This is a genomic window from Pseudomonas sp. MS646, from assembly GCF_036693845.1.
GTDB classification, from domain to species: Bacteria; Pseudomonadota; Gammaproteobacteria; order Pseudomonadales; family Pseudomonadaceae; genus Aquipseudomonas; species Aquipseudomonas chlororaphis_E.
Genome location: NZ_CP144763.1, coordinates 3,705,336 through 3,762,212 on the forward strand (window position 1 = coordinate 3,705,336; position 56,877 = coordinate 3,762,212).

At 63.0% G+C, this 56,877-nt stretch carries 53 protein-coding genes (2 of these 53 running past the window's edge); 37 read left to right on the forward strand and 16 right to left on the reverse strand.

Annotated elements, in window-relative coordinates; genetic code table 11:
- Window positions 1-257, forward strand: the end of a protein-coding gene (locus V3H56_RS16180; protein WP_047738931.1) for a sugar ABC transporter substrate-binding protein. Its footprint begins 670 nt before the window's first position; only the last 257 of its 927 coding nucleotides appear in the window; the start codon falls outside the window, past its left edge; it ends in the stop codon at window positions 255-257.
- Window positions 258-298: 41 nt separating this feature from the next.
- Here V3H56_RS16180 and V3H56_RS16185 read toward each other — a convergent pair whose 3' ends face one another.
- Window positions 299-1,072, reverse strand: a complete 774-nt coding sequence (locus V3H56_RS16185; RefSeq protein ID WP_047738932.1) for an alpha/beta hydrolase — start codon at window positions 1,070-1,072, stop codon at window positions 299-301.
- A 145-nt stretch (window positions 1,073-1,217) separates the two neighbouring features.
- Between V3H56_RS16185 and V3H56_RS16190 the strand changes: the two genes are divergently transcribed.
- Genes V3H56_RS16190 through V3H56_RS16205 form a run of 4 tightly spaced genes read left to right on the forward strand, consistent with a single transcriptional unit; the run spans window position 1,218 to window position 5,095 of the window.
- Window positions 1,218-2,402, forward strand: coding sequence for an iron-containing alcohol dehydrogenase (locus V3H56_RS16190; RefSeq protein WP_052497378.1), 1,185 nt, complete (start codon window positions 1,218-1,220; stop codon window positions 2,400-2,402).
- A gap of 23 nt (window positions 2,403-2,425) precedes the next feature.
- Window positions 2,426-3,865, forward strand: a complete 1,440-nt coding sequence (locus tag V3H56_RS16195) for an NAD-dependent succinate-semialdehyde dehydrogenase (protein WP_042730348.1) — start codon at window positions 2,426-2,428, stop codon at window positions 3,863-3,865.
- Window positions 3,866-3,890: 25 nt separating this feature from the next.
- A complete protein-coding gene (locus V3H56_RS16200) occupies window positions 3,891-4,412 on the forward strand; it encodes a GNAT family protein (protein ID WP_042730347.1) in 522 nt (173 codons plus the stop codon).
- Window positions 4,409-5,095, forward strand: a complete 687-nt coding sequence (locus tag V3H56_RS16205) for a glutathione S-transferase family protein (RefSeq protein WP_080922084.1) — start codon at window positions 4,409-4,411, stop codon at window positions 5,093-5,095. The genes V3H56_RS16200 and V3H56_RS16205 overlap by 4 nt, the downstream gene beginning before the upstream one ends.
- Before the next feature lie 222 nt (window positions 5,096-5,317).
- Here the strand turns inward: V3H56_RS16205 and cysE are convergent, their stop codons facing one another.
- Both cysE and V3H56_RS16215 read right to left on the reverse strand, forming a co-directional pair.
- On the reverse strand, window positions 5,318-6,145 hold the full coding sequence (gene cysE, locus V3H56_RS16210; RefSeq protein ID WP_042730346.1) for a serine O-acetyltransferase: 828 nt from the start codon (window positions 6,143-6,145) through the stop codon (window positions 5,318-5,320).
- A complete protein-coding gene (locus tag V3H56_RS16215) occupies window positions 6,126-7,346 on the reverse strand; it encodes an amidohydrolase (RefSeq protein ID WP_338473610.1) in 1,221 nt (406 codons plus the stop codon). The genes cysE and V3H56_RS16215 overlap by 20 nt, the downstream gene beginning before the upstream one ends.
- Window positions 7,347-7,518: 172 nt before the next feature.
- Between V3H56_RS16215 and V3H56_RS16220 the strand changes: the two genes are divergently transcribed.
- From V3H56_RS16220 to V3H56_RS16265, 10 genes are all read left to right on the forward strand, one after another.
- Window positions 7,519-8,769 carry an MFS transporter gene (locus V3H56_RS16220; RefSeq protein ID WP_123578991.1) on the forward strand — a complete coding sequence of 417 codons (1,251 nt, stop codon included), beginning with the start codon at window positions 7,519-7,521 and terminating at the stop codon, window positions 8,767-8,769.
- A gap of 162 nt (window positions 8,770-8,931) precedes the next feature.
- Entirely contained in the window at window positions 8,932-9,321 is a 390-nt protein-coding gene (locus V3H56_RS16225; protein ID WP_042728691.1) for a cupin domain-containing protein, read from the forward strand.
- Window positions 9,314-10,822 carry a methionine--tRNA ligase gene (locus V3H56_RS16230; RefSeq protein WP_047738937.1) on the forward strand — a complete coding sequence of 503 codons (1,509 nt, stop codon included), beginning with the start codon at window positions 9,314-9,316 and terminating at the stop codon, window positions 10,820-10,822. Before V3H56_RS16225 ends, V3H56_RS16230 begins: the two co-directional genes overlap by 8 nt.
- A 10-nt stretch (window positions 10,823-10,832) precedes the next feature.
- Window positions 10,833-11,852: an FAD-dependent oxidoreductase gene (locus V3H56_RS16235; protein ID WP_212802704.1), complete on the forward strand. Its 1,020-nt coding sequence runs from the start codon at window positions 10,833-10,835 to the stop codon at window positions 11,850-11,852.
- A 47-nt stretch (window positions 11,853-11,899) separates the two neighbouring features.
- Window positions 11,900-12,802, forward strand: a complete 903-nt coding sequence (locus V3H56_RS16240; RefSeq protein WP_123578912.1) for an ABC transporter substrate-binding protein — start codon at window positions 11,900-11,902, stop codon at window positions 12,800-12,802.
- Window positions 12,803-12,815: 13 nt separating this feature from the next.
- The gene (locus V3H56_RS16245) at window positions 12,816-14,075 is read left to right on the forward strand and encodes a SidA/IucD/PvdA family monooxygenase (protein ID WP_338473611.1); all 1,260 of its coding nucleotides are present in this window, start codon (window positions 12,816-12,818) and stop codon (window positions 14,073-14,075) included.
- 18 nt (window positions 14,076-14,093) lie between these two features.
- Complete coding sequence (gene sbnA, locus V3H56_RS16250; protein WP_338473612.1) at window positions 14,094-15,086, forward strand: 2,3-diaminopropionate biosynthesis protein SbnA; 993 nt, start codon at window positions 14,094-14,096, stop codon at window positions 15,084-15,086.
- Window positions 15,079-16,113, forward strand: a complete 1,035-nt coding sequence (gene sbnB / locus V3H56_RS16255) for a 2,3-diaminopropionate biosynthesis protein SbnB (RefSeq protein WP_053007411.1) — start codon at window positions 15,079-15,081, stop codon at window positions 16,111-16,113. Before sbnA ends, sbnB begins: the two co-directional genes overlap by 8 nt.
- Before the next feature lie 4 nt (window positions 16,114-16,117).
- Window positions 16,118-17,914 (forward strand): FAD/NAD(P)-binding protein, encoded by a 1,797-nt coding sequence (locus tag V3H56_RS16260; RefSeq protein WP_338473613.1) that lies wholly within the window; start codon window positions 16,118-16,120, stop codon window positions 17,912-17,914.
- A 576-nt stretch (window positions 17,915-18,490) separates the two neighbouring features.
- A complete protein-coding gene (locus V3H56_RS16265; RefSeq protein ID WP_234407904.1) occupies window positions 18,491-19,228 on the forward strand; it encodes a LysR substrate-binding domain-containing protein in 738 nt (245 codons plus the stop codon).
- Between the two features lie 74 nt (window positions 19,229-19,302).
- Here the strand turns inward: V3H56_RS16265 and V3H56_RS16270 are convergent, their stop codons facing one another.
- Entirely contained in the window at window positions 19,303-20,043 is a 741-nt protein-coding gene (locus V3H56_RS16270) for an SDR family oxidoreductase (protein ID WP_047738940.1), read from the reverse strand.
- A gap of 99 nt (window positions 20,044-20,142) precedes the next feature.
- On the opposite strand from V3H56_RS16270, the gene V3H56_RS16275 reads away from it, so the two are divergent.
- The gene (locus V3H56_RS16275) at window positions 20,143-21,102 is read left to right on the forward strand and encodes a LysR family transcriptional regulator (protein WP_042728683.1); all 960 of its coding nucleotides are present in this window, start codon (window positions 20,143-20,145) and stop codon (window positions 21,100-21,102) included.
- 117 nt (window positions 21,103-21,219) lie between these two features.
- Here V3H56_RS16275 and glcC read toward each other — a convergent pair whose 3' ends face one another.
- Window positions 21,220-21,987: a transcriptional regulator GlcC gene (gene glcC, locus V3H56_RS16280; protein ID WP_123578909.1), complete on the reverse strand. Its 768-nt coding sequence runs from the start codon at window positions 21,985-21,987 to the stop codon at window positions 21,220-21,222.
- A 233-nt stretch (window positions 21,988-22,220) separates the two neighbouring features.
- Here glcC and glcD point away from each other — a divergent pair, with 233 nt between their 5' ends.
- From glcD to V3H56_RS16300, 4 genes are read left to right on the forward strand one after another with little or no spacing between them, the layout of a single operon-like run.
- The gene (glcD, locus tag V3H56_RS16285) at window positions 22,221-23,720 is read left to right on the forward strand and encodes a glycolate oxidase subunit GlcD (protein ID WP_338473614.1); all 1,500 of its coding nucleotides are present in this window, start codon (window positions 22,221-22,223) and stop codon (window positions 23,718-23,720) included.
- On the forward strand, window positions 23,720-24,781 hold the full coding sequence (glcE, locus tag V3H56_RS16290) for a glycolate oxidase subunit GlcE (protein ID WP_338473615.1): 1,062 nt from the start codon (window positions 23,720-23,722) through the stop codon (window positions 24,779-24,781). Before glcD ends, glcE begins: the two co-directional genes overlap by 1 nt.
- Window positions 24,782-24,784: 3 nt before the next feature.
- Window positions 24,785-26,002 carry a glycolate oxidase subunit GlcF gene (glcF, locus tag V3H56_RS16295; protein ID WP_338473616.1) on the forward strand — a complete coding sequence of 406 codons (1,218 nt, stop codon included), beginning with the start codon at window positions 24,785-24,787 and terminating at the stop codon, window positions 26,000-26,002.
- 18 nt (window positions 26,003-26,020) lie between these two features.
- Window positions 26,021-26,422, forward strand: a complete 402-nt coding sequence (locus tag V3H56_RS16300; RefSeq protein WP_047738946.1) for a heme-binding protein — start codon at window positions 26,021-26,023, stop codon at window positions 26,420-26,422.
- Between the two features lie 51 nt (window positions 26,423-26,473).
- Here the strand turns inward: V3H56_RS16300 and V3H56_RS16305 are convergent, their stop codons facing one another.
- Window positions 26,474-27,238 (reverse strand): SDR family oxidoreductase, encoded by a 765-nt coding sequence (locus V3H56_RS16305; protein ID WP_042728677.1) that lies wholly within the window; start codon window positions 27,236-27,238, stop codon window positions 26,474-26,476.
- A 211-nt stretch (window positions 27,239-27,449) separates the two neighbouring features.
- On the opposite strand from V3H56_RS16305, the gene V3H56_RS16310 reads away from it, so the two are divergent.
- Together V3H56_RS16310 and V3H56_RS16315 are read left to right on the forward strand one after the other, a co-directional pair.
- A complete protein-coding gene (locus V3H56_RS16310; protein WP_338473617.1) occupies window positions 27,450-28,394 on the forward strand; it encodes a helix-turn-helix domain-containing protein in 945 nt (314 codons plus the stop codon).
- A gap of 151 nt (window positions 28,395-28,545) precedes the next feature.
- On the forward strand, window positions 28,546-29,052 hold the full coding sequence (locus V3H56_RS16315) for a DoxX family protein (protein WP_047738948.1): 507 nt from the start codon (window positions 28,546-28,548) through the stop codon (window positions 29,050-29,052).
- Window positions 29,053-29,147: 95 nt separating this feature from the next.
- On the opposite strand, the gene V3H56_RS16320 is transcribed toward V3H56_RS16315, so the two are convergent.
- From V3H56_RS16320 to V3H56_RS16345, 6 genes are all read right to left on the reverse strand, one after another.
- Window positions 29,148-29,549: a biopolymer transporter ExbD gene (locus V3H56_RS16320; protein WP_042728674.1), complete on the reverse strand. Its 402-nt coding sequence runs from the start codon at window positions 29,547-29,549 to the stop codon at window positions 29,148-29,150.
- A gap of 1 nt (window position 29,550) precedes the next feature.
- Window positions 29,551-30,273, reverse strand: coding sequence for a MotA/TolQ/ExbB proton channel family protein (locus tag V3H56_RS16325; RefSeq protein WP_338473618.1), 723 nt, complete (start codon window positions 30,271-30,273; stop codon window positions 29,551-29,553).
- Window positions 30,274-30,358: 85 nt separating this feature from the next.
- On the reverse strand, window positions 30,359-31,171 hold the full coding sequence (locus tag V3H56_RS16330; protein ID WP_053143773.1) for an energy transducer TonB: 813 nt from the start codon (window positions 31,169-31,171) through the stop codon (window positions 30,359-30,361).
- A 48-nt stretch (window positions 31,172-31,219) separates the two neighbouring features.
- Window positions 31,220-32,245 (reverse strand): ABC transporter substrate-binding protein, encoded by a 1,026-nt coding sequence (locus V3H56_RS16335; protein ID WP_338473619.1) that lies wholly within the window; start codon window positions 32,243-32,245, stop codon window positions 31,220-31,222.
- 37 nt (window positions 32,246-32,282) lie between these two features.
- On the reverse strand, window positions 32,283-33,071 hold the full coding sequence (locus V3H56_RS16340) for an ABC transporter ATP-binding protein (protein ID WP_042728670.1): 789 nt from the start codon (window positions 33,069-33,071) through the stop codon (window positions 32,283-32,285).
- Window position 33,072: 1 nt separating this feature from the next.
- A complete protein-coding gene (locus V3H56_RS16345) occupies window positions 33,073-33,945 on the reverse strand; it encodes an ABC transporter permease (RefSeq protein ID WP_047738952.1) in 873 nt (290 codons plus the stop codon).
- Between the two features lie 375 nt (window positions 33,946-34,320).
- Here V3H56_RS16345 and V3H56_RS16350 point away from each other — a divergent pair, with 375 nt between their 5' ends.
- Complete coding sequence (locus V3H56_RS16350; RefSeq protein ID WP_042728668.1) at window positions 34,321-35,409, forward strand: LLM class flavin-dependent oxidoreductase; 1,089 nt, start codon at window positions 34,321-34,323, stop codon at window positions 35,407-35,409.
- 59 nt (window positions 35,410-35,468) lie between these two features.
- On the opposite strand, the gene V3H56_RS16355 is transcribed toward V3H56_RS16350, so the two are convergent.
- Both V3H56_RS16355 and V3H56_RS16360 read right to left on the reverse strand, forming a co-directional pair.
- Window positions 35,469-36,263, reverse strand: coding sequence for a class II aldolase/adducin family protein (locus V3H56_RS16355; protein ID WP_047738954.1), 795 nt, complete (start codon window positions 36,261-36,263; stop codon window positions 35,469-35,471).
- A gap of 128 nt (window positions 36,264-36,391) precedes the next feature.
- Window positions 36,392-37,297, reverse strand: coding sequence for a LysR family transcriptional regulator (locus tag V3H56_RS16360; protein WP_042728666.1), 906 nt, complete (start codon window positions 37,295-37,297; stop codon window positions 36,392-36,394).
- Window positions 37,298-37,536: 239 nt separating this feature from the next.
- On the opposite strand from V3H56_RS16360, the gene V3H56_RS16365 reads away from it, so the two are divergent.
- The 12 genes from V3H56_RS16365 to V3H56_RS16420 all read left to right on the forward strand — a co-directional run bounded on the left by V3H56_RS16365 (window position 37,537) and on the right by V3H56_RS16420 (window position 53,736).
- Window positions 37,537-38,145, forward strand: coding sequence for a cysteine dioxygenase (locus V3H56_RS16365; RefSeq protein WP_123578898.1), 609 nt, complete (start codon window positions 37,537-37,539; stop codon window positions 38,143-38,145).
- Window positions 38,142-39,725, forward strand: coding sequence for a rhodanese homology domain-containing protein (locus V3H56_RS16370; RefSeq protein WP_338473620.1), 1,584 nt, complete (start codon window positions 38,142-38,144; stop codon window positions 39,723-39,725). The genes V3H56_RS16365 and V3H56_RS16370 overlap by 4 nt, the downstream gene beginning before the upstream one ends.
- Before the next feature lie 96 nt (window positions 39,726-39,821).
- Window positions 39,822-40,775, forward strand: a complete 954-nt coding sequence (locus V3H56_RS16375; protein ID WP_047738955.1) for an ABC transporter substrate-binding protein — start codon at window positions 39,822-39,824, stop codon at window positions 40,773-40,775.
- A gap of 13 nt (window positions 40,776-40,788) precedes the next feature.
- On the forward strand, window positions 40,789-42,141 hold the full coding sequence (locus V3H56_RS16380; protein ID WP_047738956.1) for an LLM class flavin-dependent oxidoreductase: 1,353 nt from the start codon (window positions 40,789-40,791) through the stop codon (window positions 42,139-42,141).
- Entirely contained in the window at window positions 42,138-43,166 is a 1,029-nt protein-coding gene (locus V3H56_RS16385; RefSeq protein WP_144419456.1) for an ABC transporter substrate-binding protein, read from the forward strand. Before V3H56_RS16380 ends, V3H56_RS16385 begins: the two co-directional genes overlap by 4 nt.
- 90 nt (window positions 43,167-43,256) lie before the next feature.
- A complete protein-coding gene (locus V3H56_RS16390) occupies window positions 43,257-44,444 on the forward strand; it encodes an acyl-CoA dehydrogenase family protein (protein WP_047738957.1) in 1,188 nt (395 codons plus the stop codon).
- Window positions 44,441-45,400 (forward strand): D-isomer specific 2-hydroxyacid dehydrogenase family protein, encoded by a 960-nt coding sequence (locus V3H56_RS16395; RefSeq protein ID WP_047738958.1) that lies wholly within the window; start codon window positions 44,441-44,443, stop codon window positions 45,398-45,400. Before V3H56_RS16390 ends, V3H56_RS16395 begins: the two co-directional genes overlap by 4 nt.
- A gap of 411 nt (window positions 45,401-45,811) precedes the next feature.
- Window positions 45,812-47,944, forward strand: a complete 2,133-nt coding sequence (locus V3H56_RS16400) for a TonB-dependent receptor (RefSeq protein WP_042728423.1) — start codon at window positions 45,812-45,814, stop codon at window positions 47,942-47,944.
- Between the two features lie 81 nt (window positions 47,945-48,025).
- Window positions 48,026-49,600 carry an FAD-dependent oxidoreductase gene (locus tag V3H56_RS16405; protein ID WP_047738959.1) on the forward strand — a complete coding sequence of 525 codons (1,575 nt, stop codon included), beginning with the start codon at window positions 48,026-48,028 and terminating at the stop codon, window positions 49,598-49,600.
- Between the two features lie 25 nt (window positions 49,601-49,625).
- Window positions 49,626-50,123, forward strand: a complete 498-nt coding sequence (locus V3H56_RS16410; protein WP_042728421.1) for a RidA family protein — start codon at window positions 49,626-49,628, stop codon at window positions 50,121-50,123.
- A gap of 35 nt (window positions 50,124-50,158) precedes the next feature.
- Window positions 50,159-52,648, forward strand: coding sequence for a TonB-dependent receptor (locus tag V3H56_RS16415; protein ID WP_047738960.1), 2,490 nt, complete (start codon window positions 50,159-50,161; stop codon window positions 52,646-52,648).
- Window positions 52,649-52,758: 110 nt separating this feature from the next.
- On the forward strand, window positions 52,759-53,736 hold the full coding sequence (locus V3H56_RS16420; RefSeq protein ID WP_338473621.1) for an aliphatic sulfonate ABC transporter substrate-binding protein: 978 nt from the start codon (window positions 52,759-52,761) through the stop codon (window positions 53,734-53,736).
- An 89-nt stretch (window positions 53,737-53,825) separates the two neighbouring features.
- On the opposite strand, the gene V3H56_RS16425 is transcribed toward V3H56_RS16420, so the two are convergent.
- On the reverse strand, window positions 53,826-54,506 hold the full coding sequence (locus V3H56_RS16425) for a TetR/AcrR family transcriptional regulator (RefSeq protein ID WP_123578889.1): 681 nt from the start codon (window positions 54,504-54,506) through the stop codon (window positions 53,826-53,828).
- A 146-nt stretch (window positions 54,507-54,652) separates the two neighbouring features.
- On the opposite strand from V3H56_RS16425, the gene V3H56_RS16430 reads away from it, so the two are divergent.
- Window positions 54,653-55,534 carry a 2,4-diacetylphloroglucinol hydrolase gene (locus tag V3H56_RS16430; RefSeq protein ID WP_338473622.1) on the forward strand — a complete coding sequence of 294 codons (882 nt, stop codon included), beginning with the start codon at window positions 54,653-54,655 and terminating at the stop codon, window positions 55,532-55,534.
- A gap of 36 nt (window positions 55,535-55,570) precedes the next feature.
- Here V3H56_RS16430 and V3H56_RS16435 read toward each other — a convergent pair whose 3' ends face one another.
- Window positions 55,571-56,179: a TetR/AcrR family transcriptional regulator gene (locus tag V3H56_RS16435; protein WP_042728416.1), complete on the reverse strand. Its 609-nt coding sequence runs from the start codon at window positions 56,177-56,179 to the stop codon at window positions 55,571-55,573.
- Window positions 56,180-56,595: 416 nt separating this feature from the next.
- Between V3H56_RS16435 and V3H56_RS16440 the strand changes: the two genes are divergently transcribed.
- Window positions 56,596-56,877: the start of a hydroxymethylglutaryl-CoA synthase gene (locus V3H56_RS16440; RefSeq protein WP_338473623.1), read on the forward strand. Its footprint extends 801 nt past the window's final position; 282 of the gene's 1,083 nt are visible here — the first part of the coding sequence; it begins with the start codon at window positions 56,596-56,598; its stop codon lies beyond the right edge, outside the window.

Genomic DNA, 56,877 nt, shown 5'->3' on the forward strand with positions numbered 1-56,877 from the left:
TGGCCTTGCAACAGGCCGGCAAGGCCAAGGGCGAAATCGCCATTGTCGGCATCGACGGCCTGCCCGACGGGCTGGCGGCAATCAAGCGCGGGTTGCTCGTCGCCTCGGTGTTCCAGGACCCCAAGGCCCAGGCGAGCATCGCCCTGCAAGCGGCCATCAAGATGATCAAGGGCGAGCCGGTAGAGTCGGAAGTCTGGGTACCCTTCCAACTGATCAAGCCGGAACAGGTGGCGACGTTCGAGCAGCATTACCAGTAGTCGTTGGCGCCTGGCCTCGACGCCGCTGTCCCGACCAAGGGTCAGCGGCGTTTTTCATCAGAGACGAAACGTTGGACAATCCGCGCCAGCCCAAGGGGATCTTCGGCGAGCATCAAGTGGCCACACGGCAACGAGAACAAGGCGCCACGGGGCAACTGGCGATACAGGGCCACGCTCACCGAGGGCGGAATCAAGCGGTCATCCAGGCCAATGATCACGGCCGTCGGGCATTCGAGCCGCGATAGCTGCGACGAGACATCCAACGTCAGGTTGAGCCGCATCTGGACGGCAACCGCCGGCCAGTGAACCCGCTGGTAAAAATCCTCGATGCACGTGGTCACCTGGGTTGCGGACATCGCCCGCAGGCCAGGGCTGGAAAAACCACGCGTCACGATCTCGGCCGCCAGCTTCATCGGGTGGTCTTCGAGCAGCCGTTGCCAATAGCCGAAGGTTCGCCGCACCTGCGGGTCACGGGCATTGTCGAACGGTGCAATCAGGCTCAGCGACAGCACCTGCGGCCCCAGCACGCTCGCCACTTCAACCGCCACCGCGGCCCCCAGCGAATACCCCACCAGGTGGACACCGCCCACGCCGCCATCGCGAATCTTCCCGGCAATTTGTCGGCCCAGGCCATCAAGGGTTTGCGCGACCGTGCTCTCGCGCTCCAGCCGCGACCAGTCAACGGCCAGGACCCGGTAAGGACCCTCCAGGTGATTGGCGAATGCCTCCCAGGTAGAGCGCGGATGGCCCGCCGTGCCATGTATCACGATCAGGCAAGCCTGCCCCTGTGCCTTCAGCTCAATGAGTTCCACCATCGGCGCACCTTTCAAGGATCGATCCCGACCGGATCTTAAGCGTTGCGCAGGCGTCTTCAGGTCATTTTTTCTAAAGCCAGGGTTCAGCTTTTGTGCGTTGTATCACCTGTGTGATCGACCTAAAAAGGTCAAAAGGAGGAACGCCATGCAGATGAACAATCCGATCTTCAACACGCAATCATTCCATGTCGACTGGAGCTACCCCACGCCAATCTGGTTTGGTGTCGAGCGGGTCGACGACCTCGTCAACGGCTGCGCCTTTCTCGGCAAGCATCGGCCGCTGGTGGTCATTGACGAACGGCTGGTCGAGCACCCCTTGATCTTGCGCGCCCTGGAGCGCTGCAAGCAGTCGGGTATCGACCTGCAGCTGTTCTCGAACTTCCGCTCCGACCCCGACACCGACATGCTCGAACAAGGCGTCATCGCCTTCAACGAATATGCCCGCGACATGGTGGTCGGCATCGGTGGCGGAAGCGCCCTGGACCTGGCCAAGGCGATTGCCTTCATGGCGGTGCAGACCAAGCCGATCTGGACCTTCGAGAGCCTGCCCAACCGGTGGCAGGCCGCCAATGCCGACGTGCCGCCGATCATCAGCGTGCCGACCACCGCAGGCACCGGGGCCGAGGTGGGCCGGGCCGCCGTGTTGCTGGACAGCCAGGAAAACCGCAAGCGGCTGATATTCCACCCCAGGATGCTGTCGTCGCTGGTCATCGTCGATCCAGCCCTGACCCTGACCGTGCCGGGGCCAGTGACCGCCGCGGTGGGGATCGATGCCTTCTCCCATGCCTTCGAGGCGTACTGCGCCAACAGTTTCCACCCCATGGGAGACGGCATCGCGCTCCAGGCCATGAACCTCATCAAGCAATGGCTGCCCATCGCGGTACAGGACGGCAGTGATCTCCAGGCCCGCTGCCACCTGAGCGCCGCGGCCCTGATGGGGGCGGTGGCCTTTCACAAGGGACTGGGTGCCGTGCACGCCATCAGCCACTCCATCGGCGGTGCGTATGGCACCCACCATGGCCTGACCAACGGCGTGCTGCTGCCCTATGTGATCGCCCACAACCGCCCGGTGATCGAAGCCAAGCTGGTGCGCCTGTGCGAAAACCTGGGCCTGGCGCAACCCGGCTACGAATCGTTTGTCGCCTGGCTCAAGGATTTTCTGGCCAGCCTGGGCATCCCCCCGCACCTGCGTGAGCTCATCCAGTCACCTTTCGATGCCGACCTCATGGCCCAACTGGCCGTCGCGGACCCGACCGCCCGGACCAACCCGCAGCCGCTGTCGGTACACGACTACAAAACCATCATCGACAACGCCTGGTCCGGACACTGAACGGGCACTTTCAAGGAGGGCATATGTACAAGGACATCGGTTTGTTCATCAACGGCCAGTGGCGCTACCCCGAGGGGGAAAGGCCCAGCCTCGACATCACCAACCCCAGCACCCAGCAAAGGATCGGGCGCCTGGCCTGCGCCGACCAAAACGACCTGGACCAGGCCCTGCAAGCGGCGCAGCAGGCGTTCGCACGGTGGAAGGTCAGCAGCGCCGAAGAGCGCAGCAAGGTGCTCTATGAAGCCTACCGGATCATCTTGAGCGAAGCCGAATCGATCGCGGCATTGATCACCCTCGACCAGGGCAAGCCATTGGCCGAAGCCCTGGCGGAAGTGCGGTTCTGCGCCGAGCACGCCAAGTGGCACGCCGAAGAATGCAAGCGGCTGTACGGCAGGCTGGTTCCCGCCCGAAACCCCAAGGTCCGCCAATCGGTGGTCAAGCGGCCGGTGGGCGTGTGCTGTGCCTTCACCCCCTGGAACTTCCCTTTCAACCAGGCGATTCGCAAGATCTGCGCTGCGCTGGGAGCGGGTTGCACGTTGATCCTCAAGGGCCCGGAAGAAGCCCCCTCGGCCGTCGCGGCGCTCGCCGACATCTTTCAGCGGGCCGGGTTGCCCGACGGTTGCCTGAACCTGGTCTGGGGCAACCCCGAGCAGATTTCCAGCTACCTGATCGACTCCGACGTGATCGCCAAGGTGTCCTTCACCGGTTCGATCGCCGTGGGGAAAAAGCTCGCGGCCCAGGCCGGGGCAAACATGAAAAGGGTCAGCATGGAACTGGGCGGCCACGCCGCGGTGATCGTCTGCGCCAGCAGCGACATCGACAAGGTCAGCACCGTGCTGGTGGACGCGAAATTGCGCAACGCCGGACAGATCTGCATCTCCCCTTCACGCTTCTTCGTCCACGCGTCGGTGATCGATGACTTCATGACGGCCCTGGTGGAAAAAACCCGTCGGTTCCAGGTCGGTGACGGCATGGACCCCGACACCCGCATGGGGCCGCTGTGCAACGCTCGCCAGATCCCGCGCCTGCAAGCCCTGATCGACGACAGCCTGGCCCAAGGTGCAAGCCTGGTAATGGGCGGCACTCGGCTGGACCGCCCGGGCAATTTCTTCCAGCCCACGATCCTCGCCAACGTCCCCCTGACCGCCCGGCTGATGCGCGAAGAACCCTTCGGCCCCATCATTCCAGTGGTTGCCTTCACCGACCTGGACAGCGTCATCGAGCAGGCCAATGCGCTGCCCTATGGCCTGGCCGCGTATGGGTTCAGCGAAGACCGCAGCGAATGCGCCCGGCTCGCCGAGGAACTGGAAGCCGGCATGATCTCGATCAACCACTACGGGCTGGGCATGCCGGAAACACCGTTCGGTGGCATCAAGGACAGTGGCTACGGCAGCGAAGGCGGCAGCGAGACCTACGACAGCTACCTGTCGACGGTCCTGATCAGCGAACTGACCCGCCCCTGACTCGCGAGGCAACGGAGGCATCACCATGAACGTTACCCTCAGACCCTTCCAGGCCAGCGACTTCGACACGGTCATGTCCTGGATCGATGGCCCGGAGACCCTGTCGCTCTGGGCCGGCGCGACCTTCACTTACCCCTTGGACAAGGAGCAGTTGCAGCGCTACCTGGACAAAGCCGGCGAACGCTACCCATGGCGCAGCCTGTTCGGGGTGCTCGACCCGGATGAAAAGCTGATCGGCCACATCGAGTTCTCGGACATCTGGCCGCACCTGTCGCTGCGCTTTGCGCGCATCCTCATCGGCGACCCCGACGCCCGCGGCAAGGGGCACGGCCAGGCCATCCTGCGCCAGGCTCTGGCCCTGGCCTACGAGCGGTTCAACGTCGCCCGGGTCGACCTCGGGGTCAAGAAGGAGAACCTCCTGGCGATCAATTGCTATCGAAAAGCCGGTTTCAAGGACATCGGCCTCTGGCCCGAGGCGATCGACACGCCCATCGGCTGGATCGACGTCCACTGGATGACCCACACCCGCAAGGAGCAAACACCATGACGTCGATCACCCTGTACGGCCACCCGGAGTCCGGACACAGCTACAAGGTCAAGTTGATGCTGGACGTGGCCAAGGTGGACTACACCTACCGACAAGTGGACATTCTCGTCGATCGGGATGCGCGCCCCGAACCCTTCAGGACGTTGAGCCTGGCGCGTTTTGGCGAGGTGCCGCTGCTGACCCTCGACGGTGCGCACTACGTGCAATCCAATGCCATCCTCATCGAACTTGCCGATGCCCTGGGGCTGTTCGGTGGCAGCGGGCGACGGGGCACCGTTACGTGCAAGGAATGGCTGCTGTGGGAAGCGAACAAGATCGGGCTGTCGCTGCCGCATTTGCGCCTGGCCCGCAATTACTTCCCGGACGACTACCCGCCGGGCGCCGTGCAGTGGCTGGCCAGCCGCTTCAAGGAAGACGTCGGCCGACTCGACAAGGAACTGCGCGACGGTCGTCGCTACATCCTCGACGACGAACTGTCGATCGCCGACTTCTCCCTGGCGAGCTACCTGTTCTGGAGCAACCAGGCCCAAGTCGAGCTGCCCGAGACCGTGATCGCCTGGCTGGGCCGGATCGCCAACCTGGACGGCTGGCAAAGTCCCTACGCCTGCCTCTCACAACAGCCGGGTTATGAAACCTTCGGCCTGGTCAAGGACGAGTTCGATCCCCGTCGCATCGCCCCTTGAGCCCGAGCCAGCCGCATCGGCGAGAAGACCTTCTTCTCGCCTTTTTTTCGGCGCCTGGCGCCTAGTGGCCTGTACGGTTAATTCGAGTACTCAAATTCGAGTGCCAGGGCTTGCCAGGCAAGGCGCCATGACGAGTCGTAGCCCCGCTACGGCAAGGAATGGCAACGCAGCCTGGCAAGTCCTGGCGCCGAAGTTGAGTAAACGAATTAGCCACACAGGCCACTAGCTAACCGATTGATCCATTTCCTGGGCGGGCCGTTCATGCCTGGGTTGCCCAACCCCGGCGGCCGGCACACCCACCACCGTGGTCCTGGGTGGCACCGCCTTGAGCACCACGCTGTTGGCCCCGACCTTGGAGCCGGCGCCAATCTCGATATTGCCGAGGATCTTCGCCCCGGCCCCGATCATCACGCCGGTCCTGACCTTGGGGTGACGGTCGCCACTGTCCTTGCCGGTGCCCCCCAACGTGACGCCTTGCAGGATGGACACGTGGTCTTCCACGACCGCCGTCTCGCCAATGACGATGCCGGTGCCATGGTCCAGCAGCACACCCCGACCGATCCGGCACGCCGGGTTGATGTCGATCCCCAGGACCACGTTGCAGCGGGCTTGCAGGTACAAGGCCTCCATCCGGCGGCCCTGCTGCAGTAACAGGTGCGCGAAACGATAGGTCTGCAACGCCGCATAGCCCTTGGCAAACAGAAACACCTCCAGCTCGTTCTGGAACGCCGGGTCGCGCTCAACTACCGCCTCCAGGTCAGCCGCCATGCAGTCTTCCAGGTCCCGGCGGGGACTGAGCTCAAGGAGCATGGCAAGCATCCAGCCACGCTCCCGGGCATCGTGCGGCACCAGCAGGTGCGCAATGCGCGTGGCCATGCCCGCGCCCAGGCCCGTGCACTCAAGCACCGGCTCGCCGACCAGGCAGCCAAGCCCGGGATGCTGCAACACCGCCGTCATCGCCTGCACCCGCAGGGCCTCCCACATCAATGCGCCCGCGCGGGTGTCCTGCTCCGCGGCCCCCGCAAATCCATCATCGTTCAGCAGAAACATCGCATTGACCTCCCAGGTCGTTGGTCGCACTCAAGGCTGCGAAACAGGTCCGCGCGAACCCGGCGAACCAGGCCGCGCCCGAATACAGGATCGCGTCATTGAAATCGTAGTGAGCCGAGTGCAAGGGCGGTTCGTCCGCGTGGCTGGCCGACCCGATAAAGGCGAAAACACTCGGTATGCGCTCGCTGAAAAAAGCAAAATCCTCGGCCGCCATGGTGGGCTCGGCCAGGGCGCTGATCTGCCCCGGGGCGAAAACCTGGCGGGCCGCGTCCACCGCCAACCCTACCATGAACGGATTGTTGACCAGCGCCGGGTAACTGCGACGAAAATCCACCCTGGACTGGCACCCGAACGCCGCGCCGATGCCTTCACTCAGACGCTCGATCGCCCCGGCCAGGCGGTCCACCGTGTGGCTGTCGAAGGCCCGTACGGTGCCGCGGATGGACACCTGATCGGGGATGACATTGAAGCCATTGCCCGCCTGCAATTGGGTCACCGTCAACACGGCGCTGTCGCTGGCCTTGACCTCTCCGGCCACCAGGGTCTGCAACCCGAGGCACAGCTGCGCGGCGGCGATGATCGGGTTCGTGGCGGTATGCGGTTGCGCCGCGTGACCGCCACGGCCTTCGAGGCAGATCTCGAACTTGTTGCTCGACGCCATCATGGCGCCGGGTCGTGTGGCGAAACAGTTGGCAGGCAATGAGGGCCAATTGTGCAGACCGGCCATGGCCTGGATCGAGAAGCGCTCGAGCAGCCCGTCGTCGAGCATGGCCCTGGCGCCGGCATGGCCTTCCTCGGCCGGCTGGAATACCAGGCACACCGTGCCGTTGAAATCCATGTGGCGGCTAATCAATTCGGCGCCGCCCAGCAACATCGCCATGTGCCCATCGTGGCCGCAGGCATGCATACAGCCGGCGTGCTGCGACACATGCTCGAAGCGATTGTGTTCGGTGATGGGCAAGGCATCCATGTCGGCCCGCAGCGCGATGCAAGGCCCGCCCTGGCCCTTGGTGATAAAGCCCACCACGCCGGTCCCGGCCATCCCCCGCAGGAACGGGATGCCCAGTGTCTCCAGGCGCTCACAGATCAGGTCGCTGGTGCGCACCTCCTGGTAGGCTGTCTCGGGAATGCGGTGCAAGCTGCGCCTCAGTGCGATCAGCCTGCTCTCAAGGTCTTGCCGTTGGCTTTCAGTCAGCATCATGATGTCGTCCTCCATCGCCTATGATGACCGCCGTCCCTTTGATGAAAACCGATTTGCGTTAAACCCAGGCGTGAAAAAAACTAAAGCCAGGGCGACATCCATTGTTCGATGCGCCTCGAAGTGAGCACGCCGCCAGGAGCATAATCTTTGAGCCCACATGGAGGAGATGGCGATGACACACACCCGTTTTTTTGGAAAGACCGTACTGACCTGCACGTTCATCCTGGCGATCATCGGCTGGGGGATCGGCTTCTATGGGCCGCCGATCTACATGCAGGCGGTGATGGAGCGCACGGGCTGGCCCATCGCCCAGGTGTCGATGGCCGTCACCCTGCACTTTCTCAGCGGCACCGTCGTGATCGCCAACCTGCCCAGGCTTTACGCGCGCTTCGGCATTCCCGCCATCACCCTGCTGGGCTGCATTGTCCTGGGCATCGGCGTGAATATCTGGGCCCAGGCCAACCAGCTCTGGGTGCTGTATGCCGGGGCGGTGTGCTCGGGCATCGGCTGGGTGACCTTGGGCGCCGCGGCCGTCAACACCCTGATCGCTCCGTGGTACGTCAAGGAGCGGCCCAAGGCCTTGGGCAAGGCCTATAACGGCGCCAGCATGGGCGGCGTGATCTTTTCGCCGCTGTGGGTCTTGCTGATCGAGCGATTTGGCTTCGCCACCGCGGCGCTGGTGATCAGCCTCGCTGCCGTGCTGCTGATCGGCGCCTTCGCCTTGCTGGTCTTCAACAAGAGCCCGCAAAGCCTCGGACAGCATCCCGACAATGCCGACCAGCCGGAACCGGTGACGCCCGGTTCCAGTGCCACGCCATGGACCGCCGCGCAGACCTTGAAGGCGGCCAATTTTCGTACCCTGGCCGCCGGCATGTCCCTGGGACTGTTCGCCCAGATCGGCCTGATCGCGCACCTGTACTCGATCCTGGTGGGACGCATGGGGGCCCACGACGCCTCCTTCGCCATGGGCCTGGCCACCGCCAGTGCCATGGGCGGGCGCTACATCGCCGCGCGCCTGATGACCCAGGGCATGAACCGCAGGCTGCTGGCTTGCCTGGGTTACGTCATCCAGATGCTCGGCACCCTGATGCTCCTGGGCCTGGACCTGCACCCGAGCGTGGCCTGGATGGCGGTGGTGCTGATCGGCTCGGGCATCGGCAACGCCACCTCCCTGCCGCCACTGATCGCGCAGACCGAGTTCAGTCGCGAACAAACCGCGCGGGTCATCGCGCTGATGGTCGCCATCAGCCAGGCCACCTACGCCTTCGCCCCGGCGTCCTTCGGCCTGGTGCGCGCCGCCTTCAGCCAACCGGACCAGGCGATCATCGCCGTCGTGACCGCCGCTGTCGTGGTGCAGGCGCTCGCCATCCTGTCGTTCTACCAAGGGGTCTCCGGCCGCCCTTTCAAGAAAACCGTGTTCTGACCCTTTCCCCTTGACCCTTCCCCCCTGGCCAGGCAGCGTGCTGCCTGGTCTCCCGCCGCTTGGATTTAGCCCTCCTTAACCCAGCGTTGAATAAATCTGCGTTGTCAATTATTCCCCCGGCAAACACCATCGAGTGACATCTCCACTCGCAGGGTTAAGCCGATGGGTTTTGAAATTTTCAGGAAAATGGATTGGTCCGCCTTGGTGCATGAGTACGACCTGGACGGAAAGCGCCTGTTGCCTTGGGACGGTTATCCCATGCCGTTCGCCGCCGGATGGTGCGTGGTCAGGCCACACACCCGCAGCGAACCCCACGTGCAAATCGACCAGGAAATCTTCATCGCCCTCAAGGGCCAGGGCCGGCTGGTCATCGGCGATACGCATTACCTGTTCGAGACCGGTGATATCGCCGCCATCCCCAAGCACACCAACCACTACGTCATCAACGACAGTGACGAAGACTTTCACTTCTACGTGATCTGGTGGGACAAGTTCATCGCCGGTGACTACATGAAGGCCGATATCGCTCACCTGGAGACCGAGAATGTCTAAATTCATCGTCACTATCACACCGCCAACCCCCAACGGCGACCTGCATATCGGGCACCTGGCCGGCCCCTTCCTGAGTGCCGATATCTTCACCCGGACCCAGCGCCAGAAAGGCCACGACTGCGTGCTGGTGTCCTACTCCGACGACTACCAGTCCTACATGTTGCGCCGGGGCCGCGAGCAAGGGCGCGAGCCGGCGCAGATCGGCGAAGAGAACACCCGCAAGATCAACCTCAGCCTGAAAATGGCCGGTATCGAAGTCGATCACTGGATGAGGTCCCTGGACAACACCTGCTTTCGCGACGCCGTGCTGGAGCTTTATCACCAGGGCGTCAACGATCGCAACATCTACCAGAAAACCGTGCTGGCGCCCTTCTGCCGGGCCTGCAACGTCTGGGGCTATGAAGCCTTCGGTCGCGGCCAGTGCAGCAGCTGCGGCCAGGACTCCGACGCCAGCCAGTGCGAAGAATGTGCCTGCGCGCCGAACTACCTGTACATGAAGAACTTCCGCTGCAAGCTCTGTGGTGGCGAACACGAGTGGGTGGAAAAGGACCATGCCTACCTGAACATCGGCAAGAATGTGCACAAGCTGCGCGCCTGGCTGGGCGACAGTGCCGTGCGCCTCAACTCGCGGGCCTTCGTGGAGCGTGAACTGGCCCCCACGCCCGAGGATTGGCAAATCACCCGCCATGGCGATGCGGGCCTGGACATCGGCCAGCCGCACCTGGGCAAGGTGCACACCTGGTTCATGGGCATGGCCGGGTACATCGCGGCGACCCGGGAACACTTCACGGTCAACCAGCAAACCCCGGAGCTGTTCGACAGTTTCTGGCGCAGCGACGACACGACGCTGGTGGGTTTCCTGGGTTATGACTGCCTCTACAGCCACGGGATCGCCTACCCGATCCTGTTGGCCGGCAGCCCGTACGCGAAGAAAAAACAGCGCCTCTACACCAACATGTTCCTCAAGCTCAACGGCCTGAACCTCTCCACCAGCCGTAACCACGCCATCTGGATCCGCGACCTGGTCAGCGACTACGACACCGATTCGGTCAGGCTGTACATGGCCTTGCTGGCGCCCGAGGAGCAAGAGAGCGACTTCGTCGAAACCCAATTCGTCGAATGGCACCAGACGTTCTACCAAAACACACTGGAGACGCTCACCGTCGCGGCCACGCAAGAGTCGCCGCACTTCTGGCTCGACGGCATGCAACGCAATGAACACAAGCTGTTGTGCGAGGTGTACAACCGCTGGTCCGCGGTCACCAGCGCCGACAGTTTCTCCAGCCGGAACCTGGCCGCGCTGGCGGTGGAGCTCTACGAGATGGCGTACGAACGCCTGCAAGCGGAGCAACCGCTGTACTACCTGGTGGCGCTGGCGTCGTGTATCTGCGCCCCGATCACGCCGACCTTGTCCCGGCAGATCCAGAAGCGCTGTTCGATCAACGAGGCGTTGGTCCTGGATAACCTGATGAACGCCAACTTCCTCGATTACTCCATCTAGGACGCCTGCCATGAACAGCGACTTCGAAGTGGCCGTCATCGGTGGCGGAATCATCGGGTTGACGACCGCCGCCCTGTTGTCGGAGCGCGGCATCGACACCTTGCTGGTGGAGCGGACCCGCTGCGGCTATGCCGGCGCGACCGCCCACACCGGCGGCATTTGCCGGGCGTTCGAGCCGAACCCGGCGTTGGCGCGGATGGCCCAGGTCGTCGGGCTCAAGCCCGGCGAAACCGAAGTGGAGGCCATTCTGCGCCGCCACGAAACGGTCACCGGCGCGCTTTATCGCCTGCCCGCCGACGGCCCGCCACCCTCCAGCGACGCGCCGTTGCGGCGGCTCTCGGCCCACGAGGCACAAGTGCTCGTGGGCCGCCCCGTCACCGACAGCGGCGCGTACTACCACGAGGCCACCGCCGCGGTCAGCGATGTGCACTCGACCATGAACGGCCTGAGAACGGCGTTGCGCCAGCGCGGTTGCCTGATCGAGCGCTGCGATGTCCAGCGCCTGATGGAGCGCAACACCCACGTCGAAATCCACAGCCAGGAAACCCTTTACCGGGCACGCTGGGTGATCAACGCGGCCGGCGCCGGTAGCCCGGCGCTGAGCCTCATCGACGACAGCCAGGTGCGCACCCTCCCGTACTTCAAGTTCCGCGGCCCGTCGGTTCCCACGCTGCCGTGCATCGACTTCGTCGCGGGCACCTATGCGCTGCCGCTGTCCGACACGCTGCTGCAAAGCACCACGGCCATCAGGCCGAGCCTGGAGGAAATCGAAGGCGACCGCAGGCACTTGCGCCTCATGGTCGAAGACTGTCGACAGCGGCTGCGGGGTCTGCTGGGCGAGACCGATGAGTACTCGTTGCTGTCGATGGACCTGGCAACCGACCTGTACACCGCCGACGGCTTGCCCCGGCTGGGCGCGCAGTACCCAGGCTCGCGTATCTGGCTGGCGACCGGCCTCAATGGGGTGGGCTACAAGTACGCCTACCCGATCGCATCGCGCCTCTACGACCAGATCGCCCGATCACGTTAACACCCCCTCGTCGCACACATTGAATCCACGTCCAGGGAGGGACAGCCATGCCCTTTTGCATCGGTATATCGGCCATTTTCGAGAGCGCCAGGACAGTGCACGCACGCACCTTCCTCGCGGCCATCAACCACTTCATCAACACCCACGACACCACCGGGTTGACGTTCATCTTCGAAGATGACGACGCCAGCCCCGAAGGCGGGCGTCGCGCGGCCCGGCGACTGATCAGCCGGGGAGCCGACGTGGTGGTCGGGCATTTCTCGTCGGACGCGGCGGCCGGCGCCCTTCCCCTCTACGAAGCCGCGGGCATCCCCGTGCTGCTCCCGGCAGCGACCAAGCAGGACCTGGTTGGCACGCTCACCCACGCCTTTCGCCTGTGCCCATCGGATAACGACCTGATGACGCTGCTGGCCAGGCAGTTGCTCACCCATGGCGAGAGCGCCAGCGTGCTGCTCACGCACGACTCGACCGCGCACGGTGAGTCCCTGGCGCGCAGCCTCACGGCCCTTCTCGAGCGCACCACCCTGCGCCTCACCACGTCGCCCGAGCGCGCCGACGCGGTGGTCTATTGCGGACGCCTGAACAACAGCATCCGCTACGTCAACGCGCTGCCGGAGCGGCTGCGCGACCGGCCGATCTACCTCACCGACGACGCACTCTCCAGTTGGTTCATCGAGCAGACCGATGCCCTGGACAGCCTCGGCATCGTTGGCCTGGCAACCGCCGGCGTCGGGCTGTCCGCCAGCGAAACCTATTACCAGGAAAGCCTGGCGGCCTTGCAGATCGCCAGCGCCCTGAGGCATGGCGGGCCGATGCTCGACGCCCTGCACACCACCACCTTCGCCACCGTCATGGGCGATGTGCAATTTCGTGACGGCGAGAACCGCTTTACCCGAGCCGCCCTCTGGAAAGTCCGCAATCAACGTTTCGTCCCATTCACTTTTGCTTGATCACAGGTGCCTCATGCAGGGAACTCCCGACTACTACGAAATGATCAATATCGGCTTCGGCCCCGCTGGCATTGCCCTGGCGTGCGCGCTCGAAGAAGCCCCCCATCGGCCACTGGAAACGGGTCAATGCCTGTTCCTGGAAAAACATTCCAACTGCGCCTGGCACCCGGAATTCCTGCTCGATGGCACTGACATCAATCACCACCTGTTGCGCGATCTGGTGACCCCGCGCAACCCACAAAGCCGGCACTCGTTCGCCATGTACCTGAAGGAGCACGGCCGGCTCTATCAGTTCGGCCTCCTGGGTCGCCCCGCCAGTCGCAACGAGTGGTCCGACTACGTGTCCTGGGTCGGCCAGGCGTTTGCCGCGCACGTGCATTATGAGGAAGAGGTCCGGGAGATTCGGCCGGTCATGGAAGACGGCGAGATCACGCTGCTGCGGGTCATGACTTCCAAGGGCCAGTACCTGACGCGCAACCTGGTGCTCTCCAGTGGCAGCACCCCCAACATCCCCCGGCAGTTTGCCCAGCTCGACAGCGCCCGGATCATCCACACCTCGCGCTATCTCAGCAGCCTGGGGCACCTTGACCGCCAGGGCGCCTGGTCCTTTGCCGTGATCGGTTCCGGGCAGAGCGCAGGCGAATCCATCGTCGACTTGTTGAACCGTTTCCCGAACGCCCAGGTCACCTCGATCCACCGCAGCAGCGGGTTCAAGATCGCCCAACTGGGACAGTTCCCGAACCAGGCCTTTCATCCCGAGCGGGTGGCGTACTTCCACAAGCTGGGCCAGGCCGAAAAAGCGATGATCCTCGAAGAGGTCAAGTCCACCAACTACTCGGGCATCGATGTCGACGAAAGCCAGGCGTTGTACTCACTGTTCTACGAAGGCCTGGTCAGCAACAAGCCACGGCTGGCGTTGAAAATCTTCACCCAGGTCGAATCGGCTTCGCCCACCGAAGCCGGAGTCACCCTGGACCTGTGCGACCCCTACACCCAGGAACACAGCAGCCTTGACGCCGACTACGTCATCCTGGGGACAGGCTACCAGCAAGACTACATCCCTTCGCTCCTGTCCCAACTGCAACCCTGGCTGAGCCTGGGCAGCGACAACGGCGTGCGGGTGGAACAGAACTACAAGCTGACGACCACTGCGTCGTTCCAGCCCGCGATTTTCGTCAATGGCCTTTCCGAACGCTCCCACGGCATCGGCGAGGGCCAGTCCTTTTCCCTGCTGGCGATGCGCGCCGGCATCCTGACCCATTCCCTGTTCTGAACGCCCGAAGGTGTCGACATGTATAACGCTTCCTCCGATATCGTGTTTGACAACGTATTCCTGACCATCAAGGGCCTGGGTATCCGTTGCGCCTTGAAACTCGACTACTTCAACGCCGCCGGCTCGATCAAGATGAAGACGGCCCTGGGGCTGGTCTTGAGCCTGGAACAACAGGGGCTGATCAACCGCAATACCACGCTGATCGAATCGTCCTCCGGCAACCTGGGCGTGGCCTTGAGCATGATCTGCGCCGAGCGCAAGTACCGGTTCGTCTGCGTGTGCGACCCGAACATTTCCCAGTCCAACCTGAAGTTGATGATGGCCCTGGGCACGCGGATCGTTCAGGTGGACACCAAGGACTCCAACGGCGGCTACCTGGGCACCCGCATCGCCTACGTCCGGCAGACAATCGCCGCCGACCCGAACTGCCTCTGGCTCAACCAGTACTCGAACCCGGCCAATCCGCAGACCCACGCCCGCACCACCGCCAGCTCGATCTTCAACAGCTTCACCCGGGTCAATTACCTGTTCGTGGGCACCGGAACCACCGGCACGCTGATGGGGTGCATCGACTTTTTCAAGAAGTACAGCCCCTACACCAAGATCGTCGCGGTGGACAGCCTGGGCTCGGTGACATTTGGTGGGCCGGCGGGGAAACGCCACATCCCCGGCCTGGGGTCCAGCCAGATGCCACCGCTGTTCCGCGCCGACGACCTGTACGCCATGGAGAGCATCAAGGAGGTCGACACCATCCGAATGTGCCGCTACATGGCCAGGGAAAACGGCCTGCTGTTCGGCGGCTCCACAGGCACCGTCCTGGCCGGCGTCATGGCCTGGAAGGACCGCATCCATCCCGACGCCACCGTCGTGGCCATCTCCCCGGATGCCGGCGAGCGCTACCTGGACACGATCTACAACGACGACTGGGTGCGCGCCCGCTTCCCGGACTACGACTTCAACCGCATCCGTCCCGACATCCTTGCCAGCGATAAGGAATACGCCCATGCATGACGCCACGCACTCGACCACACCCCCCTTGCATGTCGTGAAAGGCAGCACCGTTCGCGAAGTCCTCAGGCAGTTTCCCGACCTGGCCCAGGACACGGTACGGGAGACCTACCTGCAGCATCATCGCGGCGCTACCGAGAACCCGGACAGCTATTTCCTGCGGTTCAAGGACAGCCCGGCAGACCGGATCATCGCCCTGCCCGCCGCCTGCATGGACGGTGCGGACAAGGTCGCCGGGATCAAATGGATCGCGAGTTTTCCCGGCAACACACGGCACAACCTACAGCGAGCGTCGGCCACGCTGATTCTCAATGACCTCGCCACCGGCTATCCCATCGCATTGCTGGAAGCGTCGATCATCAGCGCCGTGCGCACGGCCGCCTCGGCGGTCTTGGCCACCCATTGCCTGCTGGGCCAACGCAGCGAGATCCCGCGGTTATCATTCGTCGGTGCCGGGGTCATTTCCCGCACGATCCTGGAGCAATTTCGCGTCTCGCGCTGGGCCATCGGCGAAGTGCTGATCCACGACACCGACGCCGATTCCGCCCAGGCCTTCAGGGCCCACGCCCTCGCGCTGGGGTTCAACTGCCGCGTGCTCGACACGCTTGAGCAGGCGCTGGAAAACGACGTCGTGGTACTCGCCACGAATGCCGCGCAGCCCTATATCGACGAGCGCTATGCCTTCAAGGCCGGGACCGTGCTGCTCAACATCTCCCTGCGCGACCTGGCGCCCAGCCAGATCCTCGGTGCGTTCAACGTGACCGATGACATCGAACACTGCCTCAAGGCCAACACCTCGCTGCACCTGACGGAACAACAGGTCGGCCATCGCGACTTCATCCACGGCACCCTCGCACAACTGGTGCTCGGCGAGCGCAACCCCGACCCGTCCCGGCCAATGATCTTTTCCCCGTTTGGCCTGGGCGTGCTCGACGTGGCACTGGGCAAGAAAATCTTCGACATCGCACAGGCGCAACAGCAAAGCGTGCCGGTGACCGATTTTTTTGAATCCACCCTCCGCTGGAGTTGAAACCATGCGCATTGCAATCATCGGAATGGGTGCCACCGGCCTGCTGGCCCTGGCCAAGACCTTTTCCATGGCCAAGCGTCACCCCAACATGTCCGTGATCGTCCACGCCTTCGACGCCCAGGCTCCGGGCCAGGGGGTGCATCGCTGCGACCAGGCGGACTACCTGCGCCTCAACACGGTGGCCGGCCAGCTCTCCATGTTCGAGGACGACGACTTTACCCTGTTCCCCCGGCACACCTTCCGGCCCTCGCTCTATGAGTGGGTCGCCCACCTGCACCCGGAGGCCATCAGTGGCGAACAGGATCGCTTCGCCTTCCTGCCCCGCCGGTACCTGGGCCTGTACCTGCAGTGGTACTTCACCCGGCTGCTGGAGCACATTCCCATCAACGTGCGCCTGGAGACGTCGTGCCGCCTGATCCGCGGCGTCGAAGAAGAGCCGGACGGACGCTTCAGGCTGCTCGCATCGCCCATCGTGAGCGGTGCCTACGACACCTTGCTGCTGTGCACCGGGCACGGGGTGCTGCCGAGCGGGACCCACGCCGCCCCCTTTATCCGGCCCTACCCGCTTCCGGCGAGCCTGGAAGACATCGCCAGCGATTCGAGCGTGGCGGTCCAGGGTGTCGGGTTGACCGCCATGGACGTGGTGGCGGCGTTGACCACGGGCCGTGGCGGGGTCTTCGAGCACACCGCCGGCGGCCTGAGCTACCGACCCTCCGGCCAGGAACCGCGCATCAGCCTGTACAGCAACTCCGGCATGCCCTACCGCGCCAGGCCGGAGGTGGACGATGCGGTCATCCGCTATCAGCCGCTGCTGCTGACGCACGCGGCGATCGACCGGCTCAGAGACCAGGCCCCGGGACGAAGACTCGATTTCGAGAAAGACCTGCTCCCGTTGCTCTACCAGGAGATGACGGCCGCGTACTACTGCGCCTGCGCCGGTCAGGACGAGCGCAACGCGTATCGCTACCAGGAACGTTACCAACAGGTCTGGGAGCAGGTGCAAACGGCCCAGGCCACTGGAACCCTATCGGCCACCTTTGATCGCCTGGCCAGCGAATACGGGCCCTACACGCCCCAGGACATCCTGACCTGCACGCCACCTCCCCACCTGACGGCCGACACGTACCCGCAGTGGTTCGTCAGCCAGCTCCAGGAGGACGTGCACGCCAGTGCCTTGGGCTGCCGGCGCAGCCCGCTGAAGAAGTCACTGGAAATCTGGCGCGACCTGCGCAATCAGTTATGCCACGCCATCGATCATCGGGGCCTGACCCCGGCGTCCCACCAGGCCTTTTTCACGCGGTATTGCCCGCTGATCAATCGGCTGGTGGCCGGCCCACAAAAAGAACGGCATGCAGAATTGATTGCCTTGATACAAAGTGGGGTGGTCGAGCTGCTCCCAGGCTATGCAGCGGCCGAGCATTACAATCCCGATACACAGACACTCACTGTCACGCTGGAAAAGCCCGACTACCAGCAGTTTAAGTTCGAGCACCTGATAAAAGCCAACCTCAGTACCCAAGCCACCCAGCGTGAGCTGCACACCCTGCTCAGTGCCATAACCGAGCAACCGTCGAGCTATTCTCCGCTGGCTTATGGCGACTTTTCGTCCGCCCACCACCCGGAATTCGTGCACGCGCATTTGCGTGAGCGGATTTATATATTCGGGCCGGTCCTGGAAGGTTCCAGTTATTACAATCACTACGTACCTTCCAATGCCCCTTCACGCATTTCAGCGGCACTTGACAAGAGCCTGAGCAATGCCGTCAACCATTTCAACCACCGCTTCAGTGAAATATTTTAAATATTCAGTTTCCTCTATCGCAAAACATAGAGGTTTTTAACACGCTTGCAACAGGCCTTCCTTTGAGATTAGCGTACGGAAACTTCGCCACTCTCATCCAGGCCCACCAGACTTTGGCGCCAGATATCTAACAACCGCTACCGGGGGACCCGGCGCACCACAACAGAGCAACGACACGCCATTAGAAAGGGACTCTCAATGCTGACTTCATTCAACACTTCCTGACCCCACGGACGTTCCTTTTCGAGTCATACCTTATCGCCCCGCTCACCCCTCTTGGAAGGTGGAGGGAGAAGTCATGCCTCGACATAACGGTACTTCTGATTAGCAGCACGGAACACGCCCCGGCTAAATTAAAACAAGGACTGAACGATGAGCCGATCAATGCCATTATCATCGCTCCATATATTTGTCGAGGTTTGCAAACACAACAGTATGAAAAAAACAGCTGACATACTCTGCGTTACCCCAGGCGCTATCAGTCAACAAATAAAAAGCCTCGAAGACCGAATGTCCGTCAAGCTGTTTGAACGCTCTCACCGAGAGATTAGCCTGACCAGTGCCGGAAGAAACTTGATGGATCAACTCGCCGTGTCTTTCAACAATATCGAAGCTGTCTGGGAAGACTTCGAATCTTTCAGAACCCGTTCCGCCCGACTGTCAGTCAATACCACCCTGTCCTTTGCCAGCGCCTGGCTGATCCCGCGACTCACCCGGTTTCAACAACGTTGGCCCGACATCGAAATCAACTTGTCGACCTCCCATTACCCGGCGGATTTACGCCGCGATGGCATCGACGTGGCCATTCGTCATGGCCAGGGCGTGCATCCGGGCCATCACAGCGAAAAACTGTGGACACCCAAGACCCTGCCCATCGGCAACCCGGCGTTGCTCAAGACAGGCCGACGAATAGAACAACCGGCCGATTGCCTGCACTACCCGCTACTTCAGGACGCCAGCCGCTCGAACTGGAAGCTCTGGCTCAAGGCCCACGGCATCGAAGACAGCCGCTCGCGGCGCGGTAGCAGCTTCACCGATGAGCAACTGTTGATTGACGCGGCCATCGCGGGCCAGGGGCTGGCCCTGGTCAGCGACGTCTATGCCCGGCCGGCGATCAAGGCCGGGCATGTGGTACCGGTCTTTGCGGCGTCAACCCATACCGAAATGGCTTACTACCTGATCAGCACGCTGGAACAGGCAGACGATTGGAAGATCAACATTTTCGCCAACTGGATAAAGGCCGAAGTCAGCCTGTTCCTGAAAGTCAGCGAGTCATCCGCACAATCCCGGCAACCCGATTACGCGTGTGACTGACGCGCCGACACGGGACAATCATTCCGTGGTGGTGAGCTGTCAGGATGACAGCTTCTCGAACGCAGGGACCAGGGTCAGACCAGTCGAGCACCGCCATCGACGTTGAGCACGGCACCGTTCATGAACGTGTTGCCCATCAGGAACACCACCGCCTCGCCGGCTTCCGCCGACGTGCCAATGCGCTTAAGCGGCAGCGCCTGCTCCAGGGACGCCACGTAAGCGTCACGACCTTCGCCCAATGCCTTGCTGAAAATCGGTGTATCGATCGGACCGGGCGACAGCGTGTTGACGCGAATCGGCGCCAACTCCAGGGCCAGGCCCCGCGCCAGCGACTCCATGGCGGCCGAGGCCGCGCCGATGACGGCAGTGCCATGGGCATTAGGCCGATCGGCGAGTGCGCCCGAGATGAAGGTGATCGATCCCGCCTTGGAAAGCCTGTCACCCAGGGCACGGATAGCGTTGATGGACGCCCAGATACGCTCATCGAACGCCCGGCGCAAATGTTCGACGTCAGCGCTCATGATGCTTCCAGTGACGAACGTACCGGCGAGCAGCACCAGGTGATCCACCACTGCGATATCCGCCAGCGCCGCTTCCAGCGCCTCACGGTGGGTCACATCGGCTGCGCGCCATCCATCCAGGCCATGTGCCTGCGCCGCCTGCTCGGCACGGGCCGCATTCGAGCCGATGACCACAACCTTGGCGCCGGCAGCCTTGGCCTGTATCGCGGCGGCCAGGCCGATGCCCGATGTACCGCCGAAGATGACCACGGTGCGGCCGAGAAGATTGGATGCAAGTGCTGGGGTGAGCGTCATGGGAGTCTCCAATGGAACGCCTGGATGGCGTTCGATGGAGGGAGCATTAGATCGTGAACGTAGATTGATAATTGGGGCGCAAGTCGCTTTACTAGTGCCATGAAGGCACATATTGGACTGGACCGGCTGACCGGCCTCATCGCATTCGCGCGCGCCGCTTCGCTGGGCAGCTACACCGCTGCGGCCCGGGCGCTCTCGGTATCCCCCTCGGCCGTGAGCAAGAGCGTGCAGCGGCTTGAGGAGCATTTCGGCTTGATGCTCTTCACCCGCACCACGCGCTCCCTGACCCTCACACCCGAAGGGCGGGACCTGTACGAGCGGGCGTTGCGAATCCTGCGAGAGGTCGAAGAGATCGACCAGGCCGCGGTCGCCTCCCGCGCCGAGCCTTCAGGTGTGCTGACAGTCACCGCCCCGCTCCCCATCGGCGTGAACATCCTGGCGCCGGCGTTGCCCAGGTTCCGTGAGCAATACCCCAACCTGGCCATCGACCTGCGGCTTGGCGACCCGTATTGCGACATCATCGAGCAAGGGATCGACGTGGCCATTCGCGTCGGCAACCCCAGCGACTCGCGCCTGGTATCGCGGCCCCTGGGGCCCCATCGAATCGGTGCGTTTGCCTCACCCCACTACCTGCACCGCAATGGCACGCCGACCACCGTCGAGCAACTGGCGCAACACGAGTGCGTGAATTTCCGCTACCAGAGTACCGGGCAGCCTTTGCGCTGGCCCTACCAGGCCGGCGACAAAATGCTGGAGTGGAGCCCCGACGCCGCATTCACCGTGGATGTCAGCGACGCGGTAGCCGCCATCATGGCTGCCGGAGGCGGCATCGGCATCACGCCGCACTACGTGGCCGCGCCTTATGTTCGCCGGGGTGAACTGGTTCCGATCCTGCCCCAGTTCACCGTGGAGCGCTTTTCCATCACCGCCCTGTGGCCGGAAAGCCGACGTGGGAGCCCCAACGTAAAAGCGTTCATCGCCTTTGTGCTTGAGTTGTTCCCTGAAACGCCCGCCTGGGATGAAGCGGTGAATCAGGCGGTCGCCGCGCGGCTGGGTTGATCAGGCGGCAGTTGGCTAACTGACGTTCAGGTCATCAGCCGTAGTTTGATCGCACGGCTCGCGGTCGAGCCGGACATCTCACCTTCGGCACCAACGCCCGAATGAACGGGTGTGCACTCATGTCCATCCCTCAAGTCGCAACGTGGCACGGACCAGGCGTTGCTCTTCGCTTTCGATTTCCCTGAGGTTGTCGCAGATGCTCTGGATATGCGCGACGGCGGCTTTACGCGCCTGCTCGGGAAGCCGCCCGGTGACCGCGTTGTAGAGCCTTGCGTGCTGGCGATCGATCTGCCGTTTCTGCGGCTCGCGGTGGTAGAGGTTGTTGACCGAGGCGAACACCGTGCTGAGCAGCAGGTCCGTCAACGAACGCAAGGTCTGCACCAACACCGGATTGTGCGACGCCTCGCAGATCGCCAGGTGAAACGCGTGGTCGAGCCGGGCGTGTTCAGAGGGCTCCAGTGAACGCGCATGGGCATCGAGCAGTGCCTCGTAACTGCGGGTGATCAGGACAAAATCGGCCTCCGTGCCACGCAAGGCGGCCAGGCGGGCGGATTCGCCTTCGAGCAGGCTGCGGACCTCGAACAGGTCGTACAGCGTGCGTGGTTGTGAGCTGAACAGGTGCATCAGCGGCGACGCGACGCTGTTGCCCGACAGGTCGGCGACGAATGAGCCCTTGCCCTGCGCGGTCTCGATGATCCCGCGGGCGCGCAACAGCTTCAGGCCCTCACGCAGCGCGGTGCGCGAAACACCGAGTTTTTCTGTCAGGCGACGCTCCGATGGCAGCAACTGCCCCGTCTTGAGCACGCCGTCCACGATCAAGCGCTCGATGCGCTCGCACACCACATCGGCCACTTGAAGCGCGTGACGGCTCCGGGTGTCGTCCATTCAGCCTCCCACTGGTATGACCAGCTAAGCCAGGGATCTCAAGCATGCAGTCCATGCCATTCAACCGATTGTTTTTAGATGGCTTTTCATCCTTCACAAAAAGATGGCCGGGCAAAAACTGGTTCGACCACCCTCGCAAGCCATAGACAGTAGATCGCCTCGGTCCAATCATGCAAGTCAGCTACCCCCGGAATCTGACTGCCCATAACAACAACGAGTGTCGTCAGCCGACTATGAACATTCTCTACGATGAACGCGTGGACGGCGTGCTGCCCGAGGTGGATAAAGCCGCGCTGCTGCAAGCCTTGCAGGCGCGCTTGCCGGCGCTTGAGATCCTGCACCAGCGCGAGGAACTCATGCCTTACGAATGCGATGGGCTGTCGGCCTATCGCACCACGCCCCTGCTGGTGGTGCTGCCCCGTCATGCCGACGAAGTCCAGGGCGTATTGGCGCTGTGTCACGAAAGACGGGTGCCCGTCGTCGCCCGGGGGGCCGGGACCGGTTTGTCGGGCGGCGCCCTGCCGCTGGAAAAAGGCGTGTTGCTGGTCATGGCGCGCTTCAACCATATCCTGCACATCGACCCGGCCGCCCGCACCGCCCGCGTGCAGCCCGGGGTGCGCAACCTGGCGATTTCCCAGGCCGCCGCGCCGTTTGGCCTGTACTACGCGCCGGACCCGTCCTCGCAGATCGCCTGCTCGATCGGCGGCAACGTCGCGGAAAATGCCGGTGGCGTGCATTGCCTCAAATACGGCCTGACCGTGCACAACCTGCTCAAGGTCGAGATCCTCACCGTCGAGGGTGAACGACTGACCCTGGGCAGTGATGCGCTCGATTCGCCGGGGCTCGACCTGCTGGCGTTGTTCACCGGTTCCGAAGGCATGCTCGGGGTGATCACCGAGGTCACGGTCAAGTTGCTGCCCAAGCCCCAGACCGCGAAGGTCTTGCTGGCGGCGTTCGACTCGGTCGAAAAAGCCGGGCGCGCGGTGGCGGACATCATTGCCGCGGGCATCATCCCCGGTGGCCTGGAGATGATGGACAACCTGGCGATCCGCGCCGCCGAAGACTTCATCCACGCCGGTTACCCGGTGGAGGCCGACGCCATCCTGTTGTGCGAACTCGACGGTGTCGAAGCGGATGTCCACGAGGACTGCGACCGCGTGCGCCAGGTGCTGGAACAGGCCGGCGCCACCGAAGTGCGCCAGGCCCGCGACGAGGCCGAACGCGTACGTTTCTGGGCCGGGCGCAAGAACGCGTTTCCGGCCGTGGGCCGTCTCTCGCCGGACTACTACTGCATGGACGGGACGATCCCGCGCCGGGAACTGCCCGGCGTGTTGCAGGCGATTGCCGCGCTGTCGGCCGAATACGGCCTGCGGGTGGCCAACGTGTTCCATGCCGGTGACGGCAACATGCACCCGCTGATCCTGTTCGATGCCAACCAGGCGGGCGAGCTCGATCGCGCCGAAGCCCTGGGGGGCAAGATCCTCGAGTTGTGCGTGAAGGTCGGCGGCAGCATCACCGGTGAGCACGGGGTGGGCCGCGAGAAAATCAACCAGATGTGCGCGCAGTTCAACAGCGACGAATTGACGGTGTTCCATGCCGTCAAGGCCGCCTTCGACCCCACCGGCCTGCTCAACCCTGGCAAGAACATCCCGACGCTGCACCGCTGCGCCGAGTTTGGCGCCATGCACGTGCACCTGGGGCAGTTGCCCTTCCCTGAACTGGAGCGTTTCTGATGCACAGCGCACTCGACAGGGACGCCAGCGACACGTTGCTCGAACAGGTCAACCAGGCGCTGGAAAACGCCACCGCGTTGCGGATCCAGGGCGGCAACAGCAAGGCCTTCCTGGGACGTCCGGTCACGGGCGAACTCTTGGACATTCGCCCGCACCGGGGCATCGTCAGCTATGACCCGACGGAACTGGTGGTGACCGTTCGTTGCGGCACGCCCTTGCAGGTCTTGTCCGAGGTGCTGGACGCTGCGCAGCAAATGTTGCCTTGTGAACCACCGTCGTTCGGCGACGCCACGGTCGGCGGCATGATTGCCAGCGGGCTCTCCGGACCGCGTCGCCCCTGGGCCGGCTCGGTGCGGGATTTCGTCCTCGGCACCCGGGTCATCACCGGCCAGGGCAAGCTGTTGCGCTTCGGCGGCGAAGTCATGAAGAACGTCGCCGGCTACGACCTGTCGCGCCTGATGGCGGGCAGTTTCGGCACCCTTGGGGTGATCACCGAAGTGTCGCTCAAGGTGCTGCCCAAACCTCGGCAAACCTTGAGCATCAGCCTTGAGATGGACAGCCAGCAGGCCTTGCAGCGGCTGGCGCAATGGGGCCAACAACCGCTGCCGATCAGCGCCGCCTGTCATGACGGAACGCGGCTGCACCTGCGCCTTGAAGGTGGCGAAGGTTCGGTCAAAGCCGCCCGCGACCGTTTGGGCGGTGAGCGGCTGGACGGTTCATTCTGGCGAAGCCTGAACGAACAGCGCCTGGACTTCTTCAATGAAGAGCATCCGCTGTGGCGCCTGTCCGTACCCCACAACACGCCGTGGCTGCCCTTGCCTGGCAAGCAATTGATCGACTGGGGCGGTGCCCAGCGCTGGCTCAAGTCCGGCGCCGAAGCCGCGTTCATCCGCCAGATCGTCGAAGGCGCCGGCGGCCACGTGACCTGCTACAGCCAGGGCCTGGTCGACAGTCCGTTCCAGCCGTTGCCGAGCGCCCTGCTGCGTTATCACCGCAACCTCAAGCAACAACTCGACCCCCGGGGCATTTTCAACCCCGCACGCCTGTACGCGGAGCTTTGAACCATGCAGACCACCTTGAGTGAAGCGGCTCGCCAACTGCCTCGCGCCGAAGAGGCCGAAAGCATCTTGCGCACGTGCGTGCACTGCGGCTTCTGCAATGCCACCTGTCCCACCTATCAGCTGCTCGGCGACGAACTGGATGGGCCGAGGGGGCGCATCTACCTGATCAAGCAAGTACTCGAAGGCAACCCGGTCACGGCGAAGACCCAGCAACACCTGGACCGTTGCCTGTCGTGTCGCAACTGCGAAACCACCTGCCCCTCCGGGGTCGACTACCACAACCTGCTGGACATCGGCCGCGCCGTGGTCGATGCGGCGGTGGCACGGCCGCTCGGCCAGCGCCTGCTGCGCGAGGGCTTGCGGACGGTCGTTCCCAACCCCGGTGTGTTCAAGGGGCTGGTGGGCGGCGGCCGGGTGTTTCGTCCATGGCTGCCCGACACCTTGCGCGCCAAGGTGCCGCGCCACGTGCCTGCCGCCAAGCCACGACCGGTCAGCCGCCATGCCCGGCAGGTGCTCATGCTCGAAGGCTGTGTGCAACCGAGTCTGTCACCCAATACCAACGCGGCGGCGGCGCGGGTCCTGGATCGCCTGGGGATCAGTGTGACGACCGTGGGCGAAGCCGGTTGTTGCGGTGCCGTGGACTATCACCTCGACGCCCAGGCCGCGGGCCTGGATCGTGCCCGGCGCAACATCGACGCGTGGTGGCCGAGCATCGAGAACGGTGCCGAAGCCATCGTGCAAACCGCCAGCGGTTGCGGCGCATTCATCAAGGACTACGGGCATTTGCTCGGCCACGACCCGGTCTACGCCGAAAAGGCGAAGGCTGTCAGCGCCCTGGCCAAGGACCTGGTTGAAGTGCTGCGCGAAGAACCACTGCAAACCCTGCGCGTGCACAGCGACCAGCGCCTGGCATTCCACTGCCCGTGCACCTTGCAGCACGCGCAAAAGCTGGGCGGCGCCGTCGAGGCAGTGCTGACGAAGCTCGGCTTCGAGCTCACAGAGGTCCCCGACAGCCACTTGTGTTGCGGCTCGGCGGGGACCTATTCGATTACCCAACCCGAACTGTCGCGACAACTGCGCGACAACAAACTCAATGCCCTGGAAAGCGGGCGCCCCGACGTGATCGTCACCGCCAACATCGGCTGCCAGTCCCATCTCGACGGTGCCGGCCGAACCCCGGTCCGACACTGGATCGAGTGGGTCGAAGCCGCGTTGCCTTAACCCACCCTGGAGCCGCCCATGAAAAGCAAAGCCATACTCGGCCAGAACGAAGTCAGCCGGATCCTCTCGGCCGCCCGCGATGAAGCCAACCGCAATCAGTGGGCCGTCGCCATCGTGATCGTCGATGACGGCGGTCACCCGCTGGCCCTGGAACGCCTCGATGGCTGTGCGCCCATAGGCGCCTACATCGCCACTGAAAAGGCCCGCACCTCGGCCCTCGGCCGGCGCGAATCCAAAGGTTATGAAGAGATGGTCAACGGTGGACGCCAGGCCTTTTTGTCCGCACCGTTGCTGACGTCACTGGAGGGCGGCGTCCCGATCATTGTCGACGGCCACGTGATCGGCGCCGTCGGCGTGTCCGGGGTCAAGGCCGAACAGGACGCCCAGGTCGCCAAGGCCGGCGCGCAGTGCCTGGGTTGAAGGGCACGCGACCCGCCTCGAGGGACCATTACCGGGCGTCCACCGGAGCGATCAACCCGCAGTGACGGTCATTCCCCCGTCAACCATGACCACCGAACCCACCATGAAACTCGCGCGGCCGGATGCGAGAAACGCGACGACTTCGGCGATTTCCTCGGGCTGCGCGGCACGCCCGATGGGGGCGGCTTCGCCGTGCCGGGCCAGGAAACCCGGACCGTCGTCGACCACTTCATCAAGGATGTGGGTGACCACGTCACCGACGCCAATGGCATTGACGCGAATGCCATGCTCGATCACTTCCAGCGCCAGTGTGCGGGTCAGTTGGGCCAACGCCCCTTTTGACGCGGTGTAGGCGGCAATGGTGGGAAAGGCAAAATAGGCGGCATAGGACGCGATGTTGACGATGGCCCCGGCGCGGTTGGGCATCATCGCCTTGACCGCTTCGCGGCAATGCAGGAACGCCGCAGTGGCGTTGACGGCCTGGATGCGCTCCCAATCGTCGCGGGTCATGTCGATGACCAATTTGTTGATGATGATGCCGGCGTTGTTGACCAGTATGTCCAGCCGCCCGAACTGCTCGACGGCCAGGCCGACCGCGCGCTCCGCGGCGCCGTCTTCGGTGATGTCGGCCACCAGGGGCACCAGCCCGGGACGGGCGAGGTCTTCGACGGCGGGGTTGCGGTCCTCGGCCACGACCTTGGCACCACGCCCATGCAGCAACAATGCAATCGCCTTGCCGATGCCGCTGGCGGCGCCGGTGACCAGCGCGACTTTGCCTTCGACTTCGTGGGGTAGACCGTGCTTGATATCCGTCATGATGTTCTCCTGCGTTGCGAGCCGGTGAGGTATTCGCCGGCTCGGCGCCCGTGGGGCGCTGTCGTGATCGACGGTTTCACTGTCTCGCAACCGGGCGCGCCGGGCTTTCGCAGGCTTGCCTGCGCTGTCGGGGTTTTGCGCTGGCGTGAATGCCTGGCTCGGCGTCTTCTGCGTTACCCTGTCGACGCCCGCCCTCTCTGAGGGTTTGTCGATGGAGCCTGCCGTGCACCCGCCTGAACATGATGACCTGGCCGCCCGTGATACGCCGCGCATCCCGGCCGAATCGATGCCGCAGCACCTGCCGGCCCCCCCGCAGGCGTTGCCTTCGCACCCGCAACTGCAGGACGTGGTAGTGCAGTTGTTCAGCCATCACAGCGTTGTCGAGCCGATACGGGTGCCGGCCGTGGTAGAGCCGCTGCTGGTGCTGGTCCTGGTCGGCCGGGCCAAGGTCGAGGAACGCGCCCTCGACGGGGCGTGGGAAGCCGCCGAGGTCGAGGCTGGCGACTTCTTCCTCACCCACACCCACGAACCCTACGAGATGCGCTGGCAAACCATCGACTGTGACGCCTTCGAGGTGATGCACCTGTACCTCGGTCTGCCACTGATCGACCAGGCTGCCCGTGACCTGCTGGGCGAGCATTGCGCACCAGTGAGCTTTGCCGACCTCTCCGGAGCACGGGACGAACGCGTGAGCTTCATCCTCGATCAGTTGCGCGTCGAACTCATCGAGGAACGCCAACCCAGCCCGCTGTTCGTGCACGGTCTGGCCCAGGCCCTGGCCGTGCACCTGATCCGTCGCTACAGCGCCGCGCACAGCGGCCAGCGACGCCACAATGGGTTGCAGGCCTACAAGTTGCGCCGCGTCCTCACGGCGATGAACGCGTGCCTGGCCGATGACTTCCACCTTGCACACCTGGCCCGGATCGCCGACTTGAGCGAGTACCACTTCAGCCGGGTGTTCAAGCGGGCCACGGGGTTGTCGCCTTCGCAGTATTTCATCCGGCTGCGGATGAGTCGTGCCCGCCATCTGCTGCTCGAGACCGATCGCAGCATCATCGACATCGGGCTGGAGGTGGGTTATTCCAGCGCCAGCCATTTCTCCCAGGTGTTCCGTCGAGAAGTGGGCATCACGCCCAGCGCCTACCGCCAGGCGTGATCGGTATATGGGACGCATGCCGGTCTCTGCATGGGCCGATTGTTCTTCGCTGTTGAATACACATGGCAATCGCACAGGGTTTATCGCCTGGGCCCAAACCGTAAAGATGCTTGCCAGCCCCTGTCACCCGCCGCCGCGCGAAGGACCTGCCATGCACCTTGCAAACCCAACGCTACGCGCCGCCCTGGCCGCCCTCAACGCCCGGGCCCTGCGCTTGGAACCGTACCTGTACGCCATGCTGCGAACTGTCTTCGCGCTCGTGCTGTTCACCCACGGACTGCCCAAGGCCCTGGGCACGGCCCACGGCTCGATGGCCGACCCGATGGCCGCATCGATCAACCTGATCCAGAACGTGATGGGATTGCCGTTCGCCACACAGTTGGCGGTTCTGGTCATGCTGCTGGAAACAGTGGGCGCCGTCATGCTGGCGATCGGTCTGGCCACCCGCGGGGTCGCGCTGCTGATCGCCGTTCAGATGCTTGCCATCAGTTACGCGCTCGGGCCGACCTGGCCCTGGATAGACCGGGGCATTGAGTTTCCCGTGTTGATGGGATGCCTTGCACTCTACCTCGTGGCGCGCGGCGGCGGAGCGTACTCAGCGGATGCCCACCTGCTGCGGGTTACAATCGGGCCTTCTTGGTCAAGGAAGATTCCTTGACCCACCCCATCACCACACCCGACGCCGTTCTATCCCATGACCCTATCGAGGCTCCGGGATATGCGGCGACGAAGTAGCGCCAGATGCGCGCGCCCCTACTTCGCGGTAATCACCGACAGCTTGGTGATCCCCGCCCGTTCGATCGAAGCCATCGCCCGTGCTACTTCACCGTAGTTCACCCCGTTGTCCGCCTGCAATTGCACGCGCACCTCGGGGTTCTTCGCCTTGGCCGCCTGCAGGTTGGTTTCGAGCAGATCCGCCTGGATTTCATCCTTGTCGATGAACACCTTGCCTTTGTCATCGATGCTCACCACCAGCGGGTCTTTCTGCTCCACCGGCGCCACCGACTCGGTCTTGGGCAGGTTGATCGGGATCGCGTTGGTCAGCAGCGGCGCGGTGACGATGAACACCACCAGCAGCACCAGCATGACGTCCACCAAGGGTGTGACGTTGATCTCGCTGAGCACTTCATCGCTGTCTTGTGTGGAGAAGGCCATGTCAGGAGGCCTCCTTGACAGCTTGGCCGGCGACGGTCGCCCCGGACTTGTTCAGCACCGGGTGCAGCAGCACTCGGAACGCGTGTTTTTGCGCCAGGCTGTAGAAGTCGTGGGCGAAATCATCGAGGTCGGCGGCGGCCAGCTTCAGGCGACGCAGCAAGTAGTTGTAGACCAGCACCGCCGGCACCGCGACGGCGATCCCCACACCCGTGGCAACCAGCGCCGCGCCGATCGGGCCGGCGACGGTTTCAAGGCTTGCCGAGCCCGCTGCGCTGATGCCTTTCAAGGCCGACATGATCCCCCAGACGGTGCCGAACAGGCCGATGAAGGGCGAGGTGCTGCCGACACTGGCGAGAATCGCCAGCCCGGATTCCAGCGAGCGCCGCTCTCGCACGATCTGCTGGCGCAGGGCCCTTTCGAGCCGGTCCTGATGGTTGATCGACTGACTGAGGTCGGCATTGGCCGGGTCATTGACCTGGATCGCCGCATAACCGGCCAACGCGACACGGGCGGCGGCACCGGGCTGGCTGTGGGCAAGCTCGGCGGCGGAGTCCAGGCTCGACGCTGCCCAGAAACGCTTGTGGAAGGTTCGATCCTGCCTCTTGAGACGGGTGAACTGCACGCCCTTGAACAGGGCGAGCCCCCAGGTCACGACGGAAAAAAGGATCAACAGCCAGATGACGGCGTGTTCGGTGGATTCGAAGGGGGATGCAATCAGGTTCATGCTCGGGTTCTCCAACAAGACAATGGATCGGTTTTAGCGATGCGCCTTTTGCCAGGTGGCCCGCGGTGTACGTGGTTAACTCGGGTTACTTGATCTTGAAATCGATGGGCACGCTGACCCAGCCGTCCTGGGGCACATCGCCCTGCTTGGCCGGAACAAAACTCCAGCCCTTGACCGCCGCCAACGCGGCAGCATCGAGCGGCTCGCGACCGCTGCTCTTCTGGATCTGGATTTCGCCGGGCTTGCCGTTGGCCAGCACATGCACGCGCAACAGCACCGTGCCTTCCCAGCCGCGACGCATCGCCAGCGAGGGATACTGCGGCGCCGGATTCTTCAGGTAACCGGCGCTGGCGGATGCCGGGGTCACCGGGGTCGGTGCCGGGGGAGCCGGCGGCGCGGGGGCGGCGACCGTGGGTGCTGGCGCAACGGGTGGCGGTGTGGGCGCCACGGGCTTGGCCACCGGTTTGGGCAGCGGCTTGACCACCGGTTTAGGCTTGGGCAAAGGTTTGGGCGGCGGTGGCTTCACAGCCAACTCATCCTCCACCGGCGGCGGAGGCTCGACCACTGGCGGTGGCAACGGCGCGGGCGGTGGCGGCACCACCACCGGGGGGGCCGGCTGCGAGAACTCGATCGTCATCGGTGGAATCTGCGGGGGCACCACGGGCAGCACGGTCGAGGGCGCCTGCCTGACCCAGATAATCACCGCGCCATGCAGCACCAGCGCAAACACGCCCAGCAAGACCCCTTCGCGACGACTCAAGACTCGCTTGGGCGTGCTGTGCAGGCGCGACAACCCCAAGGGTTCGCGCAAGACCCGGCCAAGCTCTAGCAACTCGCCGCGGGGTGCCGGGCGCCTGAACACCTCCAGGGCACTTGCAGCACTCTGTACATTGCCCATTCATTGACTCCTGTGAAGATTCAAATCGAACACGTCCCTGGCCCCGGACTAACGCGCCGGCTCCGACTGCGACACGGTCAAAGGCTTGAGGGAAAACACCTGGTCATCCGTCAGCGCCTGGACATCGACACGGTGAGGGAAGATGTTTTTTTCCACGAACAGGTCATCGACTTGCTGCAAGGCCTGGACATCCTGGGGTTCGAGCGGCAACAGCGCTTCATCCCCCCAACTGCGCAGGCGTCGCGAAACCTCCAGGGGAATGTCGTTGACCTTGGCAAAGACTTGGGCGTACTCGTCGGGATGTTCCCGGGCCCAGTCGAAGGCCTTGGCGAAACGCTGTAATACGTCACTCAGCGCCTTGCGCTTGCGGGGGTCGGCCAGGACCTCGTCGGAGGCGGTGATGAAGGTCAGGCCGGTGTTGATGCCCTCGCCGCTGATCAGCACCCGGGCGCCCTGCTGCTCGGCAAACGCCTGGTAGATGCCGAAGGTGGCCCAGGCTTCGATCTGGCCAGCGTTGAAGGCGGACAAGGCATCGGTCGGCAGGACAAACCCGACCTTGACGTCCTTCTCATCGACACCTGCGTTGGCCAGCGCGCGAATCAGCAGGTATTGGGCAATGCTGCCACGGGCCGATGACACCAAGACGTTCCGGCCTTTCAGATCGGCAACGGTGCGAATATCCGAATCAGCTGGAACCAGGATGGCGATGCCCCTCGACTGACTGCGCGGGACCGCGACGATCCGCAGTGGCGTGCCTCCGGTCGCGGCGGCGAGCACCGGTGTATCACCGGCCGGAGCCAGATCGACGGCACCGGCGCGCAGGGCTTCGAACAAGGGCGCGGCGCCCTGGAAGTTTGCCCACTGCACCTTATAGTCGATGCCCTCCAGGGCATTCGCCGCCTCGACCACGGTGCGCAAGCCCTTGGCTTGATCGCCCAGCATCAGGGTCACGCCGGACAGGTCCGTCGGTGCGGCGGATATGGATCGGGTCTCGACGGCGTCACCGCAACCGCCGAGCAGTAACGCAACGCCAGACAGCAACGCCATCGCCGATCGGCGGGCACGAATCGCCATGACAGAACACTCCGGGATCAATGAATGGAACGCTGCATCAACCATGGGCAAACCGCCGGACCGTACCCTGGCTCAGAGGACGCTCCGCCACGGCCACGGTGTCCACTTCGACACCCAGCAAGCCCAGCAGGCGCGCACGAATGTCCTGGAACCCGGCCTGGCCGGTGTCGCGTGCCCGCGGCAGGTCGATCGACAGTTGCTCGGCGATCTTGCCGTTGGCCAAGACGATGACCCGGTCGGCCAGCAGGATGGCTTCGTCCACATCGTGGGTTACCAGCAACACCGCCGGCTTGTGCTTGCGCCACAACTCGATGATCAGCCGATGCATGCGAATCCGGGTCAGGGCGTCGAGGGCCGCGAACGGTTCGTCCAACAACAGCAACTGGGGTTCGCGGACCAACCCGCGTGCCAGTGCCACCCTTTGCGCTTCACCGCCGGAGAGCGTCGCCGGATAGGCCTCCAGGCGATGGGCCAGGCCGACTTCCGTCAAGGCCTGCACCGCACGCGCCTTCGAATCCGGGGCGTGCAGACCGAGAATCACGTTCTTCCAGGCGCGCTTCCACGGCATCAGTCGCGGCTCCTGAAACACCGCGGCCCGCGCCTTCGGTACCCGCAGTTGACCGCTGTCGATGCTGTCGAGCCCAGCCAGGCTGCGCAGCAAGGTGGTCTTGCCGGAACCGCTGGCGCCGAGCAGCGCGACGAACTCCCCCGGAGCGATGTCCAGGTCCAGGCCGTCGATGACCCGCTGCTGGCCGAACTGGCGCACCACATTGCGCAATTGCACCGGCACTTGCGGCTGCGTTTTTTCTACCGTGATGGTCGTCATGTCAGTTCCTCACAAAAGATGGGCGCCAGGCCAAAGCGAAGCGTTCGAGGGTGCGGATCAGCCCATCGATCAGCAGACCCAGCACGCTGTAGATCAGCAGGCAGATGACAATCACGTCGGTGCGCATGAAGTCCCGCGCATCACTGGCCAGAAAACCGATGCCGGCGGTGGTGTTGATCTGCTCGACAAACACCAGGGCCAGCCAGGAGATGCCCAGGGAGTAGCGCAGGCCGACGAAAAACGAGGGCAAGGAACCCGGCAGGATCACGTGCCAGATCAGCTCGCGACGATTCAGGCCCAGGGTATTGGCGGCCTCGATCAACTTGGGGTCGATGTTGCGGATGCCGGCAAACAGGTTCAGGTACACCGGAAACGTCGTGCCGATGACGATCAGGGCGATCTTGGTGAACTCGCCGATGCCGAACCAGAGAATGAACAGCGGCACCATGGCCAGCGAAGGAATGGTGCGCAGCATCTGCATCGGCGAATCGAGGACCACTTCGCCGCGCTTGGACAGGCCGCTGATCAGCGCCGCGACCACGCCGATCGACACACCGATGCTCAGCCCCATGAGGGCCCGTTGCAGCGAGACCCACAAGTGCCTGCCCAACTCGCCCGAGGCGATCATGCTCCACAGCGTGCCGCCGATCTGCGAGGGGGCGGCGATGATTCGCGGTGGAATCAGGCCCCAGCGCGACGCCAGCTCCCAAAGCAGCAGCAACACAATCGGGCTGACCAACCGCAACAACGCTTCGGGTGTACGCCAGCGGCGCAAGCCCACCGGCAGCCACCCCGCGACACCCTTCCCTGACGGGTGCAACCCCTTGACGGAAAACGCGCTGGCGCCCTGTGTCTCTAATGTCTTGTCGCCCATAGGCTTCCCTCCTCCATCGACATGGTCAATCGCGCCATGCATCCACTTTGGATTCATGCTATTCGCATAAAAAATGTCAGTGAAATTCTTTTTGGGAATAACCTAATATGATTAGAAATCAGCCACTCAAGCCGTTAGATAAATATTTTGCATAATAAAAACCCACAGGCCGCGCCGTTCGCGGCGCACGGACATCCACCCACAAAATGCATAGAACTGATACACAAGCTAAATATTGATCAATATTTTTTATAATTAACATAGAACAAATCGGCATTTCACAGCACTTCCCGGCTGCGACTACCTTTTTGTCACGGACCGACCCCTTGCCCGGTGGAGGCTTCAAACACCCCATTCATTGAAAGGACCCCCACCATGAGTATTGAATTCATCGGCTTCATCGGCGGCCACCACGCCTCGGAAATCCACCCGCGCAGCGGCCCCGTGCTGCAGCCCGCGTATGTGGAGAAAGTGGCCCGCGCCCACGAGGAGGCCGGTTTCGACCGGGCTCTTATCGCGTTCCACTCCAACAGCCCGGACAGCACGCTGATCGCGTCCCATGCCGCCAGCGTGACGACGCGACTGAAGTTCCTCATCGCCCATCGCCCAGGGTTCGCCGCGCCCACCTTGGCAGCGCGCCAGTTCACTACCCTGGATGTGTTCAACGGCGGACGCACCGCCGTGCACATCATTACCGGCGGCGATGATCGCGAATTGCGTGCTGACGGCAGCCATATCGGCAAGGACGAGCGTTATGCGCGCACCGACGAGTACCTTGATGTGCTGCGCCAGGAATGGACCCGCGAGACGCCCTTCGATTACCAAGGCACGTACTACCAGGTCGAGGGCGCGCATTCCGACGTGAAGTCGCCACAGCAGCCGCATATCCCGTTGTACTTCGGCGGCTCATCGGCGGCCGCCATTGCCGTGGCCGGCAAGCACGCGGATGTATATGCGCTGTGGGGCGAAACCTACGAACAGGTGCGCGAGGTGGTGAACCAAGTGCGCGCCGAAGCGGCCCGGCATGGTCGCAGCATTCGTTTCAGCCTGTCGTTGCGGCCAATTCTGGCGGACACCGAGGACCAGGCCTGGGCACGCGCCGAACGCATTCTGCAAGAGGCAGGCGCACTGGCCGAGCGCAATGGGTTCGTGCGTCGCGAGCCACCCAATGAAGGCTCGCGACGCCTGCTGGCAGCGGCAGCCCAGGGCTCGCGCCTGGACAAGCGGCTGTGGACCGGCATCGCCGGCCTGCTCGGCGCGCAAGGCAATTCGACCGCCCTGGTGGGCACCGCCGAACAGGTGGCCGAAGCCCTGCTCGATTACTACGACCTGGGCATCACCACCTTCCTGATTCGCGGCTTCGACCCGCTCGAAGACGCCATCGACTATGGCAAGCGCCTGATCCCGCTGACCCGCCAATTGATCGCCGAGCGCGAACGCCAGGCGGCTGAAAAGGTCGCTTGAAACACGCGCCCCCCGAAAAGCCACGGGCAGGCTGCTGAGCAGCCTGCCCGTGCGATCACTCAATCCTTATAGTCGACATCGGTTCTTTCCAACTGCCGGATGAGCGCGTTCCAGTGCCGCGCGACACCCGGCCCGTCACCGCGCTTGAATGCTTCGGCCTGTGCCTCGACCTTGGCCACCACCTCGGCCGGAGGAAAGATCAGCTCGGCATTGCCCGCCGCCTGGGCCGCGATCTGGATGTTGCAGGCACGCTCCAGGCTTTGCAGCTGCTGGAAGGCATGCTCGACGCTGACACCCGCGGTCAACAGCCCGTGGTTGCGCAGGATCAGCACACTCTTGTCGCCCAGGTCCGCCACCAGTCGCTCGCGCTCGTCCAGGTCCAGCGCAATGCCCTCGTAACCGTGGTAAGCCACGCGCCCGGAAAAGGCGATCGAATGCTGCGAGATCGGCAACAGGCCATCGCGCTGGGCGGAAACGGCAATGCCGTCGCGGGTGTGGGTGTGCAGCACCGCTTGAAGGTCTGGGCGGGCGCCATGAATCGCACTGTGGATCACGTACCCGGCATAGTTGATGCCCAGGCCCGTCGGGTCGTCGACCAGGGTTCCGTCGATGTCGACCTTGACCAGATTGGAAGCGGTGATTTCGTCGAACAGCAACCCGAAGGCGTTGATCAGGAAATGCTCGTCAGGCCCCGGCACCCGCGCGGAAAAATGCGTGTAGATGTGGTCGGTCCACTTGAACAGGGCCGCCAGCCGGTAGGCGGCGGCCAGTTTGACACGCACTTCCCACTCTTCGGGACTGACGCGTTGGCGAACATGTTTCGAGACGCTGGATAGCGGGCTGACGCTGCTCATGGCAAGACTTCCTGGATGGCCTTAAGGATCTCCAGCAAGCCTAGGGGAAGGCCAAAAATAATAAAAAGCACATTTTAATCTAAGCTAATTATCATTTTTTTTTATTATATACAGCCTCCCCGGCAGCGTTACGCAGCGCTCTTGATCTTCTGCAACGATCCGGCGACCAGCTTGCCGAAGGCTTCCACCGGCCCTTGCAGGTTGCCGAGAAAATGCGGATAGATCAGCCACAGGTCCATCACCGGTTTGAAGTCCTTGAGTGGCATGGCCGCCAGTTGATCGAGATGGACACTGCGTTCCAACAGCGGGCGCGGCACCAGGCCAAGGCCCAGGCCATCGGCGACCAGGCCCAGTTGCAACTCGGTACCGAAGGTTTCCAGGTTGACCCGCAGGGCCAGCCCCTGGTCGGACAACGTGCGTTGCAGCCCGGCGCGGAAACCGCAGCCGTCCGGGTTGAGGATCCAGCCGTTCTGGTAGACGTCCGCCAGCTTGCTGGGGCGCTTGGGCAATTGCGCCTTCGCGCACACCACCACCAACTCCATCTTGCCGATCGACTCACCAATGATGTTGTCGGGGAAGATCTTGCCTGCGGGAAACAACGCCGCCGCGGCGTCCAGCTCGCCGCGTTCGATCTTGCCGACCAACTGGCTTCCCCAACCCGTCGCCACCTGCGCACGCAGTTCCGGATACGCGACGCGCAGATGCTTGAGCGCATCGAGCAGCACCACGTCGCCGATCGTTTGCGGAACGCCCAGGCGCAACAAACCGGTAGGCGGCGCATCGGTGGCGACCAGCTCGCGCAAGGCATCCATCTCCCGCAGGATCAGGCGACACTGCTCGTAGACTCGCGTGCCGATCAGGGTCGGCTTGAGCGGCTTGGTGTTGCGGTCGAACAACTCCACCCCCAGCGCCTGCTCGAAGTTCTGCACGCGCCGTGTGATCGCCGGTTGCGTGAGTTGCAACGTCTCGGCGGCATGGCTGATGGACTGACAGCGAATCACTTCGACGAAGGCGTCGATATCATCAATTTTCATTTGGCCCGCACATGGAACACAGTCGATAAAATGTTTGAAAAGCATAACCCATGGCGAAAAAGCATAGTGCCATTGCCCGTGACTGGATAGCCCAACGCAATGATCGATAACATCTAACTCTATTCACAAGGGTTCTAAATTCCTTTCAGCTATAACCTAATCATAAAAAAATAGCATATTAAGAAAAATCATTATGCTTAAATCATGGCAGATCCTTTCATAACGACGATGGAATCGCCATGACCCAGGCCCGACACCCGGAAAGACTCAGAGCATTCGTAGGCGCCTTGGCCGAGCTGATCGACGGCAACCCTCGCGAAGGCGACCTGCTGCATCGCGGCGGCAAGTTGCTCGCTCAATTGGTCAGCCATGACGACTGGCTGCCCGACACCTTTGCCCAACCAGACCCCGAGCGCTACCAGCAATACCTGCTGCATGCCGATTCCCGGCAGCGGTTCAGTGTGGTCAGTTTTGTCTGGGGGCCGGGACAACGCACGCCGATTCATGATCACCGGGTCTGGGGCCTGATCGGCCTGTTGCGCGGCGCCGAAGACTCTCAAGGCTTCGCTCGCCACCCTGATGGCAGCCTGGTGCCCGAGGGCTCGCCGATACGGCTTGTGCCGGGCCAGGTCGAGGCCGTCTCGCCCAAGGTCGGCGACATCCACCAGGTCAGCAATGCCTTCGCTGACCAGGTCTCCATCAGCATTCACGTCTATGGCGCCAACATCGGTGCCGTACGCCGCGCGGTGTACCAGCCCGACGGTAGCGAAAAGCTGTTCATCTCCGGGTATTCCAACACCCTGCTCCCCAACATCTGGGACCTGTCCAAAGAGAGCCAAGCCTTATGAGCACTGTACGTACCCGCTCCTACTCGGAGATCCGCCAGGCGTTGCTGAACCGCGAAGAGCTGGCCATCGTCGACGTGCGTGAAGAGGCGCCGTTCGCCCAGGGCCATCCACTGTTTGCCGCCAACATCGCGTTGTCCAGGCTGGAGCTGGAGGTGTTTGCGCGCATCCCGAGGCGCGACACCCCGGTGACGGTCTATGACCGTGGCGAAGGCCTGGCGGGCCTGGCGGCGCAGCGCCTGCAAGCGCTGGGCTACGTCGATGTCGCGGTGCTCGAAGGTGGCCTGGACGGTTGGCGCGACGCGGGTGGCGAGTTGTTCATCGACGTCAACGTGCCGAGCAAGGCCTTTGGCGAGCTGGTGGAAAGCCAGCGCCATACCCCCTCGATCGCCGCGCCAGAGCTTCAGGCGCTGCTCGACAGCGAGGCCGACGTGGTGGTGCTCGACGCCCGCCGTTTCGACGAATACCAGACCATGAGCATTCCTGGCGGCATCAGCGTACCTGGGGCGGAACTGGTGTTGCGGGCGCGGGCACTGGCGCCGGACCCGGCGACCCGCATCGTGGTCAATTGCGCCGGCCGTACTCGCAGCATCATCGGCACCCAGTCGTTGATCAACGCCGGCCTCGCCAACCCGGTGTCGGCCTTGCGCAACGGTACGATTGGCTGGACCCTGGCCGGCCAGGTGCTGGAGCACGGCCAGTCACGCCGGTTCGCCCCTACCCAGGAAAAACATCGCGACATCGCCGCCCGCGATGCCCGCCGCGTTGCCGATCAGGCACGGGTCGGTCGCGCCACCCTCGCGGACCTGCACCGCTGGCAAGCGGACGCGACACGCAGCACCTACCTGTTCGATGTACGCACCCCGGAAGAATTCGAAGCCGGCCACCTGCCCGGGGCCCGGTCTACGCCCGGCGGGCAACTGGTCCAGGAGACCGATCATTTCGCCAGCGTACGCGGTGCTCGCCTGGTCCTGGTCGACGATGACGGTGTGCGGGCCAACATGTCGGCGTCCTGGCTCGCGCAATTGGGGTGGGAGGTGCACGTGCTGGATGATCTGCACCCCGGCCACTTCAGCGAACAGGGCCCCTGGAAAGCCCCTGTGCCTGTCCCGCCGCAAGCCGAAGAGATCAGCCCTGACACCCTCGAACAGTGGCTGGCCGAAGGTGACACCGTGGTACTGGACTTCACCAGCAGCGCCAACTACATCAAGCGGCATATCCCGGGGGCAAGGTGGTTGCTGCGCAGTCAACTGAGCGAAGCCCTGGCCCAGGTGCCGTCGGCCCAGCGCTATGTCCTGACCTGCGGCAGCGGCCAGTTGGCCCGATGGGCAATCCCGGACGTCGAACGCCTGACCGGCCAGGCCGTGTTCCTGCTGCGTGACGGCACGGCCGGCTGGATCGCCGCCCAGCGGCCGCTGGCGCATGGCGAGACCCGGTTGGTGTCTGCGCCCATCGATCGCTATCGCCGCCCCTACGAAGGCACCGATAACCCGCATGAGGCCATGCAAGCCTATCTCGATTGGGAGTTCGGCCTCGTGGACCAGCTGGCCCGCGACGGCACCCACGGTTTCTATGTGATCTGAACCCAAAAGGGGGCGAGTGATCGCCCTGACCCGGACCAGCCGACCCCTTCTCCAGGCGGAGGCGCTGAATGCAACGCTTAGCCTGGAGTTCCACCCATGCGCCTGTCCCTACCCTTACTGTTAATCGCCCTCGTGTTCGGCACTGCTCACGCAGACGACCTGCAACCACTGCGGGTGGCCAATCAGAAATCCACCCTCAAAGCCCTGCTGGAAGTGTCCGGTGAACTCAAGGACGTGCCCTACGCCATCCAGTTTTCCGAATTCCCCGCCGCCGCACCACTGGGCGAGGCCTTGAACGCCGGCGCCGTGGACATCGGCGCCCTGGGCGATGCCCCCTACGTGTTTGCCTTGGGCGCGGGGGCCTCACTGAAGGTCGTCAGCATCATTCATGCGCAAGGGCGCAATACCACGGCCATTCTCGTCCCCAAGAACTCCCCCATCAGGGAGGTTTCGGACCTCAAGGGCAAACGCATCGTCACCACCCGTGGCTCGATCGGGCACTACCTGGCCATCAAGGCCCTGCGCAACGTCGGCCTCAGCACCCGAGATGTGGAATTCGTCTTCCTGTTGCCCAGCGAATCCAGGCTGGTGCTGGATAACGGCACCGCGGATGCCTGGTCTACCTGGGACCCCTTCACCACCGTGGTCACGGCCCAAAGCCAGGCCAGGGTCCTGGTCAGCGGCAGCCACCTGCTGAGTAATCACCTCTACCTGGCCGCCACCCAACAAGCCATCGCCGACAAGCGCCCGCAACTGGATGACTTTGTCGCCCGGATCGACCGCGCCTTCCGCTGGAGCAACGAACACCCTGCCGAATATGCCGCCGCCCAGGCCAGGATCACCGGCCTGCCATTGGCGGTGCACCTGGAGGTGGCCAAGGCGACCCAGATGCAGCCGGTATTGATCGACGACGCGGTGGTCAGCGGCTTACAGGCGACCGCCGACATCTACCGGGAAGAAGGGTTGCTGACCCGCCGCATCGACGTTTCCCAAGGCTTCGACAAGCGCTTCAACACCCAGCGAGCCCCACTGACCCAGGTTTCGCGTTAAAAGGAGCAGAACCATGAGCAAGCAACGCCAACTCAAATTCGGTGCAATGGTCCACGGCGTCGGCCATGGCTGGGGCGAATGGCGCCATCCGCAGGCGCAACCCGATGCCAGCACCAGCTTCGGTTTCTACAAGCAGCAGACGCAACTGGCCGAAGGCGCCAAGTTCGATTTCGTGTTCATCGCCGACAGCCTGCACATCCATGAAAAATCCAGCCCGCACTACCTCAACCGCTTCGAGCCGCTGACTATCCTCTCGGCCCTGGCGGCCGTGACGTCGAACATCGGCCTGGTGGCCACCGTGACGGTCAGCTACACCGAGCCCTACCAGGTGGCGCGCCAATTCGCCTCACTGGACCACATCAGTGCCGGGCGTGCCGGTTGGAACGTGGTGACGTCGTGGCTCAGCGGCACCGCCAACAACTTCGGCAAGGCCGAGCACCCGCCCCACGCGGTGCGCTACCGGATCGCCAAAGAGCACGTGGCAGTGGTCCAGGGCCTGTGGGACTCCTGGGAGGACGATGCCTTTGTCTACGACAAGCAACGGGGCGAGTTCTTTGCCCCCGGCAAGCTGCACGCGCTGGAGCACAAAGGTGAATTTTTTTCGGTCAAGGGCCCGCTCAACATCGCCCGCTCCCGCCAAGGCCAGCCGGTGATCTTCCAGGCCGGTACCTCCGAGGACGGGCGTAACTTCGCCGCCGAGAACGCCGATGCGATTTTCGTCAGCGCCGAAAGCTTTGAAGAAGCCCAGGCCTATTACCGGGACCTGAAGCGTCGCGCCAGCGGATTCGGTCGCGACCCCGAGCAGCTGTCGATCCTGCCTGGCATTCGTCCGATCGTGGGGCGCGATGAGGCGCAGGTGCAAGAGCGCTATCGACAAGCGGTGGCGCTGGTGAGTATCGAGGACGCCATCGTCGCGCTCGGCCGGCCCTTCAACGACCATGATTTCAGCCAGTACCCACTGGACGCTCCGTTCCCTGAGCTGGGCGACCTGGGCGCCAACAGCCAGAAAGGCGGCTCCGAGCGGATCAAGCAACTGGCCCGGGACGAAGGCCTGACGCTGCGCCAGGTCGCCCTGCGCTTTTCCCAGCCACGCCGGGACTTCGTCGGCACCCCCGAACAGGTCGCCGACGCCATTGAACACTGGTTCGACAACGGCGCAGCCGACGGCTTCATCATCAACGCCCTGCTGCCGGACGGCCTGCAGACGTTCACCGAATGGGTCGTGCCGGTCCTGCAGCAACGCGGGGTGTTCCGCCGCGAATACAGCGGCCACACCCTGCGCGATAACCTGGGCCTGGCGGTGCCGGCGAACCGGTACACCCATGACGTCCTTGAGCCGGCAACGGGCAGTGAGGCCGTCGCATGAGCAAACCTCCGGTCATGAAACAACACTTCGCGCCAGGGCAGCTCGATCGACGCGGCTTCCTGATGGCCGGCGCCGTCACCCTTGGCGCCCTGGGCCTGTCGACACTGGGTTTCGCCCCGCGCGCGTTCGCCCAGGGCAAGTCCCTGTCCGAGCTGACCCTCGGGGTGGCCACCTACCGTGGCCAGGACTCCTATTTCTTCGAGGATGCCGGCACCGCCGACACGCCCTACAAGGTCGAATACGCCGAGTTCGCCGGCGGCAACCTGATCGTCGAGGCGCTGGCGTCCGGCAGCCTGGACGTGGGTGGGATGAGTGAAATCCCACCGATCTTTTCCCTCCAGAGCCATCGCCAGCCGCGCCTGATCGCGGTGCTGCAAGGTGACGTGAACAACCAGGTGTTCCTGGTTCCCAACGAATCGTCGGTCGAGTCCATCGGGCAATTGCGCGGCAAGCGGGTTGGCTACGTGCGCTCTACCACCTCCCATTACTTTCTGATCAAGGCCCTGAAGGAACAGGGCCTGACCATGAACGACATCACCGCCGTAGCCCTCACGCCCCAAGACGGTTTCAGCGCATTCCAGAGCGGCCAACTCGATGCGTGGGTGATCTACGGCGTGTTCATCCAGTTGGCCAAGTTCCGCAGCGGCGCCCGGGTCCTCAAGACCGCCCTGGGCTACTTGTCCGGCAACTACCTGATTGCCGCGCGCCCCAAGGCGCTGGAAGACCCGCTGCGCCGGCAGGCGATCCAGGATTACATCCAGCGTGAGGCGCGCACCCTGGAATGGATCAACGACAACCCCGAGCCCTGGGCAACCAAGTCGGCGCGATTGCTGGGTGTCGACAAGGCGGTGTTTCTCGACATGCACAACCAACGCAGCCAGCCGTCGAAGATCATCGCCGTGAGTGAACAAGCCATTGCCTCGCAGCAGGAAGTCGCCGACCTGTTCTTCGACGCCGGCGTGCTCAGCGAAAGGCTCGACGTCAGCCCCCTGTGGGAACGCAATTTCCCCTTGCTCGCGCTGTGAGCCTGTTTCGCACCGACCTGCTCAGGCGCGGCAGCGGGTCGCCAGAACCGGGCATCCAGCTTCCACCTTTTTCGATCGAGTGAACTGACCATGAGCCTTTCTTCCTTACGCCCACCCCAGTTGCAAGCAGTCGTGGCCGCCGACTTCGACGCCGTGCTCGAAAGCATCGGTGCACAATTGGCGGCCACGGCCCACCGCCTTGACGAGAGCGGTGCCTTCCCCTGGGACAATTTCAAGTTGCTGCACGAGCATGGCCTGCTGGCCCTGACGGTGCCCAAGGCGCTGGGCGGTAGCGGCGCGAGCCTGGTGCAGGCCCGCAAAGTCATCAGCGCGGTCGCCAAGGGCGAACCTTCCACGGCGTTGATCCTGGTGATGCAGTACCTGCAGCATTCGCGCCTGCAAGACAATCGAAGCTGGCCCGAGGCGTTGCGCCTGCGAGTGGCCCGCGACGCCGTGAACGACGGCGCGCTGATCAATGCCTTGCGGGTCGAACCCGACCTGGGTACGCCGGCCCGTGGCGGGCTGCCCGCGACGATCGCCCGGCGCACCTCCGAAGGTTGGCGGATCAGCGGGCGCAAGATCTACTCCACCGGCAGCCATGGTCTGACCTGGTTCAGCGTCTGGGCACGCAGCACCGATGAAGACCCGCTGGTGGGTGCCTGGCTGGTGCACAAGGACACGCCAGGGATCAGCATCATCGAGGATTGGGACCACCTGGGCATGCGCGCCACCTGCAGCCACGAAGTGCTGTTCGACGACGTCCTGGTGCCCCTGGATCACGCCGTCAGCGTCAGCCCCTGGAGCGCGCCACAGCCCGAACTCGACAGCGATGGTTTCCTGTGGATGTCGGTCTTGCTCTCGGCGGTTTACGACGGTGTCGCCCAAGCCGCGCGCGACTGGCTGGTGGGATGGCTGGAGCAACGCAAGCCGTCCAACCTCGGCGCCGCGCTGTCGACCCTGCCGCGCTTCCAGGAAACCGTCGGCCAGATCGACACCCTACTGTTCGCCAACCGCAGCCTGCTGGATGCCGCCGCCGAAGGACGCACGCCGGCCCAGCACGCCGCACAATTGAAATACCTGGTGACCAGCAACGCCATTGCCGCGGTCGAACTGGCCATCGAAGCGTCCGGCAACCCCGGTCTGTCGCGGCATAACCCGCTGCAACGGCACTACCGCGACGTGCTGTGCAGCCGCATCCACACCCCGCAAAACGATGCCGTGCTGCAAGGCGTCGGCAAAGCGGTGTTCGCCCAACGCCAGAAAAAGGACACCCCATGAGCCCGCTCGTGATCGCCAGCCAACTGGACACAGAGTTCAACGACGTGATCCGCCAGCGCCTCGCGCAGGCGCACCCCGGGGCCAGGGTCCTCGACGTACCGGCCGGCGTGCCCAGCGACCTTCCCGCCGACGTCGGGGTACTGCTGGCCCGCCCGATCAACGTGCGCGGCTATCAGGCACCGGACACACCACCACCGGGCTGGCCCTACGGCTTGAACTGGGTGCACGTGGTGTCCTCGGGCATCGACTTCTATCCCCAGTGGTTGTTCGACGGCCCGCCCGTGAGCACCTCCCGGGGCAGCGCCGCCGAGAACATCGCCGAATTTGCCCTGGCCGCGATCTTCGCCGCCGCCAAGCACTTGCCGGACATCTGGGTGCACGACTCGCACTGGAACTTCACCGCGCTGACACCGCTCAAGGGCAGCACCCTGGGGATTCTCGGCTTCGGTGCGATTGGCCGCAGCCTGGCGACCAAGGCCCGTGCGCTGGGCATCAACGTGCTGGCGCTGCGCCAGAGCACGGCACCGTTCGAAGTCAAGGGCGTCGAAGCCGCGGAAGGGATCCATGACTTGTTCGCCCGCGCCGATCACCTGGTACTGGCCGCGCCCCTGACCGACGCGACGCGGCATATCGTCAACCCCGCGGTGCTTGCCAGCGCCAAGCCGGGCCTGCACCTGATCAATGTCGCGCGTGGCGGCTTGCTAGACCACGCTGCCCTGCTTGAGGCCCTGGACAGCGGCGCCATCGGCCTGGCCTCGCTGGACGTCACCGAACCGGAACCCCTGCCGGACGGCCATCCTTTCTACACTCATCCACGGGTGCGACTGTCGCCGCACACTTCGGCGATTTCCAGCAACAGCCGCCACGAGATTGCCGACAGTTTCCTCGCCAACCTCGAACGCTTCCTGTCGGGGGCGACACTGCAGAACCTGGCGAACGTACAGCGCGGGTACTAGCTGCACCTTTCTCCGTCATCGCGGGCAAGCCATGCTCCCATAAGGGCCACATGACACATGTGGGAGCACGGCTGGCCCGCGATTGCGTTTCGAGGGAGCCATATAATCATCAGAATTACGCATTTAATTTATTAACTTAATGTCTATTTTTTATAATTAACTTATAACAAATCGGACTTTTACAGCGATCCATTATACAAATACTGTTACAACCATCACCGACCCCTGACCAGGTGGAGGCTCGCGGAACTGTACGTTTTTCCGGCCGACACCACCCCACGGTCAATGCCACACCCAACCTGAAATCGGCCAACGCTCTCCTCGCCCTGCCTCCCGGAGCCAGGCCCGTGGCGACGCTTTGCCCGGAATAAATGCCAACGCCCACGCTGCACCAGACACCAGGGGTCCACCATGCACGATACCTTCACCTCAAACCGCCTGACGCTGGCCGTTTCGCTGGCCTTGCTCGGGTTGTCGGCCCACGCCGAAGAAGACACCCGGGACGGTGCGCTGGCGGTGGTCACCGTCACCGCCGAACACCGCAGCGAGGATTTGCAGAAAGCGCCCCTGGCGATCTCCGCGTTCGACGAAGCCGCCCTTGAAGACAAGCAGATCAAGAGCATTCGCGATCTTTCCGGACAAGTACCGAACCTGACCCTCAGCCGCCAGTCGATCTCTTACAGCGCGCAGACCTATGGGATTCGTGGCATCGGCGAAACCGACCCGATACAGGAAGCGGCCGTGGCGGTCTACGCCGACGACCTGTACATCCCCAGGGCGATTTCCTCGATGCTCGACTTCAACGATGTCGAACGCGTCGAGGTCTTGCGCGGCCCGCAAGGCACGCTTTATGGACGCAACAGCAGTGCCGGGGCGATCCGCGTGATTACCCGCGATCCGTCCCAGGAAACCCGCGGTTTCTTCGAACTCGGCGCCGGCAACTACAACGCGCAGAACGGCCGCCTGCTGATCAGCGGCCCGCTGGTGGACAACGCCCTGTTCGGCAGCTTCTCGGCCATTCGCCTGACCCGCGACGGCACCGTTTCCAACCCCACCCGCGGCGAAGACGTGAACAACGTCGACATCCAGGCCTACCGAGGCAAGCTTCGCTTCAACCCCATCGATTCGCCGTGGGACGTGCAACTGACGCTGGCCGGTACGTTCGACCGCGGCGATACCACCAGCTACACCCCCTTCGACGCCGACGGCCGCTTCGACAAGTTCAAGAGCTACAGCGGCCTCAACCCGAAGAACCGCCTCGACCAGGGCAGTTCGGTATTGCGGGCGATCTACAGCATCAACGATCACTTGAATTTCAAGTCGGTCACCGCCTACTCCGCCTTCAACCAACCGGTGGACTATGACAACTCCGGCCAGGCGGCCCTGATCCAGCACAGCCTGATCACCTACAAACAGGACTACGCCACCCAGGAGTTCCAGCTCAACGGCGATTACGACGACTTCACCTTCAGCACGGGCCTGTACCTGTACCGGGAAAAATTCGACGCCGAGCGCGACAGCCTGACTTATTCCATCGCGCGTAACCGGGTGATCGGCCAGGGCCAATACAGCACCACCAACACCGAAAGTTATGCGCTGTATGGCCAGGGCAGCTACAAAATCACGCCGCAACTGTCTCTGATCGCCGGGCTGCGGTTCACCCGCGAACACAAGAACTTCGACTACACCAACTACGTCGTCACCCCGGACCGGCAGATCACCGGCACCAACTTCAGCGCCGACTCGAGTAAATCCTGGCAATCCACCAGCCCGAAACTCGGCTTCGAATACGCCTGGACACCCCATCTCAATCAGTACGCCTACGTCGCCAAAGGTTTCAAGGCCGGCGGCTACGACAACCGTGCGCCGACCCAGGCCGCCGCCGAACAGGCGTTCTCACCGGAAGACGTGACCACTTGGGAAACCGGCCTCAAGGGCGACTTCTTCGACCGGCGCCTGCGCGCCAACCTCGCGCTGTTCTACAACGACTACAAAGACCTGCAAACCAATGCCTACGACCCGGCTCTGGGCGTCAGCCTGCGGACCAACGTCGGTCAGGCCCACACCTACGGCGTCGAACTGGAAACCCTGAGCGCGCTGACGCCCGACCTGCAACTGACATTCAACCTCGGCTACCTGCAAAGCCAGTACGACGACTTCGAGAACGCCAGCGGCGCCGGGATCGATGCCAACGGCCAGCAGTTGGTGTACTCACCGCGCTGGAACACCAGCGTCGGCTTCAACTACACCATTCCCGCCGGCCTGCCCGGCACCTGGCTGGCCGGCACCGATGCCCAGTTCCAGACCAAGTCCTATGCCAACGCGCTGAACGACGACGTGCAGGAAATTCCCCAGCAGACCTTCTGGAATGCCAATACCCGCTACATCTCGGGCGACGGCCATTGGACCACCACGCTGTCGGTGAAAAACCTGCTCGACCGGGCCTACCCCCAAGCGGTCGGCTATGTGCCCGCAAGCGGCGCCCGGTACTACTCCATCAACGATCCGCGAACCCTCTTGCTGTCTGTGCGCTACGACCTCTGACCCCGATGCGAATCCCCCAGGCGTGGCCGCGAACAGCGACGACGCCCAACTCATCACGTCAACATTCCAAGGAGCGACATCATGGCTTTCACCCGCAGGCAAATGATTTCCCGCATTGCCGCCATCGGTGGCTATAGCGCCGCAGTTGGCGCCCTCGACGCACTGGGCCTTACACCTCAGGCCGTCGCGGCGGGCTTTGGCCCGTTGCAATTGGGCAGCAGCGGCAAAGGCAAGCAGGTAGTGGTGGTTGGCGCCGGCATCTCCGGCCTGGTCAGCGCCTATGAGTTGCGCAAGGCCGGCTTCGCCGTGACGATCCTCGAAGCCCGCGAGCGAGTGGGCGGACGCAACTGGACCCTGCGTCGCGGCAGTCGGGTCGAGTTCGACGACGGTATCAGCCAGACCGTGGACTTCGATGACGGGCAGTTCTTCAACGCAGGCCCGGCGCGCATCCCCAGCCATCACCAGACGATCCTCGGCTACTGCCGCGAACTGGGCGTGGAGTTGCAAGTGCTGGTCAACAGCAGCCGCAACGCACTGGCCTTGCCGGACGCCCGCCAGCCGGCCTTCCAGCTGCGCCAAGCCGTCAACGATACGCGGGGGCAACTGTCCGAGCTGTTGGCGCGCACCGTCAGTCGCAAGGCCCTGGACCAGGACCTGAGCACCGAAGACCGCCAGGCGCTGCTGAATTTTCTCAAGGTCTATGGCGACCTCAATGCCGATTTCAAATACACAGGATCGGTGCGCTCGGGCTACACCCGCATCCCCGGCGCCGGCGATCAAACCGGCGTCACCCGCACACCCCTCGCGTTGCAGACGCTGCTCAACCCCAAGCTCTGGGGCGCACTGGTGTTCGATGAGATTCCCGAATTTTCTTCCACCATGTTCCAACCGGTCGGTGGCATGGACCGGATTCCCCAGGCGTTCCATGAGCGACTCAAGGACGTGGTGCGTTTTCATGCCGAAGTCAGCGACATCCAGACGTCGGAGCAAGGCAGTCGCATCACCTACCGCGACCGGCAGACGGGCAAGTCCCACACCCTGAACGCCGACTACGCCATCGTCACCGTGCCCCTGCCGCTGCTGGCCAAGCTGCCGAGCAATTTCACCACGCCCTTCAAGCAAGCGATCCTCAGCGCGCAAAGCGACCAGGCGAACAAGGTCGCGTGGCAGTCGCCGCGCTTCTGGGAAACCGACTTCAACATCTTTGGCGGGCTGTCTTACCTGGATCATGAAGTCAAAGGCCTGTGGTACCCCAGCGATCGCCTGAACAGCGCCGAAGGCATCCTGGTGGCCGCCTACAACACCAGTGAAACGGCGCAGTCCTTCAGCAGCAAATCCCTCGCCGAGCAGTTCGCCTCCTCAAGGCAGGCCGTCGAACTGCTGCACCCCGGCCACAGCGCCAAGTTGCAAAAACCGGTCGCCATCAACTGGTCGAAGGTGCCCTTCAGCAAAGGCCCGTGGATCGTCAACGACGAAGTGGGCGAGCAGGCCTACCGGATCCTCAACGAACCCCAGGGCCGCACCTACCTGGCCAGCGATGCCCTCGCCCACGGCGGCGTCGGCATCTGGCAGAACACCGCCGCCGACTCGGCGCGCCGCATCGTGTCGCTGATCGGCCGCCACGCCGAGCGCCAGCAAGCCGGCCTAGCCGCCTGATGTTTTTTCGATAAAGGACCTTGCGATGAAAACCACCCCGTTACTTACAGGACTTCTCATGACCGCCACCGCCTTCGCCAGCCAGGCCGACGACATCAAGCGCATCGCCCTGCCCAACTCCAACTTCCCGATTTCCCTGGCGGTGTCGGTGCCGGCACAAACCGACCTGCTGTTTGTCAGCGGCCTGCTCGCCGACCTGCACGATCCGAGCGCGCCCAAGAATTCCTTCGCCGCCTATGGCGACACAGCGACCCAGACCACATCGATCCTCAACAAACTCAAGGGTGTGCTGCAAGCCCAAGGCCTGGACCTGGCGGACGTGGTGCAACTGCGGGTGTTCCTGGTGGGCGATCCGGCCAAGGGCGGCCAACTGGATTTCGCCGGATTGCAGCAAGGCTATACGCCGTTCTTCGGCAGCGCCGAACAACCGAACAAGCCGGCACGCACCGCCGTGCAAGTCGTCGCGCTGCCGTTGCCCGGCGGCCTGGTGGAAATCGAAGCCGTCGCCGCTCGCAAGAAGTGACACGGACCTCAGCCGACAATCAGGAGCCCACCCTCATGCCTAACCGCCAAAGACACCTCGCCGCGCCCGCTTATCGCCCGTTGCTGCTGCCGCTGTCATTTGCCTGTGGCCTTGCCTCTTTCAACCTTGAGGCCGCCGAAAGCGGCGCGTCCACTCTCGATACCGTGGTGGTCACCGGCAACAGGGGCACCGTCGAACGCACCGTGACCAGCAGCCCGACGCCCATCGATGTGGTGACCGGCGCGCAACTGCAAGCGGTGGGCAAGCCAAGCCTGCTGGAGGCGCTGAGCAAATTCATTCCCTCCTTCAACCTGCCCGACCGCGCCGGCTGGGATGCCAGCGGCGTGGTTCGCTCAGCCACCCTGCGCGGCCTGACGGCGTCCCACGTGCTGGTGCTGGTCAACGGCAAGCGCCGGCACACCAGCGCGACACTGAACATCAACGGTATCAACAGCGGTGCCGCGCCCAGCGACCTGGACCTGATCCCGGTGGCGTCCATCGACCATATCGAAGTGCTTCGCGACGGCGCGGCGGCGCAGTACGGCTCGGATGCCATTTCCGGGGTGATCAATATCATCCTCAAGCAGACCACCGGCGGCGGTTCCGACACCACTCTTGGCCAGGGCTACGACGGCAAGCGCGGGACCGCGCAGCAAGCGCTCAACTATGGATTCCAAGTGGGCGAAGCCGGCGTGCTCAACGTCTCATTCGACACACGCTACCAGGAGCGCGACAACAAGGCCGGCAGCAACGGCTACAGCAACCATTACTACCCGCAAGCCGACGGCTCGCCCGACCCACGCGAGGCCGGCGCAAGCCACCACACCTACAAGGGCTACGGATTGCCCCGCAGCCAACTGGCCGATGTCGGCTACAACCTCGACCTGCCGCTGAGCGACGACGTGACGCTTTACTCGTTCTCCACCCTGGCCACCCGGGAAAACAACGACGGGCAAAACTTTCGCCTGCCCAACGGGCGCAACACCATTACCACCGGGCCCAATGGCTACCCCGATGGCTACAGCCCTTATTGGCTGGTGAACGAAACCGACTTCCAGTCCGCGTTCGGTGCCAAGGGTGAAAGAGCCGCCGGCTGGGCATGGGACCTGAGCAGCACCTACGGACGCAACTACGCCAAGCAACGCACCTACAACAACCAGAACCCGTCGCTGGGGGAAAACACGCCGAACAAATTCACGTCGGGCATCTACATCGCCGACCAGTTGACCAGCAACCTGGACCTGAAGAACAGTTATGAAATCGGCCTGGCGAAACCGCTGGATGTCGCCTTCGGCTTCGAACACCGACGCGAAAGCTACGAGACACGCGCCGGCTCCGAAGCCTCCTACATCGACGGCGGCTACGTGTTCCCGGCCGGCCATCCACGCGCCGGGGAGCGGCCCGATCCGGGTGCCCAGGTCACCAACGGCATCACGCCCGAGGACGCGCAGAAAGTCAGCCGCAACAGCGTCGCCAGCTACATCGACCTGGGTTTTTATCCCACCGAACAGTGGTACGTGGGGCTTGCCGCACGCTACGAGCACTACAACGAAGGCATCGGCGCGACCCGCAGCGGCAAGCTGAGCACCCGCTACGAGTTCAACCCGGTGTTCTCGGTCCGCGGCACCATCAGTAACGGCTTTCGCGCCCCTTCGCTGGCCAACCAGATCTTCACCGCCCGCTCCACCGGCTTCGACACCATCAATGGCGTCTACCAGCCCTACAACTATGTGATCCTGCCTGTGGATTCGGCGGGTGCCCAGGCGCTGGGAGCCGAGGCGTTGAAACCCGAACGCTCGACCAATTTCAGCCTCGGTTTCGCCCTGACACCCAGCGAGGACCTGAGCCTGACGGTGGACGGCTACGTGATCAACCTGCGCGATCGCCTGGTCCTGAGCGAACGCTTCCAGGGCCCGGGAATCGCCGCCCTGCTCGACGGCATTGGCGTGCCGGCGACCGCGGGCGCGCAGTACTTCACCAACGGTGCCAACACCCGCACGTCCGGGGTCGATGTGGTCGGCAACTACCGACAGAACCTGGAGCGTTATGGCTCGGTGCGCTGGACCGCGGCGCTGAACTACAACCACACGAAGATCCTCAGCGTCGCCGAAACACCTTCGCAACTGACCGCCCTGGGCAGCAATTTCGAATTGATGGGGCGCCAGTCGCGGGCCCTCATCACCAAGACCTCCCCCAGCAGCAAGATGATTTTCTCCGCCGACTGGGCAATCAACGACTTCGATGTCAACTTGCGCCTGACCCGCTACGGCACGTACACCGAGGTCAACAGCTCAAGCGACCCGAGCCTGGACCGCCGCTATAGCGCCAAATGGATCACTGATCTGGACGTGGCTTATGCAATCAACAAGCAACTGACCGTCGCCCTCGGGGCACAGAACCTGTTCGACAAATACCCCGATCATATTGGCGTCAGTAACGCTTCGTTCGGCGACAACTGGGGCAGCTACTCCCCTTTCGGCTTCACCGGCGGCTATTACTACACCCGCCTCCAGTACGCTTTTTGAGGCCCGGCATCGCTGCTTAAGCTAATGCCCAAAAAGTATTTATAAATTAGTTTTTAGAACCATAGGATTCTCCAGCGCCTCTCCTTTTTTCCTTGAATATCGAGCACGCCATGTCAAAACCCCTCAGCAAATACGCCGTGATACGGCGCCGCACCTCCCTGGCCAGCCTGGTCGTTGCGCTGGCCGTGTCCACTCTCGCGCTACCGGCCCAGGCTCAGGAAACCCTGCGCATCGGCTACCAGAAATCGTCGACCCTGATCACGCTGCTGAAAACCCAGGACACGCTGGACAAAGCCCTCGCCGAAGCGAATATCGAAGTCAGCTGGCATGAGTTCCCCAGCGGCCTGCCCTTGTTGGAAGCGTTGAATGTCGGCAATGTCGACATCAGCGCTGACGTGGCCGATACCGTGCCTGTATTCGCCCAGGCGGCGCAGGCCAAGCTGACCTATTTTGCGCAGGAAGCCCCTTCGCCTTCGGCCCAGGCCATCGTTGTCGCCAAGGATTCGCCCTTGCAGCAACTGGCGGACCTGAAGGGCAAGAAAGTCGCCGTCACCAAGGCCGCTGGAGCCCACTACCTGTTGATCGCGGCTCTGGACAAGGCAGGCCTGAAATTCTCGGACATCCAACCGGCCTACCTGTCCCCCGCCGACGGTCGGGCAGCCTTCGAGAATCGAAAAGTCGATGCCTGGGTCACCTGGGAACCGTTCCTCAGTGGCGTGCAACGACAGTTGCCCACCCGAACCCTGACCGACGGCAGTGGGCTGGCCAGCTACAAGCGCTACTACCTGACCAGCACCCGCTATGCCCAGGCGCACCCGCAAGTGCTCAAGGTGGTCTACGGGCAATTGCAGGAGGCCGGCAACTGGATCAAGAATCACCCGCGCGACGCAGCGCAGGTCCTGAGCCCGTTGTGGGGCAATCTCGATGTGGAAACGGTCGAAGCGGCCAATGCTCATCGCAGCTATCAGGTTCAACCGGTGAAAGCCGACCAACTGGATGAGCAGCAGAAAATCGCCGATGCTTTTTTTGCCGCAGGGCTGTTGCCCCGATCGGTGGATGCTCGTGATGTGGGGATCTGGGCAGAGTAAGGCTGCGAGCCGATCCCGCATGCCGTAAACCGGTCCTGAAGTCGCGCCCTCAGGGCCTCATCGCCTTGAGGCGCAAGGTTATTTTCCCTTCATTCGTTCGGTGCCTCGTGTGCCGTGGCCGCCACGGCCTGAAGCCCCCCGAGCGCATAGCTCACCATGTGCTCGATCAGCCCCTGCGGCTCGATGCTCAACCCTTGCAGCACATGCCGGGTCAAGGGCTGGTGTGCAATCAGCAAGAACAGGCACGGCGCGAAGACGCTGATCGCGCTGCGCAGCGTGGTGGGATGATCGGCCGGCAGGTTCATGATTTGCCCCAGCAGGCTGCGCAGTATGTGCGCCTTGGGAAAGGACTGCTCCCTGAGGACCGCCTCGAACTCGGGGGAAGGCGAAAGCAGTTCGCGCGTCAGCACTTTCAAGGCCCAACCATCCGGATGATTGTGGATGCGCTCGACGAGCAGGGTGATGAGTGCGCGCAACTTGTCCTGTGGCGAACCCGGTTGCTCGCTGAGCGAAACCAGCGTTTGCATCTGCAGGAATCGAGCATGGGCTTCGAGCAATACGGCCCGGTACAAGCCTTCCTTGTTGACGAAGTGATAATTCACGGCCGCGCTGTTGGCCTGCGAATGCTCGCAAATCTGTTTACTGGTGGTGTTGGCCAGGCCCTGTTCGGCGAACAACTCGCCGGCTTTCTCCAGAATCTGCAGCCGCGTTGCCCGCCCGTCGAGTCGCGAAGCGCGGGCGACGGAAGGCTTGCCAGAAGCATTGTCCATGAGCTCATCTCTCGATAGTTCTAATTCAAATTTGACTTTTTATTTTGACGTACCTATTTTGGTCCTGTCACTGCCCCTTTACAACCCTGCGTGAAGGCCTGCCTGGATGTGCGCAGGCTTTCTCGCCTCATCAAGGAATCACCGTCATGGAAGCGCGCGTAATGACACCTTTCACCTACTTCTCATTGCCCATGCAGAAGCAGTTCCTGGTCAATCAGAAAGCCGTTCAGGGTAAGCCCTACGCCGACTTTTTCCGTTCGCAGATCAACGTACCGCTCAGTGCCGTCGAGAAAATCCAACAAGGCCCGATGCCTTTGTCCGACACGCTGACGCCCAGCATCGAAGACCTCAATCGCATGCTGGCGGCGGACTTTGTCAGCGAGGAGGCTGGATACGCCCTGTTGCCCGGCCCGATGGCCTACGTGCAAAGCCGCAAATTCTTCCCCGGTTGCACGGCGCAGATGCTCAAGTGGTGGTTCATGTGGCACCCGCTCGAAGCCGAGCGCTACACCTTGTGGTTTCCCTATGCGCATGTTGAAAATCCCTGCGTGCATCATGAGCGGCTGGTCGACGACAGCTTGAGCTTCGAAGACAGCCTGTATGGAAACACCTTCTGCGCCTGCGAATATGTCGGCGATCGCCTCATGCACCTGCATATTCATTTCAGAGATCCCTGTGAACTGGGTTTCTGCCCGGACATGTACCGTGAATCGAAAATCGATGGCAGCGTCAGCGCTCTGATGAGCCTGGCGGACCAGCCGCAAGTGCCTGTCTCGCTGATGGTCCACCTGTTCAAGGAATGCCCCGAAGGCCTGTACCTGACCAGCCGTTACTGGGTCGGCAGCCACCCAGCCATGCAACGTTTTCCAGGCGCCGAGCAGGCCGCGCAGTTGCTGGAAAAAAACGGCTTTGGCGAAGCTGAACTGGAAACGCTGGCTTATGAATTTGCTGTGCATGATTTGTGTGAGTTCAACCACCTGGCCAGCATCCTGCCAAGCCTTCATGCACAGTTCAGTGGCGCCGCGTAACCCACTTCCCTCCCTTGACCAGGCTTCGGCGGCGCCTTAAACCGCCGCCGAAGTGGTCCGCAACACACCGTTCATCAGTAAAGTCGTGAACTCGTTGATATCCCCCTCTACTTCCAACTGCTCAGTCAACAACCTGTACCAGCAGAACCCGAAGATCATGTCCAACAGCAACTCACGGGACGTGTCCTTGGGCAGCTCCCCTTGTTGAATGGCGTTTTCCACCAGCTTGCGAGGCAATTCCCTACGCCGCTCCATGAATTCATCTTTAAGTTTGGGCAGCGTCGTGGGGTCGAGCTGGGCTTCAGCGATGACACATCGAAAGGCTTCCCCGCAAATCGTTTCCCGCCAGACCTTCCAGAGATTGAGCAACAGAAAATTAAGGTTTTCCTTGAAGGAACCTTTATCCGGCTCCTTGCGAATCTGCTCGCTTTCGCTCTCGTAGACCTCGGCTATCAAGGCCGCCTTGTTGCCCCACCATCGATAGATTGTCGGCTTGCTCGCTCCGGCGCGCCGAGCCACAGCCTCGATGCTCAACCCTGAATAACCGCACTCCTTGAGGGTTTCTATGGCAGAGATGATGATCGCTTTGTGCGTGTGTGGGCTCCTCAATGAGCCAATGGAGCTCCGAGACGGTTTACGGGCCATAATTCAAAATCTCCAATATGGCGCTTGACAAAAGAAAAGCAGGGTATAGGATTCTCTCGAAAAGCAATGAAACGGATCGTTTCGTTTTGTATGATTATTTGATCTCGACTTCTGCTTAACCGCGCACCTCGGTAGCGGTATGCACCGCATTGTGGAAAGAAAAGGAGAGAATAGTCATAAATTTTTAATGCGACCTTAACGATACGGTACGTTTCGTATCATACATAATAAAAAGGAGATAATAAACCCATCGCTCATCAGTGGAACGCCAGTTTTTTCCACTGAAGCCCCCGGTTTACGGGCATAGGACTGCCAATGACACTTTGCGGGCACCATTAGATAGTTTCTAAATATTTCATGCATCCGTCACGGCCACGCCGCTGGCAGGTGGAGAAAGGAATCTGGAGGAAGTACACGTGAATAAAGTAGGAATTGTGAGCTATGGCGCAGGCATTCCGGTGTGCCGTCTCAAAGTGGAGGATGTGATCCACGTATGGAAGAACACTGACCTGAGCCTGGTCACGAACCAGCTCGGTGTCATTGAAAGAGCCGTCCTTCAACCCGACGAAGATGTCATCACCCTCGGCGTACTCGCCGCTCAACGCGCGCTGGACAAAGCGCCCCTCTCCCACCTGGATGCCCTTTACCTCGGCACATGCACCAACCCGTATGACTCCCGCGCATCCGCGTCGATCATC

Bases quoted from the DNA above. Each gene is read 5' to 3' on its own strand.
- V3H56_RS16185 (WP_047738932.1), bottom strand. From the start codon at position 1,072: ATGGTGGAACTCATTGAGCTGAAGGCACAGGGGCAGGCTTGCCTGATC.
- V3H56_RS16190 (WP_052497378.1), top strand. From the start codon at position 1,218: ATGCAGATGAACAATCCGATCTTCAACACGCAATCATTCCATGTCGAC.
- V3H56_RS16195 (WP_042730348.1), top strand. From the start codon at position 2,426: ATGTACAAGGACATCGGTTTGTTCATCAACGGCCAGTGGCGCTACCCC.
- V3H56_RS16200 (WP_042730347.1), top strand. From the start codon at position 3,891: ATGAACGTTACCCTCAGACCCTTCCAGGCCAGCGACTTCGACACGGTC.
- V3H56_RS16205 (WP_080922084.1), top strand. From the start codon at position 4,409: ATGACGTCGATCACCCTGTACGGCCACCCGGAGTCCGGACACAGCTAC.
- cysE (WP_042730346.1), bottom strand. From the start codon at position 6,145: ATGTTTCTGCTGAACGATGATGGATTTGCGGGGGCCGCGGAGCAGGAC.
- V3H56_RS16215 (WP_338473610.1), bottom strand. From the start codon at position 7,346: ATGATGCTGACTGAAAGCCAACGGCAAGACCTTGAGAGCAGGCTGATC.
- V3H56_RS16220 (WP_123578991.1), top strand. From the start codon at position 7,519: ATGACACACACCCGTTTTTTTGGAAAGACCGTACTGACCTGCACGTTC.
- V3H56_RS16225 (WP_042728691.1), top strand. From the start codon at position 8,932: ATGGGTTTTGAAATTTTCAGGAAAATGGATTGGTCCGCCTTGGTGCAT.
- V3H56_RS16230 (WP_047738937.1), top strand. From the start codon at position 9,314: ATGTCTAAATTCATCGTCACTATCACACCGCCAACCCCCAACGGCGAC.
- V3H56_RS16235 (WP_212802704.1), top strand. From the start codon at position 10,833: ATGAACAGCGACTTCGAAGTGGCCGTCATCGGTGGCGGAATCATCGGG.
- V3H56_RS16240 (WP_123578912.1), top strand. From the start codon at position 11,900: ATGCCCTTTTGCATCGGTATATCGGCCATTTTCGAGAGCGCCAGGACA.
- V3H56_RS16245 (WP_338473611.1), top strand. From the start codon at position 12,816: ATGCAGGGAACTCCCGACTACTACGAAATGATCAATATCGGCTTCGGC.
- sbnA (WP_338473612.1), top strand. From the start codon at position 14,094: ATGTATAACGCTTCCTCCGATATCGTGTTTGACAACGTATTCCTGACC.
- sbnB (WP_053007411.1), top strand. From the start codon at position 15,079: ATGCATGACGCCACGCACTCGACCACACCCCCCTTGCATGTCGTGAAA.
- V3H56_RS16260 (WP_338473613.1), top strand. From the start codon at position 16,118: ATGCGCATTGCAATCATCGGAATGGGTGCCACCGGCCTGCTGGCCCTG.
- V3H56_RS16265 (WP_234407904.1), top strand. From the start codon at position 18,491: ATGGATCAACTCGCCGTGTCTTTCAACAATATCGAAGCTGTCTGGGAA.
- V3H56_RS16270 (WP_047738940.1), bottom strand. From the start codon at position 20,043: ATGACGCTCACCCCAGCACTTGCATCCAATCTTCTCGGCCGCACCGTG.
- V3H56_RS16275 (WP_042728683.1), top strand. From the start codon at position 20,143: ATGAAGGCACATATTGGACTGGACCGGCTGACCGGCCTCATCGCATTC.
- glcC (WP_123578909.1), bottom strand. From the start codon at position 21,987: ATGGACGACACCCGGAGCCGTCACGCGCTTCAAGTGGCCGATGTGGTG.
- glcD (WP_338473614.1), top strand. From the start codon at position 22,221: ATGAACATTCTCTACGATGAACGCGTGGACGGCGTGCTGCCCGAGGTG.
- glcE (WP_338473615.1), top strand. From the start codon at position 23,720: ATGCACAGCGCACTCGACAGGGACGCCAGCGACACGTTGCTCGAACAG.
- glcF (WP_338473616.1), top strand. From the start codon at position 24,785: ATGCAGACCACCTTGAGTGAAGCGGCTCGCCAACTGCCTCGCGCCGAA.
- V3H56_RS16300 (WP_047738946.1), top strand. From the start codon at position 26,021: ATGAAAAGCAAAGCCATACTCGGCCAGAACGAAGTCAGCCGGATCCTC.
- V3H56_RS16305 (WP_042728677.1), bottom strand. From the start codon at position 27,238: ATGACGGATATCAAGCACGGTCTACCCCACGAAGTCGAAGGCAAAGTC.
- V3H56_RS16310 (WP_338473617.1), top strand. From the start codon at position 27,450: ATGGAGCCTGCCGTGCACCCGCCTGAACATGATGACCTGGCCGCCCGT.
- V3H56_RS16315 (WP_047738948.1), top strand. From the start codon at position 28,546: ATGCACCTTGCAAACCCAACGCTACGCGCCGCCCTGGCCGCCCTCAAC.
- V3H56_RS16320 (WP_042728674.1), bottom strand. From the start codon at position 29,549: ATGGCCTTCTCCACACAAGACAGCGATGAAGTGCTCAGCGAGATCAAC.
- V3H56_RS16325 (WP_338473618.1), bottom strand. From the start codon at position 30,273: ATGAACCTGATTGCATCCCCCTTCGAATCCACCGAACACGCCGTCATC.
- V3H56_RS16330 (WP_053143773.1), bottom strand. From the start codon at position 31,171: ATGGGCAATGTACAGAGTGCTGCAAGTGCCCTGGAGGTGTTCAGGCGC.
- V3H56_RS16335 (WP_338473619.1), bottom strand. From the start codon at position 32,245: ATGGCGATTCGTGCCCGCCGATCGGCGATGGCGTTGCTGTCTGGCGTT.
- V3H56_RS16340 (WP_042728670.1), bottom strand. From the start codon at position 33,071: ATGACGACCATCACGGTAGAAAAAACGCAGCCGCAAGTGCCGGTGCAA.
- V3H56_RS16345 (WP_047738952.1), bottom strand. From the start codon at position 33,945: ATGGGCGACAAGACATTAGAGACACAGGGCGCCAGCGCGTTTTCCGTC.
- V3H56_RS16350 (WP_042728668.1), top strand. From the start codon at position 34,321: ATGAGTATTGAATTCATCGGCTTCATCGGCGGCCACCACGCCTCGGAA.
- V3H56_RS16355 (WP_047738954.1), bottom strand. From the start codon at position 36,263: ATGAGCAGCGTCAGCCCGCTATCCAGCGTCTCGAAACATGTTCGCCAA.
- V3H56_RS16360 (WP_042728666.1), bottom strand. From the start codon at position 37,297: ATGAAAATTGATGATATCGACGCCTTCGTCGAAGTGATTCGCTGTCAG.
- V3H56_RS16365 (WP_123578898.1), top strand. From the start codon at position 37,537: ATGACCCAGGCCCGACACCCGGAAAGACTCAGAGCATTCGTAGGCGCC.
- V3H56_RS16370 (WP_338473620.1), top strand. From the start codon at position 38,142: ATGAGCACTGTACGTACCCGCTCCTACTCGGAGATCCGCCAGGCGTTG.
- V3H56_RS16375 (WP_047738955.1), top strand. From the start codon at position 39,822: ATGCGCCTGTCCCTACCCTTACTGTTAATCGCCCTCGTGTTCGGCACT.
- V3H56_RS16380 (WP_047738956.1), top strand. From the start codon at position 40,789: ATGAGCAAGCAACGCCAACTCAAATTCGGTGCAATGGTCCACGGCGTC.
- V3H56_RS16385 (WP_144419456.1), top strand. From the start codon at position 42,138: ATGAGCAAACCTCCGGTCATGAAACAACACTTCGCGCCAGGGCAGCTC.
- V3H56_RS16390 (WP_047738957.1), top strand. From the start codon at position 43,257: ATGAGCCTTTCTTCCTTACGCCCACCCCAGTTGCAAGCAGTCGTGGCC.
- V3H56_RS16395 (WP_047738958.1), top strand. From the start codon at position 44,441: ATGAGCCCGCTCGTGATCGCCAGCCAACTGGACACAGAGTTCAACGAC.
- V3H56_RS16400 (WP_042728423.1), top strand. From the start codon at position 45,812: ATGCACGATACCTTCACCTCAAACCGCCTGACGCTGGCCGTTTCGCTG.
- V3H56_RS16405 (WP_047738959.1), top strand. From the start codon at position 48,026: ATGGCTTTCACCCGCAGGCAAATGATTTCCCGCATTGCCGCCATCGGT.
- V3H56_RS16410 (WP_042728421.1), top strand. From the start codon at position 49,626: ATGAAAACCACCCCGTTACTTACAGGACTTCTCATGACCGCCACCGCC.
- V3H56_RS16415 (WP_047738960.1), top strand. From the start codon at position 50,159: ATGCCTAACCGCCAAAGACACCTCGCCGCGCCCGCTTATCGCCCGTTG.
- V3H56_RS16420 (WP_338473621.1), top strand. From the start codon at position 52,759: ATGTCAAAACCCCTCAGCAAATACGCCGTGATACGGCGCCGCACCTCC.
- V3H56_RS16425 (WP_123578889.1), bottom strand. From the start codon at position 54,506: ATGGACAATGCTTCTGGCAAGCCTTCCGTCGCCCGCGCTTCGCGACTC.
- V3H56_RS16430 (WP_338473622.1), top strand. From the start codon at position 54,653: ATGGAAGCGCGCGTAATGACACCTTTCACCTACTTCTCATTGCCCATG.
- V3H56_RS16435 (WP_042728416.1), bottom strand. From the start codon at position 56,179: ATGGCCCGTAAACCGTCTCGGAGCTCCATTGGCTCATTGAGGAGCCCA.